This is a genomic window from Vibrio sp. Vb0598 (assembly GCF_033338935.1).
Classification (GTDB): Bacteria; Pseudomonadota; Gammaproteobacteria; order Enterobacterales; family Vibrionaceae; genus Vibrio; species Vibrio alginolyticus.
On the sequence record NZ_JAWOTP010000003.1, the window covers coordinates 115,343 to 173,013 of the forward strand.

Annotated in this window: 53 protein-coding genes (2 of these 53 running past the window's edge); 28 read left to right on the forward strand and 25 right to left on the reverse strand. The window is 45.9% G+C overall.

Going from position 1 to position 57,671, the window contains the following annotated elements; genetic code table 11:
• Positions 1-544, reverse strand: partial view of a TonB-dependent receptor gene (locus R7Q38_RS04665; RefSeq protein ID WP_239938804.1) — the 5' end (the start) only. It extends 1,493 nt beyond the left edge of the window; only the first 544 of its 2,037 coding nucleotides appear in the window; the start codon lies at positions 542-544; its stop codon lies beyond the left edge, outside the window.
• Between the two features lie 250 nt (positions 545-794).
• Between R7Q38_RS04665 and R7Q38_RS04670 the strand changes: the two genes are divergently transcribed.
• From R7Q38_RS04670 to R7Q38_RS04690, 5 genes are read left to right on the forward strand one after another with little or no spacing between them, the layout of a single operon-like run.
• Positions 795-2,006: an acetyl-CoA carboxylase biotin carboxylase subunit family protein gene (locus R7Q38_RS04670; RefSeq protein WP_213905535.1), complete on the forward strand. Its 1,212-nt coding sequence runs from the start codon at positions 795-797 to the stop codon at positions 2,004-2,006.
• Positions 2,003-3,835 (forward strand): IucA/IucC family protein, encoded by a 1,833-nt coding sequence (locus tag R7Q38_RS04675; RefSeq protein WP_239938455.1) that lies wholly within the window; start codon positions 2,003-2,005, stop codon positions 3,833-3,835. Before R7Q38_RS04670 ends, R7Q38_RS04675 begins: the two co-directional genes overlap by 4 nt.
• 6 nt (positions 3,836-3,841) lie before the next feature.
• On the forward strand, positions 3,842-5,047 hold the full coding sequence (locus R7Q38_RS04680) for an MFS transporter (protein WP_239938456.1): 1,206 nt from the start codon (positions 3,842-3,844) through the stop codon (positions 5,045-5,047).
• Positions 5,019-6,848 (forward strand): IucA/IucC family protein, encoded by a 1,830-nt coding sequence (locus tag R7Q38_RS04685; RefSeq protein WP_239938457.1) that lies wholly within the window; start codon positions 5,019-5,021, stop codon positions 6,846-6,848. The genes R7Q38_RS04680 and R7Q38_RS04685 overlap by 29 nt, the downstream gene beginning before the upstream one ends.
• Entirely contained in the window at positions 6,841-8,043 is a 1,203-nt protein-coding gene (locus tag R7Q38_RS04690) for a type III PLP-dependent enzyme (protein WP_239938458.1), read from the forward strand. Before R7Q38_RS04685 ends, R7Q38_RS04690 begins: the two co-directional genes overlap by 8 nt.
• A gap of 72 nt (positions 8,044-8,115) precedes the next feature.
• Here the strand turns inward: R7Q38_RS04690 and R7Q38_RS04695 are convergent, their stop codons facing one another.
• The 3 genes from R7Q38_RS04695 to R7Q38_RS04705 are packed head-to-tail and all read right to left on the reverse strand — an operon-like array spanning position 8,116 to position 11,490.
• Entirely contained in the window at positions 8,116-9,360 is a 1,245-nt protein-coding gene (locus tag R7Q38_RS04695) for an ABC transporter substrate-binding protein (RefSeq protein WP_239938459.1), read from the reverse strand.
• Between the two features lie 2 nt (positions 9,361-9,362).
• A complete protein-coding gene (locus R7Q38_RS04700; RefSeq protein ID WP_154204076.1) occupies positions 9,363-10,793 on the reverse strand; it encodes an ATP-binding protein in 1,431 nt (476 codons plus the stop codon).
• Positions 10,783-11,490, reverse strand: a complete 708-nt coding sequence (locus R7Q38_RS04705; protein WP_154204077.1) for a response regulator — start codon at positions 11,488-11,490, stop codon at positions 10,783-10,785. The genes R7Q38_RS04700 and R7Q38_RS04705 overlap by 11 nt, the downstream gene beginning before the upstream one ends.
• A 265-nt stretch (positions 11,491-11,755) precedes the next feature.
• Between R7Q38_RS04705 and ptsG the strand changes: the two genes are divergently transcribed.
• Positions 11,756-13,198, forward strand: coding sequence for a glucose-specific PTS transporter subunit IIBC (gene ptsG, locus R7Q38_RS04710; protein ID WP_017447155.1), 1,443 nt, complete (start codon positions 11,756-11,758; stop codon positions 13,196-13,198).
• A gap of 95 nt (positions 13,199-13,293) precedes the next feature.
• Here ptsG and R7Q38_RS04715 read toward each other — a convergent pair whose 3' ends face one another.
• A complete protein-coding gene (locus tag R7Q38_RS04715; protein ID WP_053808215.1) occupies positions 13,294-13,740 on the reverse strand; it encodes a DUF302 domain-containing protein in 447 nt (148 codons plus the stop codon).
• 227 nt (positions 13,741-13,967) lie between these two features.
• Here R7Q38_RS04715 and R7Q38_RS04720 point away from each other — a divergent pair, with 227 nt between their 5' ends.
• The gene (locus tag R7Q38_RS04720) at positions 13,968-15,959 is read left to right on the forward strand and encodes a U32 family peptidase (protein WP_239938460.1); all 1,992 of its coding nucleotides are present in this window, start codon (positions 13,968-13,970) and stop codon (positions 15,957-15,959) included.
• Between the two features lie 29 nt (positions 15,960-15,988).
• Here R7Q38_RS04720 and R7Q38_RS04725 read toward each other — a convergent pair whose 3' ends face one another.
• The 5 genes from R7Q38_RS04725 to R7Q38_RS04745 are packed head-to-tail and all read right to left on the reverse strand — an operon-like array spanning position 15,989 to position 20,860.
• The gene (locus R7Q38_RS04725) at positions 15,989-17,638 is read right to left on the reverse strand and encodes a glycosyltransferase family 39 protein (RefSeq protein WP_238843942.1); all 1,650 of its coding nucleotides are present in this window, start codon (positions 17,636-17,638) and stop codon (positions 15,989-15,991) included.
• Complete coding sequence (locus R7Q38_RS04730) at positions 17,635-18,351, reverse strand: class I SAM-dependent methyltransferase (RefSeq protein ID WP_005383495.1); 717 nt, start codon at positions 18,349-18,351, stop codon at positions 17,635-17,637. The genes R7Q38_RS04725 and R7Q38_RS04730 overlap by 4 nt, the downstream gene beginning before the upstream one ends.
• A 13-nt stretch (positions 18,352-18,364) precedes the next feature.
• Complete coding sequence (locus R7Q38_RS04735) at positions 18,365-18,742, reverse strand: GtrA family protein (protein WP_025520528.1); 378 nt, start codon at positions 18,740-18,742, stop codon at positions 18,365-18,367.
• Positions 18,729-19,679, reverse strand: coding sequence for a glycosyltransferase family 2 protein (locus R7Q38_RS04740; RefSeq protein ID WP_130545676.1), 951 nt, complete (start codon positions 19,677-19,679; stop codon positions 18,729-18,731). The genes R7Q38_RS04735 and R7Q38_RS04740 overlap by 14 nt, the downstream gene beginning before the upstream one ends.
• Before the next feature lie 8 nt (positions 19,680-19,687).
• Positions 19,688-20,860 carry a glycosyltransferase gene (locus R7Q38_RS04745; RefSeq protein ID WP_238843944.1) on the reverse strand — a complete coding sequence of 391 codons (1,173 nt, stop codon included), beginning with the start codon at positions 20,858-20,860 and terminating at the stop codon, positions 19,688-19,690.
• 267 nt (positions 20,861-21,127) lie between these two features.
• Between R7Q38_RS04745 and R7Q38_RS04750 the strand changes: the two genes are divergently transcribed.
• The 5 genes from R7Q38_RS04750 to R7Q38_RS04770 all read left to right on the forward strand — a co-directional run bounded on the left by R7Q38_RS04750 (position 21,128) and on the right by R7Q38_RS04770 (position 26,562).
• Positions 21,128-21,373, forward strand: a complete 246-nt coding sequence (locus R7Q38_RS04750; protein ID WP_005374689.1) for a DUF3297 family protein — start codon at positions 21,128-21,130, stop codon at positions 21,371-21,373.
• Between the two features lie 487 nt (positions 21,374-21,860).
• Positions 21,861-22,571, forward strand: coding sequence for an ABC transporter ATP-binding protein (locus tag R7Q38_RS04755; RefSeq protein ID WP_239938461.1), 711 nt, complete (start codon positions 21,861-21,863; stop codon positions 22,569-22,571).
• On the forward strand, positions 22,558-25,083 hold the full coding sequence (locus R7Q38_RS04760; protein ID WP_239938468.1) for an ABC transporter permease: 2,526 nt from the start codon (positions 22,558-22,560) through the stop codon (positions 25,081-25,083). The genes R7Q38_RS04755 and R7Q38_RS04760 overlap by 14 nt, the downstream gene beginning before the upstream one ends.
• Positions 25,083-26,216: a lipocalin-like domain-containing protein gene (locus R7Q38_RS04765; RefSeq protein WP_239938462.1), complete on the forward strand. Its 1,134-nt coding sequence runs from the start codon at positions 25,083-25,085 to the stop codon at positions 26,214-26,216. The genes R7Q38_RS04760 and R7Q38_RS04765 overlap by 1 nt, the downstream gene beginning before the upstream one ends.
• A 79-nt stretch (positions 26,217-26,295) precedes the next feature.
• Complete coding sequence (locus tag R7Q38_RS04770) at positions 26,296-26,562, forward strand: DUF2999 family protein (protein ID WP_004746427.1); 267 nt, start codon at positions 26,296-26,298, stop codon at positions 26,560-26,562.
• A 111-nt stretch (positions 26,563-26,673) separates the two neighbouring features.
• Here R7Q38_RS04770 and R7Q38_RS04775 read toward each other — a convergent pair whose 3' ends face one another.
• Together R7Q38_RS04775 and R7Q38_RS04780 are read right to left on the reverse strand one after the other, a co-directional pair.
• The gene (locus tag R7Q38_RS04775) at positions 26,674-27,261 is read right to left on the reverse strand and encodes a GNAT family N-acetyltransferase (protein WP_167415808.1); all 588 of its coding nucleotides are present in this window, start codon (positions 27,259-27,261) and stop codon (positions 26,674-26,676) included.
• Between the two features lie 91 nt (positions 27,262-27,352).
• On the reverse strand, positions 27,353-28,216 hold the full coding sequence (locus R7Q38_RS04780; protein WP_213897470.1) for a helix-turn-helix domain-containing protein: 864 nt from the start codon (positions 28,214-28,216) through the stop codon (positions 27,353-27,355).
• A 184-nt stretch (positions 28,217-28,400) separates the two neighbouring features.
• Here R7Q38_RS04780 and R7Q38_RS04785 point away from each other — a divergent pair, with 184 nt between their 5' ends.
• Complete coding sequence (locus R7Q38_RS04785; RefSeq protein WP_020195560.1) at positions 28,401-29,300, forward strand: GyrI-like domain-containing protein; 900 nt, start codon at positions 28,401-28,403, stop codon at positions 29,298-29,300.
• A gap of 56 nt (positions 29,301-29,356) precedes the next feature.
• Here the strand turns inward: R7Q38_RS04785 and R7Q38_RS04790 are convergent, their stop codons facing one another.
• A complete protein-coding gene (locus R7Q38_RS04790) occupies positions 29,357-29,779 on the reverse strand; it encodes an organic hydroperoxide resistance protein (protein WP_005374640.1) in 423 nt (140 codons plus the stop codon).
• 137 nt (positions 29,780-29,916) lie between these two features.
• Between R7Q38_RS04790 and R7Q38_RS04795 the strand changes: the two genes are divergently transcribed.
• The 6 genes from R7Q38_RS04795 to R7Q38_RS04820 all read left to right on the forward strand — a co-directional run bounded on the left by R7Q38_RS04795 (position 29,917) and on the right by R7Q38_RS04820 (position 36,567).
• Positions 29,917-30,375 (forward strand): MarR family winged helix-turn-helix transcriptional regulator, encoded by a 459-nt coding sequence (locus tag R7Q38_RS04795; protein WP_213897469.1) that lies wholly within the window; start codon positions 29,917-29,919, stop codon positions 30,373-30,375.
• 305 nt (positions 30,376-30,680) lie between these two features.
• Positions 30,681-31,238 (forward strand): alkyl hydroperoxide reductase subunit C, encoded by a 558-nt coding sequence (ahpC, locus tag R7Q38_RS04800; protein ID WP_005374632.1) that lies wholly within the window; start codon positions 30,681-30,683, stop codon positions 31,236-31,238.
• A 335-nt stretch (positions 31,239-31,573) separates the two neighbouring features.
• Complete coding sequence (gene ahpF / locus R7Q38_RS04805) at positions 31,574-33,142, forward strand: alkyl hydroperoxide reductase subunit F (protein WP_318114139.1); 1,569 nt, start codon at positions 31,574-31,576, stop codon at positions 33,140-33,142.
• 533 nt (positions 33,143-33,675) lie between these two features.
• Positions 33,676-34,662, forward strand: coding sequence for a retron St85 family effector protein (locus R7Q38_RS04810; protein ID WP_104980253.1), 987 nt, complete (start codon positions 33,676-33,678; stop codon positions 34,660-34,662).
• Positions 34,662-35,573, forward strand: coding sequence for a retron St85 family RNA-directed DNA polymerase (locus tag R7Q38_RS04815; RefSeq protein ID WP_213897468.1), 912 nt, complete (start codon positions 34,662-34,664; stop codon positions 35,571-35,573). Before R7Q38_RS04810 ends, R7Q38_RS04815 begins: the two co-directional genes overlap by 1 nt.
• A gap of 574 nt (positions 35,574-36,147) precedes the next feature.
• Entirely contained in the window at positions 36,148-36,567 is a 420-nt protein-coding gene (locus tag R7Q38_RS04820; RefSeq protein ID WP_005374615.1) for a VOC family protein, read from the forward strand.
• A gap of 77 nt (positions 36,568-36,644) precedes the next feature.
• Here R7Q38_RS04820 and R7Q38_RS04825 read toward each other — a convergent pair whose 3' ends face one another.
• Positions 36,645-37,184, reverse strand: a complete 540-nt coding sequence (locus tag R7Q38_RS04825) for a CAP domain-containing protein (protein WP_169628474.1) — start codon at positions 37,182-37,184, stop codon at positions 36,645-36,647.
• A gap of 127 nt (positions 37,185-37,311) precedes the next feature.
• Complete coding sequence (locus R7Q38_RS04830; RefSeq protein ID WP_138939510.1) at positions 37,312-38,268, reverse strand: LysR family transcriptional regulator; 957 nt, start codon at positions 38,266-38,268, stop codon at positions 37,312-37,314.
• Positions 38,269-38,394: 126 nt separating this feature from the next.
• On the opposite strand from R7Q38_RS04830, the gene R7Q38_RS04835 reads away from it, so the two are divergent.
• From R7Q38_RS04835 to R7Q38_RS04845, 3 genes are all read left to right on the forward strand, one after another.
• On the forward strand, positions 38,395-39,081 hold the full coding sequence (locus R7Q38_RS04835; RefSeq protein ID WP_053350144.1) for a DJ-1/PfpI family protein: 687 nt from the start codon (positions 38,395-38,397) through the stop codon (positions 39,079-39,081).
• A gap of 120 nt (positions 39,082-39,201) precedes the next feature.
• Complete coding sequence (locus R7Q38_RS04840) at positions 39,202-39,732, forward strand: sigma-70 family RNA polymerase sigma factor (protein ID WP_254901941.1); 531 nt, start codon at positions 39,202-39,204, stop codon at positions 39,730-39,732.
• 166 nt (positions 39,733-39,898) lie between these two features.
• Positions 39,899-40,594 (forward strand): VC0807 family protein, encoded by a 696-nt coding sequence (locus R7Q38_RS04845; RefSeq protein WP_005383527.1) that lies wholly within the window; start codon positions 39,899-39,901, stop codon positions 40,592-40,594.
• Between the two features lie 73 nt (positions 40,595-40,667).
• Here the strand turns inward: R7Q38_RS04845 and R7Q38_RS04850 are convergent, their stop codons facing one another.
• Positions 40,668-41,660 (reverse strand): zinc-dependent alcohol dehydrogenase family protein, encoded by a 993-nt coding sequence (locus R7Q38_RS04850; protein ID WP_138939512.1) that lies wholly within the window; start codon positions 41,658-41,660, stop codon positions 40,668-40,670.
• An 88-nt stretch (positions 41,661-41,748) separates the two neighbouring features.
• Positions 41,749-42,564, reverse strand: coding sequence for an AraC family transcriptional regulator (locus tag R7Q38_RS04855; RefSeq protein WP_171053537.1), 816 nt, complete (start codon positions 42,562-42,564; stop codon positions 41,749-41,751).
• A 111-nt stretch (positions 42,565-42,675) separates the two neighbouring features.
• Here R7Q38_RS04855 and R7Q38_RS04860 point away from each other — a divergent pair, with 111 nt between their 5' ends.
• Complete coding sequence (locus R7Q38_RS04860) at positions 42,676-43,380, forward strand: MOSC domain-containing protein (RefSeq protein ID WP_318114143.1); 705 nt, start codon at positions 42,676-42,678, stop codon at positions 43,378-43,380.
• 54 nt (positions 43,381-43,434) lie between these two features.
• On the opposite strand, the gene R7Q38_RS04865 is transcribed toward R7Q38_RS04860, so the two are convergent.
• Positions 43,435-44,673, reverse strand: coding sequence for a DEAD/DEAH box helicase (locus R7Q38_RS04865; RefSeq protein ID WP_064355017.1), 1,239 nt, complete (start codon positions 44,671-44,673; stop codon positions 43,435-43,437).
• Between the two features lie 265 nt (positions 44,674-44,938).
• Entirely contained in the window at positions 44,939-45,940 is a 1,002-nt protein-coding gene (locus R7Q38_RS04870) for an arginine deiminase-related protein (protein WP_033906610.1), read from the reverse strand.
• Between the two features lie 402 nt (positions 45,941-46,342).
• Here R7Q38_RS04870 and R7Q38_RS04875 point away from each other — a divergent pair, with 402 nt between their 5' ends.
• Together R7Q38_RS04875 and R7Q38_RS04880 are read left to right on the forward strand one after the other, a co-directional pair.
• Complete coding sequence (locus tag R7Q38_RS04875) at positions 46,343-48,193, forward strand: ABC transporter ATP-binding protein (protein WP_239938465.1); 1,851 nt, start codon at positions 46,343-46,345, stop codon at positions 48,191-48,193.
• A gap of 591 nt (positions 48,194-48,784) precedes the next feature.
• Entirely contained in the window at positions 48,785-49,492 is a 708-nt protein-coding gene (locus tag R7Q38_RS04880; protein ID WP_005383549.1) for a DUF445 domain-containing protein, read from the forward strand.
• A 102-nt stretch (positions 49,493-49,594) separates the two neighbouring features.
• On the opposite strand, the gene R7Q38_RS04885 is transcribed toward R7Q38_RS04880, so the two are convergent.
• Together R7Q38_RS04885 and R7Q38_RS04890 are read right to left on the reverse strand one after the other, a co-directional pair.
• A complete protein-coding gene (locus R7Q38_RS04885; RefSeq protein WP_005374595.1) occupies positions 49,595-50,071 on the reverse strand; it encodes an Lrp/AsnC family transcriptional regulator in 477 nt (158 codons plus the stop codon).
• 292 nt (positions 50,072-50,363) lie between these two features.
• Positions 50,364-50,612, reverse strand: coding sequence for a hypothetical protein (locus R7Q38_RS04890; protein ID WP_130545664.1), 249 nt, complete (start codon positions 50,610-50,612; stop codon positions 50,364-50,366).
• A gap of 358 nt (positions 50,613-50,970) precedes the next feature.
• Here R7Q38_RS04890 and R7Q38_RS04895 point away from each other — a divergent pair, with 358 nt between their 5' ends.
• A complete protein-coding gene (locus R7Q38_RS04895; RefSeq protein WP_085569453.1) occupies positions 50,971-51,504 on the forward strand; it encodes a GNAT family N-acetyltransferase in 534 nt (177 codons plus the stop codon).
• Between the two features lie 18 nt (positions 51,505-51,522).
• Positions 51,523-51,957, forward strand: coding sequence for a hypothetical protein (locus tag R7Q38_RS04900; RefSeq protein ID WP_017820067.1), 435 nt, complete (start codon positions 51,523-51,525; stop codon positions 51,955-51,957).
• Between the two features lie 91 nt (positions 51,958-52,048).
• Here the strand turns inward: R7Q38_RS04900 and R7Q38_RS04905 are convergent, their stop codons facing one another.
• Positions 52,049-52,288, reverse strand: a complete 240-nt coding sequence (locus R7Q38_RS04905) for an RNA recognition motif domain-containing protein (RefSeq protein ID WP_005374587.1) — start codon at positions 52,286-52,288, stop codon at positions 52,049-52,051.
• 148 nt (positions 52,289-52,436) lie between these two features.
• Here R7Q38_RS04905 and R7Q38_RS04910 point away from each other — a divergent pair, with 148 nt between their 5' ends.
• Positions 52,437-52,970: a GNAT family N-acetyltransferase gene (locus tag R7Q38_RS04910; RefSeq protein ID WP_213866655.1), complete on the forward strand. Its 534-nt coding sequence runs from the start codon at positions 52,437-52,439 to the stop codon at positions 52,968-52,970.
• Positions 52,971-53,094: 124 nt separating this feature from the next.
• Here the strand turns inward: R7Q38_RS04910 and putP are convergent, their stop codons facing one another.
• The 3 genes from putP to putA form a co-directional block, all read right to left on the reverse strand.
• Positions 53,095-54,588 (reverse strand): sodium/proline symporter PutP, encoded by a 1,494-nt coding sequence (gene putP, locus R7Q38_RS04915; protein ID WP_005374582.1) that lies wholly within the window; start codon positions 54,586-54,588, stop codon positions 53,095-53,097.
• Between the two features lie 136 nt (positions 54,589-54,724).
• A complete protein-coding gene (locus R7Q38_RS04920) occupies positions 54,725-55,432 on the reverse strand; it encodes a 1-pyrroline-5-carboxylate dehydrogenase (RefSeq protein WP_005383557.1) in 708 nt (235 codons plus the stop codon).
• An 11-nt stretch (positions 55,433-55,443) separates the two neighbouring features.
• Positions 55,444-57,671, reverse strand: the 3' portion of a protein-coding gene (gene putA, locus R7Q38_RS04925) for a bifunctional proline dehydrogenase/L-glutamate gamma-semialdehyde dehydrogenase PutA (protein ID WP_213891009.1). It continues 904 nt past the right edge of the window; only the last 2,228 of its 3,132 coding nucleotides appear in the window; the start codon falls outside the window, past its right edge; the stop codon is at positions 55,444-55,446.

Genomic DNA, 57,671 nt, shown 5'->3' on the forward strand with positions numbered 1-57,671 from the left:
CACTACCGTTTACGTGAGTAAAATTCTCACCGTTAGCGCGTTTCGTCACCAAGTTGATGATGCCCCCAGCCGAACCACGGCCATACAAAGCACCCGCAGGGCCTTTCACAATTTCAACGCGTTCAACGTTCGCTAAGCTGCGGTAAGACTGCAACGTACCGTCATCTCGCAAGCCATCACGGTACATATCGTTGAGTGAATCAAAACCACGGATCATGAACTGATCGCGGCTGCCTTCGCCCAAGGTGTTATTGACCCCGGCTACCCCATCTAGCGCATCCACTAAGCGCACCGCGCCTCGGTCTTGCATTTCTGTTTTCGTTACTACGGATACCGCTTGTGGCACATCAAGCCATTCCACATCGGTTTTGGTGCCTGATTGAGGCATGTGTTCAGCATAACCTTCGTACTGATGCCCGAAGACTTGAATCGTTTCAGTTGCTGATGAGGTTGAGTTCGTCTCTTCTGAAGCCACTGCGCTTGGTGCTACTAGTGAAGAACCAATCGCGACCGCCAAGGGGGTCAGGGTCAATAATTTATTCATTCCATAATTCCGTTTAGTTGTTATAAAGCCAACGGATGGAAATAAGAACAAATATTATTTCTATTTGCAATATTAATTTTATGCTCTATATTTATTTACCCTAAAAACACAACTAACAACAAAAAAAACCAAACATAATAACAATAAACACTAAAACTTCTGCCCTCCGTCTCGCGAGAGGCACATTGGAAGACGACCGTGAGCGACTTTATCAACGTTAGAAGAAAATGTTAGAAAATTAGGAAAGCTCATGAAATCTACGATGATTATCGTAAGTCATGTCGTTAACGATGCAGTCACTCACGGCTTCGTGCCTGCAGCTAAAGCGATGGACCTTCACGTCGTTCTTATCACCGACCACAAGCTAAGCCATTTAGAGCTGGCGAGTCGTGATAGTCACTTTAATCCGGATACCATTCTAGAATGTGATGTCTTCAACCCATTAGAACTCATCGAAACCATCACGGAGCATGAATTAAAGCCAGACGCTATTTTCAGCAATAGTGATCACTTACAAACTTCCACCGCCATCTGCGCGCAATTTTTTGGCCTTCCATCCAAAGATTGGTCTGTCACGTTAAAGGCCAAAAACAAACACTTAACTCGACAAGTGTTAAATGAAAAATCCTTACCCAACACACAAAGCTGTTTGCTGCATCGCCATTCGAATGTGGCATTAGGCATGGCCTTCCCTGTCGTAGCAAAACCCAAAGAAGGCGTGGCAAGTTTAGATGTACAGCGCTGTGACTCCCAAAGCGAGCTCGATGCTTACTGCGAGGCGTTTTGGCAAAAGCACCCAAACGCCGCCATTCTGGTGGAGCAGTTTCTTCAAGGACCGTTGGTTACGCTCGAAACTTTAGGAGACGGTAACCAACTTATCGCCGTGGGCGGTTTTGATGTGTCGCTCTCTGAGCCGCCTTACTTTATCGAAACCGCCGCAGACTGGAACGGACCAAACGGCATTGCTCACCGAGAAGCTTGCTTGGCTCAACTGAAAGCGTTCGGCGTTGGTTTTGGAGTTTGCCACAGCGAATTTATCATCACGGAAAACGGCCCAGTTTTGGTGGAAATTAACTACCGCAGTATTGGAGATGGCCGCGAATTCTTGCTCAACAATCTCGCTCACTTCGGTTGGTTTAGCACAATTTTAGGTCTGCATTTGGGCCGAAGATTGGACGGCGATTACCAAATTCATGGCTCAGCACACGTGCACTATGTGGTTGCGGAACACAGTGGTGTTATTGATGGAGATTCGACCTCCTTCATCCAACACGATGGCGATGTCATCACCCAGCAACAGGTACTAAAAACCGCGGGAGAACACTTCCAACAGAGTTATTCCAATAAGGATTATCTCGCCCGAATTTCGATTGTCTCACCATCAGGGCGAAACCTCGACCAAGCGCTGCAGAACGCGCTTAGCAATTTCGATCTCGCTCCGACTCGTGAGGTGGCAGCATGAATGACAACGCTTTGTATCTAACGCAACGATTGATCGACACTTGCTTACGCGAAGACATGTTTGGCATTTTGTCGAAAGCCAAGTTCAGTAGCGACGCGCCAAAAGGGGGAATTGTTCCTCAAGGCGAGCAAGTCTGGCTGATATTTGCCAACTCTGATTTCACGTTGTATTTACCCGTTGCGCCAACGTATTACATGCAGCACTGGCGCTACGGTCACGCCAATGACGAAACACGACCAGGTTGGTGGGTGGAGAAAAATGGCCAAGTCGAGCATCAACAGCATTACAAAGAGTGGATTACACTACTAACGACACTGGCGCATGAGAGCTCTCACGAATTGTTGGCGGGGTATCTTCAAGAACTGGAATGTGCAGAGAAACACAAAGCGCTGTGTGACCAAGCGTTTCATCATCACGCAGACCAAATTTCTCAACCAATATCCGAGCTTGGTTCTTGGCATCAAAAACTGCTGCTAGCCGACCAGATCGCTTCTTACCTTGACCATCCGTACTATCCAACTGCGCGGGCGAAGTTTGGTCTGAGCGATGAAGACCTTGCTAAGTACGCGCCCGAGTTTGCACCAAGCTTTGCTCTGCATTGGATTGCGATTGAAAAATCACTGTTGACATTAACCAGCGAACAACCTGATTGCTGGCCAACCATGGAGCAAGTTGGGCTTCCTGCTGATTTTGCACTGAGCCACGTACTGTTCCCTGCGCATCCGCTCACCCTGCGATCTTTAGAAGCCTTACCCGAAGGTATGATAGAAGCGCCTTTAACGTATCTAGACGTGACGCCGACGCTTTCCGTTCGTACGGTGGTCGTGAACGACGCACCGCACATTCACATCAAGGTTCCGCTGATCATGCGATCGCTAGGCACGAAAAATATTCGCTTAATCAAGCCTTCAACACTGTATGACGGCCACTGGTTTGAACGCCTACTCAGCCACCTTGAACAAACGGACGCCGACTTAAACAGTCGCTTGTTCCATTGCAACGAAAAGCACGGTGGACACGTCGGCGAGGATAAAACCTTCGCGTACATCGTACGTGAGTACCCACTTACTCATTGCGAAGATAAAGCGTTAGTTCCGGTTGCAGCACTGGCTAGCCCAATGCCTGACGACCGCTTGTTCTTAGAACACTTGGCAGAGCAGTACTATCAACAAGATACGCTGGCGTGGTTCCAAGATTACGTCGATCTATTATGCCAAGTGCACCTCACCTTGTGGCTTCGTTATGGCATCGCATTGGAGTCCAACCAGCAAAACGCCATCGTTGCATTTGATCAACAGGGCAGAATGACGCTCGCGATGAAAGACAACGACGCGGCGCGAGTTTGGCCAGAGCGCTTCCGCTTTGCAACAGACCATGCTGCCGAAAAACACGGCGCAAAAACAATTCCAGTGGATTGCGATGAACTGCTCGACCAACGCATCAAAGTCGACAATGAATTGGCGCTCGGTCAGATGTTTACCACCATCACACTGCAACTGGATATCGCAGCGATTGTAGAATCTATGGCAGCGAAGGGCATTGCCTCTTCAGCATCGCTTTACGCCATCGTGGCCAAAAGCATTGCAGAGCAACTCAACCGATTAGAAGGCGAAGGGTTAGAGACAAAACTGGCTCGCGAGTTGCTGCAAGAGGCACCTGACTTATACGCCAAGTACTTGTTGAGCTCTGGCAGTTTGCTTTCGAAAGAAGCCTCCGGCGCGAGCGACATCAATAAGTTCTATGGTTTGTCGGCTCCGAACTTCTTGCTGCTTTCTAGCGAAGAAGCGCAACGCGCCTACTTAGAAGCCATCAAAAAAAGCGTACGTTAAACGATTATGACCAAACTCATCTACAGTGTGTTGTTGTGCCACTTTATCGCTGCGTTTGCCGCGTTAGGTATGCCGCTATTTCTACCCGTCGTGTTGCCAACGTTAGGCGCAAGCATTGATGCGGACTGGGCAGGGGTATTGTTTATCCTACCCACGTTTTGTACTGCGTTGGCGGCACGATTTTGGGGCAGCTTTGCCGATCGCTATGGTCGCCGCCGCTCACTCTTGCGTGCGCAACTTGGCCTTGCAGCAGGGTTTGCGCTGTGCGGCTTGGCAGACAACCTCGCCATGTTTGTGTTTGGTCTTATTGTTCAAGGAACCTTTGGCGGCACCATGGCCGCCTCAAACAGCTACTTATCTAGTCAAATTAAAGAAGCCAAAACACTCGGCAAGTCACTTAATAAAACCCAACTATCTGCTCGCTTGGCGCTGATCGTTGCGCCCATTGGGCTCGGCTGGAGCTTGTCAGAGACCAACCCGCTCAACGCGTACCTGTGGTTATGCGTTTTGCCTTTAATTGCTATGGGCATCACGCTAGCACTGCCAGCGGATAAACCCGCCGAACAAAACCTCGAAAAGCCAAACTCAGAATCTCAGCAAGAACAACCCATTGCACAGAAAAACGCAATGCATGCCATTCGTTGGATCTTCTTTGCTCAGTTCGGGTTTGCGTTTTCTATGGTGGTGACCTTTCCTTACTTCTCGCCGTTTGTGCAGCAATATGGCATCACTAACCACGCATGGATCGGTTTTTTGTACGCACTGCCGCATGGCGTCTATCTGTTGCTGGCAAGCAAAATCCACGTGTGGTCAGATGGGTTGAATCGCAATCAACCGCTGCGCACGTTGTGGCTTGGGTTTGCATTGCTGGCCGTGAGCTCTGCCTTGCATTTGATTGCGTCCGAAACCGCACTCATTGCTGCGAGAATTATCTTCGGCATCGCGATGGTGTGTTGTTATCACGGATTGCATCAGCATCTTGCGAGCAATCTGGATCGCAAACTCAGTGGCAAAGTATTTTCTCGCTTTGATGCCATGTCCAAATGGGGTGGCGTGGCGGCGGGATTTTGCGCTTCTTTCATTTCTAGCTTGGGGCTACTTGAGGTTCCTTTCCTACTTTCTGCGATAGTCAGCGTAATCACCTTGATCGCGCTGGTTCTCCACTCAAAATTTGGAAATCAACATGTTACAAACTCAATCCTCTCAGACTAGCGAGTTGCGCGCGCATGATGTGCAGCTCAATCGTGAGAAAGCCCAACTCAACACGATAATGGGTGTTCTTAATTGTTACTTACGTGAATTTGCACTGCCGAATCAACAAGTGGAATGGCACTACCAATCGACATCGCTACCCCAAACGTTAAAACGCAACTATTCCGCCAAGCAGCGGGTAGCCGTTCATCTTTCTCAACAAAATGGCGTGCTGGTTTTGCCGATTCACTACGCGAGCAAACTGGGCAAAATCAAATTGGCAGAACTGCCTTGGGCGAAAATGCCGGGCTCTGGTTGGGCGAAATTGGATGCCACGCAAACTCTTACGCTTTTGCTTAACTATCTCAAGCAGGTGTTGGCGATCCCGTTCAACCATGAGCTGATCGAACAACTGGAAAATAGCGTGCTGGTTACCGAGCAGTTTCTCAACGTCGCGCCCAAATCGCATCACAACGAGTTTATCGCTTCGGAACAGTCTCTGATTTGGGGGCATACTTTCCATCCGACCCCGAAAAGTCGTTCGGGCGTCACCATGGATGATCTCTTGGCGTTTTCTCCAGAAGTCGGCGCGCAAGTCCCGCTGTACTGGTTTGAAGTGGATACGTCCTTACTTGATGTGCTGAGTTCCGACGGAGACGCTAACCCTGCGCAGCGCATGCTACAACAGCTCGCGCCACAACACGCCACCAGCAATGGGAAGACCCTCTACCCTTGCCATCCTTGGGAAAGCTACACCATTTTGAGCAACCCAAGCGTGAAGCGCGCCATTGAACAAGGCAAGATCACGCCACTGGGTTTAGGTGGTGAAAAGATGCAGCCGACCTCTTCAGTTCGTACCCTCTACCACCCAGATATGGACTGGTTTGCGAAATTCTCCATCAACGTACGATTAACCAATTGCGTGCGCAAAAACGCGTGGTACGAACTCGACAGCGCCGTGCAACTCACGTCGATTCTCAAACCAATTAGAGAAAACGAACAGCTGCACAACCCCGTATTTAAAGTGATGACAGAGCCTTACGCCACCACGTTGAATCTAGAAAGTGTCGCTGAGCACAACTGGGACGACAACACCAAAGCACGCGAATCGTTTGGGATTTTGTATCGCGAAAATTTCTCGCTGAGCGAAGTCGATATCTTAAAACCAACCCTCGCTGGCGCTCTGTTTGCTTACGACAAAAACGGCAACAGTTGCATTGCTCAACGCCTTAAAAACAAAGCGCGTCCTACGCAAAATCGCTATTCCGACATCGCGACACTTTGGTTTGAACGCTATTTGCATTGCCTGATCCCGGGCGTATTTAATTACTACTTCAAACACGGGGTGGCGTTTGAGCCGCATTTGCAAAACACCCTGATTGGCTTTGAGCAAGAGATGCCGTGTTGTGTTTGGATTCGTGATTTGGAAGGCACCAAGTTACTGCCGGAGTTCTGGCCAGCAGAAACTTTAACTGACTTGTCTGAACGCGCGCGACAATCGGTTTACTACAGTCGCGAACAAGGCTGGAATCGCATCGGATACTGCACCTTTATCAACAACATCAGCGAAGCGATTTTCTTCATCGCAGAAGGTGACGAGCCACTAGAGCAAACGCTATGGAATGCGGTGCAAAGTGCCATTGTGCGTTGGCAATCAGTGAATGGAAAACAGCCGGAACTAGAAGCGTTGCTGAATGGCGGTCACTTCCCGAGCAAAAATAATTTCACCACGCGTTTGATGCAAAAAGCCGATAAGGAGTCGGGCTATACCCAAGTCGCCACGCCTTGGCAGCAACACGAAAAAGGAGCGCAACATGTCTAATTCCCTCTCTCTACCGACACTCGTTTGCCAACAAGTTCACACACTCGCACAGCAGCAAAGTCAACCCTTGTGCGCATACGTGTATGACCTAAGCGCCTTAGAAGAACACATCAAACAACTGCGTCACGTTTTGCCGAGAAATGTCGAGCTATTTTACGCAGCCAAAGCCAATCCATCGGGCCCGATTCTTAAAACGCTCGCGCCGTATGTCGATGGTTTTGAAGCGGCATCTGGCGGGGAGTTGACACACCTCCACCAGCAACAACTCGATAAGCCATTGATCTTCGGTGGCCCCGGAAAAATGCTAAGTGAATTGCAACAAGCGATTGAGCTTGATGTTGATGCAATTCATGTCGAAAGCCTCACCGAGCTACAACGCATTGGAGCACTAACCGAGCGCCTCAACCGCCCTGCTTCGATCTTTTTGCGTATGAACATCGATATTGGCGACATCACGCTCAGCAAGTTGGCGATGGGTGGCAAGCCGACTCCATTTGGCTTGGACGAGTCCGAGCTGAGTAATGCTTTGATGTTGCTGCGCGATTTCCCGCAAGTGTCACTCAAAGGCTTCCATTTTCATTTGATGTCGCATCAGCTCGATGTTGAACGTCACTTAGCGTTAATGCAGCGCTATTTCCAAGTCGTGAAAACGTGGCAGCAGGAGTTCGAACTCAGTGAGCTGATGATCAACTTGGGCGGCGGTATGGGGATTAACTACCAAAACCCTGAGCAACACTTTCCGTGGATGGAGTTTTGCGACAAGTTGGAATTCCTCATCGCCAAAGAGCAAGTGCAAGACTGGACACTGCGTTTTGAATGCGGACGTTTCATCACGGCGGCATGCGGTTATTACGTGATGGAAGTGCTGGATATTAAGCAAAATCTTGGCGAAAACTTTGTCATCGCGCGCGGGGGAACTCACCACTTCCGCACGCCAGCGGCACAGAGCCATGATCATCCATTCGTCATCCTGAAAAGCGAGCAACACCATGAGGTTTCTCATCCAATTCAGCATGCACAAGCGACCTTTGTCGGCCAACTTTGTACGCCCAAAGATGTGCTGGCACGCAATCAACATGTCGCCCACGTCGATATTGGTGATTACGTTGTGTTTACCTTAGCGGGCGCCTATGCGTGGAACATCTCCCATCAAAACTTCTTGATGCATGAACCGCCGATCTTCCACTATTTTTAAACGGCATACTTCGCTTTACTCAGCCCCAATCATTGGGGCTTTTTTATTCCACTCGGCACAAATTAATTGCCATTAACCGCTTTGCGAAATAGCAATAATCCGTTTTATCAGCTCGTCGGGTTCCATCTTGGGATTGCGGTAAAAACGGAAGATTTCCGAGTTTATCGCTTGCTGAGCAACCGGATTGACCGCCATCGAATCAATCATACTCGGCACAGCGAGGTTGTGTTTCACGCCGTAGTGAAAGTCTTGATATGACTGGACCTGACACGGATTAAAATCGCTGATGTTGATATCGGTGCGTACCGGAATCGAGCCTTTTACCTTATTGAACTTAGCTTGAAACTCGACGTCTGCCAGTGCGCTTGCGGTTTGCTGAGCCGCCTCGGCAGAAAACGACTTGCTCGACATAAACACCAAACTGTCCATGTTGTAGAGGAATACACCATCGCTGTCAGGCGTTGGGTAACAGCCGACCTCTTGCGGGACCGAGACGTGATTGGCGAGCAGCTCACCCAAAATCCAATCACCGCCGATTTGAAACAGCGCTTGACCGTCGGCTAACGCTTGGGTCGCCGTATCCCACTTACTGTCGGGTAATTGGTTGTCGATCAACAAACTCAGGCGGCGAAATTGCGTCAACGCTTGGCGCAGGGTATCACTGTCGATGCTGTCTCGCTCAAGTTTAACCATTGCATTGGTGTAGAACTCAACGCCGCCAGTGGAGATCACTAAGTTCTCGAAAAGTTGGGCGACTTGCCACGGCTGCTCACCGACCGCGATCGGTACAATGCCATTTTGCTTCGCAAGCTCCATGGCAGCGAACATCTCTTGCCAGTTTTTCGGCGCTGACAGATTCAGTTGTTTAAGCAGTTTGTGGTTGACCCACAACCAGTTCAAACGGTGCAGCGTAAGTGGCAGGGCGATATAGCCGTTTTGTGTTTTGTTGATTTCAATAGACAGCGGGTAGAGCACTTCGTCCCAGCGCTGCTCATCGGCAACCGCGTTGACGTTGTGCAAAATACCGATGGCATCCCACGCCTTAATACTTGGCCCTTCGATTTGCGCGAAGCTCGGTGGATTGCCCGCCAGCGCGCGAGCTTGCAGTACCGTCATTGCGCTGTCGCCACCACCGCCTAGCACCGGGCTTTGCAGCAGCTCAATATCGTGCTGTTTCAGTTGTGCTTTAAGTGTTTGCAGCGCTTGCTGCTCGCCGTCAGAAGTCCACCAATGTAAAAATTCTACCCCTTGTGGCGACTCAGCGTGAGCGACGCAAGGGGCGAGCAACAGTGGGGACAAGAATGCCAGTTTGTTCATAGTCAGTCTCTCGGGAAAGTCAGCGTGGCGCAGAGGCCGCCAAACTGAGAATGGCTCAGCAACAAGTTGCCGCCATGAGCCTTTGCAATACTCTGTGAAATGGTTAATCCCAGCCCACTGCCTTCTTTATCGTTGCTAGCGCGAAAGTATGGCTGGCAGAGCTTTTCAAGTAATAAATCGTCAACACCGTCACCGTGATCTTCAATTTTAATTTGGATCGACTCTGGGCTTTCACTCAGTGTAATGTCCGCTTGATGGCCGTATTTGAGCGCGTTATCGACCAGATTCTGAATGCAGCGCTTAATTGCTAACGGTTTACCAGCAAAGTGGGTGCGGATTTCACCGTGGATGCGAATCGTGTCCGGCGCATCGGCGATATTGGCGGAAATGTGCTGAATCAGTTGGGTGAAATTGATCGGCTCGATTTCCTCGTGGATATCGGTCTCTTTAATGCATTGCAATGCGCCTTTGACCATCAAATCTAGGTCGTTACTCAGGCGGATAAAGCGTTCTCGGTCGGCGTCGTCATCCAGCATTTCCGCTCGCAGTTTTAGGCAGGCAATCGGCGTTTTCAGATCGTGGGAGATGGCGCTGAACAACATTTCACGGTCTTTAATATGGCTGTCGATGCGTCGATTCATTTTGTTAAACGCACGTACCGCCGCTTTCAGTTCGTTACTGCCTCGCTCAGAGACTTCGGGCACGTCTAATCGGCTCGACATCAGGGTTGCTGCTTTTGCCAGCTCTCGAATGGGTTGAATTTCTTTGCGAACGATAAACCAGGTACACAGCAACAGCATTAGCGCGGACAGCAATAGCGTCAGCCATTGGCGCAGCTCAAAATAGTTAGTCTCTAGGTTGATGTAAGGCGCGGGTAGCACCGCCGCGAGATAAAACCATTCGTTCTGTGCGACTTCGACCTGCATCACCAGAATCGGCGGATTGAGGTCACCAAACGAAAGCGAATAATGCGCCCACAATAGTGGCAGTTCATCGATAGGTAGCTCGTTGTTGAACACTTTGAGTTTGTCGCGCTGGGTGAACTCCACCTCGATATTAGGAATGCCGCTCAACTCACTTTCTAATACCTCGCGAACTTGGTTGATGACCAACGTTTTGCGTTCGCTCTCAGGCAGCGGGTCGACGTTAATCTGGTGATTGTTGAGTGAGACGAAGAAGCGCGTGCCGCCCATATTGCGTAGTTGATTGAGCACCAAGTGGCGGTATTCCGAAGGGAGGGTTTGAAAGAAGGCGATGGTAGAAGAAGCACTCAGTGCTAAGCTTTTGACTGTGGTGGTCAGGCCTTCTTTATCGCGTTCGCTGGCGTGTTGATACCAGATAATTCCGGATAATACCTGCGCCAGAATGATCACCAGCAACAGGAATACACTGGTACGAACGACCAGTGACCCCGTCCAGCGTTTAATTCTCATAATGCACGTCCGTGGTCAGCATGTAGCCTTTATTGCGCACCGTTAGGATCAGCGAACGGTCTTTATCTTCAAGGTGATGACGCAAGCGGCTGATCTGCACGTCAATGCCGCGTTCAAACGGGTCTGCATCGCGTCCCCAGATCTCGCGCGCAATGTCATCGCGAGACAATATGGATTGCGCGTGGTTGACGAATAAACCGAGCAGCGACAAATCCGCGCCACTCAGTTGCTTAACCTCGCGGCTAGTAACGTGGGTCAGTTGCCGGGTTACGGTATCTAACAACCAATCATCAAAACGCACTTTACGCGTCAGTTTGCTATTGGCGGTCGATTGGCTGCGTCTCAGAATCGTTTTGATGCGCGCGAGCAGTTCACGCGGACTGAATGATTTGGTGATGTAGTCGTCAGCGCCCATTTCTAGCCCCGCGACTCGGTCGGCTTCTTCAGTGACGGCGGTCAGCATGATGATCGGGATATCGGAGTTTTTGCGCAGTTTCTGGCACAGGGTAAAGCCGTCTTCACCGGGCATCATAATATCGAGGATGATCAAATCAGGATGGTGATCGTTGAGCAGCTGCCACATCACGCCGCCGTTTTCTGCGCAAAGCACTTCAAACCTAGCGCGGCCAAGGTAATCTGACAACGCTTCGCGAAGGTCGAGGTTGTCATCGACGACCAGTATCTGCTTGTTTTCCATCTTATTTTCCCTGTGCCTGCCCCTGTGCCTGCCCCTGAGTTTGGCGCTGGCCAATATGATGCATTCTTAAACGCCCATGCACAATCGAACCGATTACAATTTTCACTTCTCGGTGTAAGAGATTTGTAAGCGGCCACTTACAAACTGATTGCCTTTTGTAACCTTAGGCGCCGCCTTGCTCGCTATGATCATCCTGACCTAACGTGAAACAACATGACCTGAAGGAATCAGGTCCTACAACACTGGCATTCGTCAGGAGGAAACCATGTTTGCAAGTATATTTGGACAACTACAAAAAATAGGGCGGTCGTTGATGCTGCCTGTGGCGGTGTTACCAGTGGCTGGCTTGATGCTGGGTATTGGTAACGCGGGGTTTGCGTTTATTCCAGACGCGGTCAACAAAGTGATGCTCGCCGCCGGTGAAGGCGTGTTCGGCAACATGCAGTTGATGTTTGCGGTCGGTGTAGCGCTCGGGTTATCAAAAGGCAATGACGGTGCGGCTGCGCTCGCTGGCTTAGTTGGCCTAATTATTATGAACGCATCGCTCGGTATCGTGACTGGCTTGCGCGGCTTAGAAACTGACGCCACCATCATGGGCGTTGAGACGCTGCAAACCGGGGTGTTTGGCGGCATCTTTATCGGTGCGGTCGCGGCAATCATGTACAACCGCTTCTACAACATCAAACTGCCGGAGTATTTGGGCTTCTTCGCGGGTAAGCGATTTGTGCCCATTGTCACGGGTTTATCGGCGATCGTCGTTGGTGCGATTCTCGCGTTTGCATGGCCACCTGTCGGACAACTTCTTGATGCATTTTCTCATTGGGCAGCGTACCAAAACCCTGTTCTCGCGTGGGCGGTTTACGGCGCGGGCGAACGTTCATTACTCCCTGTTGGTTTGCACCACATCTGGAATGCGCCGTTCTTCTTTGAAGTCGGCAGCTATGTAGACCCAGAAACAGGCAAAGAGTTTACCGGTGAGCTCACTCGCTTCTTCGCGGGCGATAAAACCGCAGGTTATCTGTCTGGTGGCTTTATGTACTCCATGTGGGCACTACCAGCAGCGGCACTGGCGATTTACCACTGCGCGTCTCCTGAGCGTAAGAAAATAGTCGGCGGTTTGATGATGTCTGCGGCGTTGACCTCTTGGTTGACTGGTATCACAGAGCCAATCGAATTTACCTTCCTATTCGTCGCGCCAGTGCTGTACGTGATCCATATTTTCCTCACCGGTATTGCGTTTGCGATCACCGCGTTTTTGGAAATCAAACACAGTACGGACTTTGCGCACGGCGCGATCCAGTTCTTCCTTTACTACCCAATGTCGAGCAACGCGTGGATGTTCATCATCATCGGTCCAATCTGGGCGACGCTGTACTATGGCTTGTTCCGCTTCCTAATTGTGAAGTTGGATCTGAAAACGCCGGGTCGTGAAACCGACATTGCAGAAGTGAAGATTGCCGGACAGCCTGATGAAATTGCGGTGGATGTAGTCGCTGCATTGGGCGGCAAAGCCAATATCAAGTCAGTTGATGCGTGTATCACTCGTCTACGTGTCTCGGTGAAAGACATTGCCAATGTTGATGTTGCTAAGCTAAAAGCGCTCGGCGCGCGAGATGTGTTAGTGATTGGCGACAGTTTACAAGCGATTTTCGGTACGCAGTCTGATTCAATTAAGTCAGAAGTGCACAGCGTACTCGCCACCTCCTGATCTTACCTCCCCCAATCTAGGTAAGATTTGCCAACCTCCCAGCGAGGTTGGCTTTTTCGTTTTCGGAGTAAAAAAAGCGAAGCCAATAACCAGCCCTACTTCGCCGCCGCGTTGGTTAAATTGCCCAGCACGCCGCTGATTTTGTTCAATACCTCGTCACAGCCTTCAATATGATGGCGCTGCTTTAAATACATAGGATCGTTATAAGCTAACCACGTTTTGCCTTCATCATCTTCATACACCAACACTTTTTGGGGTAAATCGAGCGCCACTTCCTGCGCACAGATCATCAGTGGCGTGCCCACTTTAGGGTTTCCAAACACGATAACTTCGGTTGGTCGCAACGTCATATCGACTTTCGTGGCATTCTCTTGATGGTTAATGCGCGCAAAGACGTTCAACCCTTTTTCTTGCGCGATAGCGACAAATTTATCCGCCGTATCTTTTGCTGAATGCGTGCTCGCAACGGTTACCACGCCCTCACCAGCCAACGCACTCAATGACGTCAACGCCACGACCAACCCGATGATTACTTTTTTCATTTGTCGTCCCTTCCTCTCTCTGAGTCGAAAACTAGATATAGAAAAACCAAGTGTAGGAAAACTATAGAAGTCAGATTCCGCTATCGCGAATTGCACTCTACCCACTCAAGAGTCGACCGTGTAACACGGATTAATTGATTCAGATTAATAAAGCATTAACTAGCTGAGCATCAAAAGCGTGAAATACGTAACATTTGCAGCCTATTTTAGTAAGAAAGAGAAAAGTAGTGACACGCGATCAATTTGAGTTATTAGCACCCGGTGGTGATTTAGATTCCATCAAAGCCGCCATTGCCGCTGGCGCCGATGCAATTTACTGTGGGCTCGACCGCTTCAATGCTCGTAACCGAGCGACCAACCTCACCTTAGATAACTTAAATGGCGTGTTAACGTTGGCTCATCAGCACAGCTGTAAGATTTTCCTAACATTGAATGTGCTGATTTTAGAAAGTGAAATTCCGGCGATTGTTCGCTTACTCAGCCAACTGAACACCACCAAAATCGATGGCGTGATCGTGCAAGATCTCGGTCTGACCTATATTCTCAAACATCACTTTCCCGATTTGGATGTGCACGCGTCAACGCAACTGAACACGCATAACGAAGGCCAAATCCTCTTTCTCAACCAGCTCACCGCAAGCCGAGTAAACTTATCTCGCGAACTTAACATCGATGAAATAAAACATCTGGCGCAATTTGGTCGCGAGCACAACGTAATGATGGAAGTGTTTGTCCACGGCTCATACTGCATCGGATTCTCCGGAATTTGCTACATCAGTTCAGCTCGCAATGGCGCATCAGGTAACCGTGGACGCTGTAGCCAACCTTGTCGCGAACAGTACGAAACGACCAAAACAGGCAACAACTACCCACTCAATATGAAAGACAACTCCGCATTTAGCGATTTAGAAGCGCTTGCTGATGCGGGTGTGTATTCCTTAAAAGTGGAAGGACGAATCAAGAAATCGCACTACGTCTATACCGTGGTCGATAACTGGCGTAAACAGATTGATCGCTTGTGCGAGGGTTTGGAACTCTCTGAAGACACCACAGAGTTATACACGGTGTTCAACCGTGATTTCTCCAACGCATTTTTGCAAGGTGATTTCGGCAAGGCGATGTACATCGACAACCCGCGCGACCATGCTGTAAAGCATTTTTCGAAGGTTTACCAATGCCAGTCTGCTGATGATGTACAAGCGGTGAAAAAGAAACTCTACGATGACAAAACCGCGATCATTGAGAAAGTGGCAGAGCAAACTAAGTCGTTCGATGTCACTTCAACACAAGTATCCGGCAGCAGCTTGAAAGGGTCGATTGATGTGCCAACTCTGCCAGCGTTACCTCAACCAGAACCTCGCCAAGGTGCGCCAAAATTATCGGTTCTGATCTCGTCAGCACAAGAAGCCATGCTGTGCGAATACCACGACATTGATGTTTACTATCAATTGCCAATGGGATTGTCTGGTGAACTGAGCGCGATGATTGAATTGTTCCAAGCCAACCCAATGCTCAAACCTTGGTTCCCTGCCATTTTGATTGGCGAAGACTACCAATCCGCTCGTGTATTTTTGGAAACCATCCAACCTGAATTGTTGATCACCAACAACTCAGGCGTCGGCATGCTCGCAAAAGAGCTCGGCTTAGGCTGGGTGGCAGGCCCACAAATGAACACGGTGAACTCATACGCGTTTAAATGCCTTCAAGACGAGTTCGCGGCAAGTGGCGCGTTTGTTTCTAACGAGCTGAATATGAAGCAGATGCGTCACATAAAGCGTCCGAAAAACATGCGCAGCTTCTACAGCATTTATCATCCAAATACCCTACTCACGAGCCGCCAATGTTTGTTCCAACAAACCGAAGGATGCCGTAAGGTGAAGGTCAACAAAGGTTGTTTGAAACGCTGTGATAAACGCACGTCTATCATCAACTTAAAAGACAATCCTTACGTGGTGCAAAAACAGAAAGGCAGCCACAATTCGATCTACAGCGAACACAACGTCTTAAACCTGCAAGTGCTGCACGATCTGCCTCAATTATTTACCGATGTGTTGATCGATCTGCGTGATATCCAGACCGAAACGAAAGTCTCAGCAAGCAAACCTGAGTTGATTGACGCGTTCTTAGCTCTACTTGAAGAACACAGCGAACAAACCGTCCAAACGCTGAATGCCATGATTCAACCAACAGCCAACGCGCAGTATTTGAAGGGGTTATAGGGGAACAAAACTAGGTTCTACAACTTTTGCTAAGGGCCAAACAAATAGGGGGAACTCTCAGGATTGCTTTGCCTGAGCGCCTCAATGCCAAGGTGAGAAAAATACCAATGAAGAGTACAAATACCATCTTGGGACATCAGTGTATACGCTCCGGAGTTGAGCCATATCTTCTCTCCGACAGACACACCAACACCATCAATAAAGCAACGGTTCAAGCGATCACTCTCAAGCACGTACCAACCCGAGCGCAGTAAATCGCCTCGAACACTAGATTGTGTTTTTAACCCAAGAGTCAGAATAAACGGAGCAATAGATACATAGTGTTGCCGAAGAGCATCACGGTCCTCCTCTAATAACCAATCAGGAATTCGATAACTTTCGACGATGATTATCGGCTTTACTGCACGAATTTCCTGCCAAACGTCATACTGACCCCGATAGTAGTTGTCTATCTTGATGGCAGATGTTCGCCAATGATAAGTAGATGGACGAAAAAGACCTATTCCTTCATAGGCAAAGACAGCGTCGTCAACTTGCGTTTGCCTTTCTATGAATGTTTGTAGGGCGACTTGGTGCTGATTATTATGTTGTACCGGATAGTGGAGGATACGAGCAATCACAATCAAGAATAGTACGATACAAGTGACGACCGTCCCTTTCGACCACTCCCGAGTAGATGAAACAACGTGCTGGATTGAGAACGCAACAAATACCGCAAGTAAAGGGTAAAGTGTGACCAAGTTATATGCATGATAGTGGGGGTTAGCCAAAACCGACAACACAGCTAATATAACCAAAGCTATCAAAAACTGAGCTTGCTTAAACGACAGTACTTTCCACTTACCGACACATATTCCCACTCCTATGAGAGCAAACAGCCAATAAACAATATCATGTAAAAAGTACTGTATCAGTACATCAACCTTCAGAGAATTTGCGTCACTAACATGCGATGTCGAATACAGAAATAAATCAAACGTCGTGTACAAAAACAGTTCAAGTGAAGAGATTCCAACGGTCGCAACAAACAAAGCCACGCAAGAGATAATGCCTAACAAAAGCGCACTGACATCCAAGACAAAGTCACGTACAGAGCGCTTTTGAATTAGCCGAATAAGCCCGAAGAGCCCAATCACTACGCCTATCAAAATCGCCTTAAATTTGAAGAGTATCGCAAGCCCGAATAATAACCCCACCCAAAACAATTTATGAGCATCACTTCCTGGGCACACATACAACACAATGATTATTTGTAACCAAAGAAAAAGAATAACGAGGTCAGGACGAAGGTCAATGCCACGCATCACCATCGCAGAAGAGGCAAAGAGCAGTAACAATGTAGTGAGTGCAATATTGACCGTAAATATTTGGCGAAGAAGAACATAGACTTGCCAACCTATCACCAACAAAAACAAAACAAAAAACGAACGAAAAACGTAAATAAGCTCGAATCGATCGCCAAAAAAAAAGTAAACTGGCGTCATCCAATCAAAAAGCAAAGTATAGCTATCAACATTGAAGTCAAGATTCGGCCGTTTCCCAACGCTCATTAACCATGTGGTATAAAGCGCCATGTAATCATCATTAACGAGCGCGAGATTGAATATGATGTAAACATAAAAACCGAATAACAGACTTAAGTTAATCCCAAGTAGCCATCTAACTCTTGCTTCACTCATCGCTTCTTAAGTATCCAAACTTGTTTCGTTTTGAGCAAACTCGGCCAAATTGACTCAAGCCATATCAACGGGCGCATTAAAATGCCTGGAATAAAGTTATAGACAAAGCTAGGAAAGAGCAGAATCACTTGAGAGTCTATAACCTCGAAACCGTGTGCATCTGCCAGCTTGTAAATACTAGATGTGCTATTGGTGTAAACATCTCCTCCTAGCTGTTCCGAAAAAAGTCGGGTCCAAGTTCGCGGAGACCACCTTAGGCTATCAAAAATAAGATATCCTTCTGGTGCAATTAACCGTTCAAACTCTGCAAACAACCGATCTTGATCATCGCAATGAAACAGAAAACGACTAGATAATACTACTGAAAACTGCTGCTCCGGATATGTCGTTGAATAGATGTCTTGTTTAGAAAAATGTGTTTTTTGGAGCAAAGGGTTCTCGTAACAAACTGCGAGCATCTCATCAGAGTAATCTGCCGCATAAACCTGTTGAAAGCCAGACGCCGTAATAGTTGGAAGCATTCTTCCCGTGCCACAGGGTACATCTAGAATTGACTCTCGCAAGGAGCAGATATTAAGAAACTGTGAAAACAAAGACACTTCAGACTGATGTACAAATTGTCCACCAACATTTGAAAAACGTAGATCTTCATACTTTTTCACCGTTTCAGAATCACTGTAGAAATCTTGTTTTTCTTGCCGATTCGTTTTCATAAGTCACCTCTTTTCAGCGCTGAAACAAATGAGCTTGATTAAAGACGATGCGTTTCATTAATAGATATACAATTGGGAAACGAATCAACACGACCAAAATCTGCGAAATGAGAACATGAATGCCTACAATACTTTTAAAGATATAAAGCAGTAAAACACTCAAGAACAATGATCCTGCCGTTATGGTGATGAATTTAAAAAAGCTTCTTACATTTGCACAAACAGAAAACGTATATCTTGAGTTCATGATGTAACTAAAGGCAGAACCCACTAAAAAAGACAAAACAGAAGATGTCAAATAATAGACATCAAAATAAATAAGCACACAAAAAACGAGGTAACTGACCAGAGTATTCATGATACCCACTGAACCAAACTTAACTATCTTCATCGCTACTCTTTATATTCCTTGTGTAACGAATAATGTAATCGGGTCGGTCTTGACCTTGCTCGAAAATTCGCCCGACGTAAGAGCCGATTAAGGCAATAAAGAACAATAAAATCCCTGAGAAAAAGACTTGGAAAAAGATGATTGATGTCCAACCATCGACAGTTGTGCCAAAAACGAACTTACTTACTAGTGCTTTGGTGAGATATAACAAGCCAAGTGACCACATCAATGTTGAGATAACAAACATCAGTTGAATAGGAAAGCGGGAAAAATTAAGTACCGCGTCTGACGCTAAAGCAAACATCTTAGTAAGTGAATACTTCGTTTCTCCTGCATGTCTACCATCACGTTCATATTGAATAATGGTTTGATTAAATCCGATAATGGCAAAAATACCCCTCAAGTATTTGTGCTTCTCTCGGTAACATGAAATGGCCTCTCTAACTGGCTTAGTAAATGCTCGAAAATCACCGCAATCTTCAATTAAATTAGCGGGAGAAGTAAGGGATAAAAAGCGGTAAAACAATTTTGCACTAATTAGCTTAAAAGCGGTTTCATTTCTTCTCGACAAGCGTTGGGCATGGACGATATCAAAGCCTTTATCGATCTCTTCCAAGAACTGTGTAATAACTTCTGGGGGATCTTGAAGATCGATATCAATGGTAATATTAATATCTCCAGTTGCAGCTTCGATTCCAGCAAACAAAGCGGTTTGCTGCCCAACATTCGCAGCAAGATGCACGATCACTAATCGTTCATCCGCCATAGCCAGCTTGTCTAAAATTACTGCACTTTTATCAACACTAGCATCATTAACTACAACAAACTCAAACAAATACTGATCGTATTGCTTAGCAATTTCGCACAAACGCGAGTAATACTCCTCGATGACAGACTCTTCATTAAAACACGGAGCGATAAAGCTAATTTTATCCATACTCCCTCCTACCCAAGGCCGAGTGTTTGCGCATAGCCAGACACAAAACTTTCTAACGTATAACGAACTTTAAACTGCTCTATTTGATTTCTAGACATCTGGTCAAGTTGACCCAACTTAAAACCGTTCTCTATCGCACTTGCACTCGCTTCTAAATCATCCAGATCAATTTCAATGGCATTAGAACCGAATTGAATGACATCCGATAATTGCTCGAAATCCGGAATCGCAATCGGTAATCCGCAAGATACCGCCTCCACGATTAGGTTAGGTGTTAGGCTCGTTCCGACACATGTCCTTAGTGGTAAAACCAACAAATCTGCACTCGCCATCTCAACTGAAATATCAATGCTCTCTTTAAACTCTATTTGGTGATGTAGCTCATGTTTAGAAACAAGTTTCTCTATATTTGCTTGGTCGCCGAAGCCACTGAGACAGAGCGTTAGATCAAAATCGATACATTCTCGCTTCTTTAGTATTGCAGCCAATTCAATTAAAGCGTCAACGCCTTTTGATGGCTTAGAATGCCCGATATAAAGTAAAGACATTCTTTGTGTCTTCTTTGCAGGAATGGGTCGCGAAAAGTGCTCAGAAAAAACCCCATTTTGAATGAAATAGACTGGCAAATGAGACAGAGAAGATAACTGAAATTTCTGGTAGTTACTGTGCACAATCGCTTGACAAAAATTGTCTAACAAACGCTTGTATATAGGCGCACTGATAAACGAATTAAATAGCAATAAATGTAAATACTTAAACCAATTCCGAAAAAAATAATGCTTGTTATTACGGACCTCGTCTAAGGTCAAATATGACTGCCAAATGGATAAAGTCGTCTGCTTTTGATATCGAGATTTTAAAAAGAAAAAAACCACCAATAGTTCTATAGGCGTAGCAATATGTAGGTTAACCTTCGCACTGTTGGTTTTCTCGATCAGCCTGTTGAGCTCTCTACATAAGTAAATAAGATTCATCAGCCCCTCAAACAGAGATTCATATCGACTCTCATTACGAAAGGTATGTTGTTCAACCTTAATATGAGAACGAAACTCAGTTGGAGTAACAGTGACAACATGATGTCCATTCTCAGTTAAGCACTGCGCTAAATTGACGAAGTTTTTACTCATTGCTTCTTTTTGATCACTTCGAAATCTAGCGATAGCTAAGATCACAAGTTCCATTTGTTTTCCTAATACTTATCGCACCTAATAACCATAGTATAAACAACGAGAACCTGAGAAACTGTTTACTAGTAAGAGAATCAAAATGATAAAAAGACAATGATTGAATTAATTTTAAAAGGACTCACCGAAAGAGCAAAAGGAGATAGATAAAAATTAGGGCTTTATTGCAGTTCAGTCCATTAAAAACCAGTCACAATCCTTGAACACTCGCCTTGCACTGACTACAATGACGCACTTTTTTTAATGACTTCAAGGTCAAACAAAATGACAGATACAGCTAAACCAGCTCTACCAGATCGCCTAGCGGGTAACCCACGTAGCCCATTCTTCATCAAAGAATGCTTCGAGCACCAAATCGGTATTCGTATCAACGGTCAAGAGCGTACTGACGTAGAAGAATACTGCATCAGCGAAGGTTGGGTAAAAATTGCTTCTCCTAAAGCAAAAGACCGTTTCGGTAACCCAATGCTAATCAAGCTTAAAGGCGAAGTTGAAGCGTACTACGTGTAAGCTGACCACGCTGAATATCTTTGAAAGCTCGAGTTTGACTCGGGCTTTTTTAATGCCTGTCATATCCCTTCCTCATTTAATCTCTTCCCTCTTCTTTTCAGTACAAAGTAGGGTCTGTTTATCTTTCGAGATTAAGTTTTGTTCGAGGTAAAATCGTTTTAGGCGAGGCAAGGAGTGTGTAGCCTAGCATCCTAAGTAAATACTCCTTAACAAGGCATAGAACGATTTTAGCCGAACCCTTTGGGCAGCGTTTGTTGGTCATTTCTCCTGCGTTATCAGCTTTTTCATGTAGGCTAACTACACATCAAAGCTTCTGCCTTGCACAAATACCCAACAATTCGCTGCAAAAATCAGCTCGAAAGGTCAACAGACCCTAAACTCGATGTAAATCGCTGTTTTTATCTGATTGTTGTCTAAAGTTTCTAGAGAACTAACTGCAATAGCGATTGCCAAAAGAAACGACACCTTTTGGATACAGGGAGAGGAAATGGAAAGCCCACTTGTCATACTCAAACACGCCAGCAAAAGCTTTGTTGATGGCAAAGAGACACATCGAGTGTTAGAAGGCGTCGACTTTACGTTGAACACAGGAGCGAGTGTTGCGCTGACAGGCGCAAGTGGCAGCGGCAAAAGTACTTTACTCAATGTCATCGCTGGCTTTGAGCCACTTTCCGAAGGTGAGTTGTGGTTAGATGGCGATAACACAGCGGCTTGGAAAGACCCACAATGGAGCCAATTTAGACACCAAAAACTCGGTGTTATCTTCCAGCAATTCAATCTATTAACGCCGCTCAACGTGCAGCAAAACATCGCCTTCCCTCTGCATTTGAATCAACAGAAATGGAACGACTGGTGCGATTATTTGGTCGAGACTCTAGGTATCAGCCAACTTCTCGACAGGCATGTTTCTGCCCTTTCCGGAGGTCAACAACAACGAGTCGCGATTGCGCGCGCATTGGCACACAAACCTAAGCTTCTACTCGCCGATGAACCCACAGGTAACCTCGACCAAAAAGCAGGCTTGGAAGTGATGAAACTACTCTGTGAAATCACCACCCAAGGCAATACGGCGGTGTTGTTAGTCACCCATAGCCCTGACTGCGCTGAGTTTATGCAAACACGGCTGCGATTGGATAATAGTCAGCTACAGAACAGTCATCAAGTAAACAAACATGAGCTTCGCCATGAAGCAAGCTAAGCTATCAACCACCAGATTCACTCATACTCGACTCGCCCTGAATCTGTTTGCAGCGCACTATCGGCAGGCACCACTGCAAGCCACCGCAATTCTGATCGGTATCGTGTTGGCTGTGACCTTGTTTGTTGCTGTGCAAGCCATCAACCTCAATGCCAAGCGCAGTTATGCGGAGTCTACAGAACAGCTCAGCGCACAAGCTCAGAACTTAATTATTCCACCAGCAGGGCTGAACTATCTGTCCGAATCGCTCTACTTCGCCCTTAGACAAAACGGACTCAGTGCAGCACTACCGGTAATCGAAGGGCGAGTGAGAGACGAACAAGGGCGTCGCTGGTCAGTGCAAGGTAGCGAGTTAATTGCCGCCATCTCTTCACGTTCTCGGTATTCTGCAAACGGAAAGTCATCAGAAAACCAACCGAACGTCTCTTTGTTCGACAGTGCTTTGCCTTTGCCTGAGCTTTTAGCCGGCAAGCCAATCGTGATGATGAGCCAATCTCAACATCAAAACTTAGGGGAAGTAGAAACCCTAACTCTGGATGACATTCCAACCCAAGTGGTGGTGCTACCAGACGAATGGCAGTTAGGTAGCCGAATGCTGATGGACATTGGCTTTGCCCAGCAACTGCTCAATAAACAAGGACAGCTCAGTTACATTGCAGTTTTCCATTCGGGTGATAAAGGGAATAAAGGCACGCAAACAAAATGGAAGAAGCTGATTGGCGAACAAGGACAATGGATTTCCAATAATCAAAGTACAGACCTTGGTTCGCTGACCGACAGCTTTCACCTCAACCTCACAGCAATGAGCTTACTTGCCTTTTTAGTCGGGCTGTTCATCGCTTACAACGGCGTAAAGTACAGCTTGCTGAAACGCAATCGGCTGTTAGTGCAGATTCAACAGGCGGGTGTTGCGCCGAGCATTGTGCTCTCTGCGCTGTTAGTTGAACTCACTATTCTCGTTACCATCGGCGCTTCCCTCGGTTTTGTCTTGGGCATGCAGCTTAGCCATTGGTTGCACCCGACCGTGGCGCTGACATTAGAACAACTTTATGGCGCGACACTTCTGCCCGGAACTTGGCAGTGGCAATGGTGGGCGCAAGCGCTGCTGCTCACGTTAGCCGCAACCCTGTTGGCGTGTTGGCAGCACTTTAAACAGCGAGTGCGTCAGCCGCTTTCCTCTCATGGTGGATTTTATCAAGCGCCGGAAGCCTCTAACGAAAACCAATTGTTCGTGATAGGTGCTGCGTTGACGACTTTCGCACTTGCAGGGTTATGGCTGAGTGAGCATCACCGCTTCACCATGGCGTGGCTCGGCGTGCTTGTGGTGTCGATTCCTTTGTATCTACCCAAAACACTCAGCGTGTTAGCCAATTGGTGTGAAAAGCGCACCAGTTCTGGTTTGATGCAGTATCTGTTTGCTGAGCTGCGCGAGCTGATTTCTCCGCTTTCTCTCGCCATGATGGCACTGCTACTCGCCGTTACAGCCAATATGGGCATGAATACGCTAGTTGGCAGCTTCGAGTCCACCCTAAAACAGTGGTTAGAACAAAGGTTGCACGCCGATATTTACGTCAGCCCTGCGCAAGGGAAAATCGCAGATGTGGAGCGCGCGTTAGGGCAATTCGACAAGGTAGAGACCGTCTACAAGCAATACTACGTCGACGATAATCTGCATGGTTTATCAATTTTGCTTGGCACCAAAGACAAAGACACCTTAGAGCAAACAATAGTGTTCAAATCGCGTTTGGAGAACTTCTGGTCACGCTTTTACCAAGGTGAGTTGGTCGCTATCAGTGAACCAACCGCGGTCAAACTGGGTTTATCTCTGGGTAGCGAGCTCACGCTTGATGCCGTTCCAAATAAGAACCTACTTGTGGGGGCGGTATTCCATGATTACGGCTCACCTAACGGTGAAGTCTTATTAGCACCAAAGCTATGGCAAGAGAGCGGCTTTACCGACTTGCCGACAAGCCTTGGCATTAAAGTATCTGGTGACCCACAAATCGTATACGACCAACTGCGCGAGCAATTGAATCTTCATCCAAGTCAGCTCTACGATCAAGCGCAAATCAAATCCATCGCGTTGGATATTTTCTCGCAGACCTTCGCCATTACACGCGCACTCAACGGCGTGACGTTGATGGTCGCGGTGATTGGTTTGTTCAGTGCTTGTTTCATGTTGCTCGACGCGCGCAAAGCCGCCATCGCAAGGCTATATGCACTTGGCGTCAGCCGTCGCAAATTAATGACCATGGTGGTCGGACAGATCGTCGCTTTGGTCAGTTTTACTCTGGTTATCGCCCTACCCCTCGGAGCCATGGTGGGTTATGTGCTGACAGACATCGTCACCTTGCGCGCTTTTGGTTGGAGCCTAAATTATCTGTGGAATTGGAGTGATGCCCTCAGCATTGCGGCGATCACCATCTTGGTGGCAGTGATTGCAACCTTGATTCCGCTGTGGCGATTGGTCAGTAAGCCTGTCGTGTCCAGTTTGCAAAGCGAGGTGTTGTGATGGTTCGATTAGCAAGCAAACTTACTCTGTTCATAGGTAGTCTGTTCCTATTTGGATGTGAAGATCCCCAACAAAAAAATATGAGCACACAAAATATGGGCGCATTGCTGGGCAGTGGAGATACGCAAAGTGAGAGCAACCCATTCACACCCGTGGAAAAAGGGGTTGAACTCACCTTCCCAGCAGACCATCAAGCGCACCCGAATTTTCGTCATGAATGGTGGTACTTAACCGCTAACTTAATTGATGAAGACAGCAACCCACTTGGCGTCCAATGGACACAATTTCGCTTTGCTGCTGCACCGCCGCCACCGCCAAAGGGCGAAGATGACGTAAAGAAAACCGAATGGCAGACTCAGCAAATCTTCATGGCACACAGCGCGGTCACCACAACCGACAAACACTACGCCGATGAAAAATGGTCACGCGATCAAGCCTCTCTAGCCGGCGTCGACACTTCACCATTTCGGGTTTATCTCGATGATTGGCAGTGGACTTCTTCAACCACCGATCTCTTCCCTGCAACATTGAAGGCGAACTCGGAACAGTTTGGCTATTCGCTGACGCTTACCAGCAGCGCACCTTATCAAAAGCAAGGCGAACAAGGTTACAGCACCAAAAGTGCCGATGGACAGGTGGCTTCGTATTACTACAGCCAACCATTTATTGATGTTTCCGGTGAAGTCACCATCGACGGCGAAACCTATCAAGTGTCGGGCAAAGGCTGGATAGACCGAGAGTGGAGCTCGCAATTCTTACTCGACTCACAACAAGGCTGGGACTGGTTTGCCCTAAGATTGAGTGACGACACCAGCTTGGTGGTGTTCCAGTTGCGGGATTCCAAAACCGGTCAAGCCAGTTACTCCAGCGCAAGGCTGATGCAGCAAGATGGGGCTGGCATCGCTATCTCACAAAAAGACATTCAGTTAGAGGCGACTAAGCAAACTGAAATCCAAGGGCGAAAGTATCCAACCGAGTGGCAAGTGTCGATTCCTAATCAGCAAATCGAGCTAACCGTTTCTGCCCTCAATCCGAACGCAAAGATGCCCCTTTCTGTGCCTTATTGGGAAGGCCCAGTGCGTATTGAGGGCTCTCATTCTGGGACAGGTTACATGGAGCTAACAGGGTATTGAAATATTGCGCGGGAGCCCCAATTATTCTGCTAGAACAAATACTGGCAACCAAGTCATACACTGATTGAAAGGAAATATGATGAACCCAATTATCGCCTTGCTGAAAGAGAACAACATCAGCGATGAACAGATCAACGAAATCTTCCAGACTCTGACGCAAAACCCGCTCGCGGCAATGGCAACAATCAGCCAACTAGGTTTGCCACAAGACAAGCTACAAATGCTGATGGCGCAAGTGATGCAAAACCCTGCGCTAATTAAAGAAGCCGTAGACGAGTTGGGATTGGATTTCTCAAAGGTTGAAGAAGCAAAAGAGAAGCTTCAAAGCCAAAACCAAGGCAACTAAGTCTTAGCCATCTAGCGCTGAATATAGAAAAGGCCGTTAACCCAAACATCTGGGTTAACGGCCTTTTTTGTTCACTACTTTGTTGTTAGCTACTTTTTTGTCAGCTAATTATTAGCGATTTAAAGACGCGAATTGCTCTGCTGTCATGCCGTAGTAAAGTTTATCGTCAAAGCCTTGCTCTAGTTTGTAATAGTCTTTCTGACGGCCTTCTTGAGTAAAACCATTTTTCTCTAAAGTCCTGTAAGAGCCAGCATTAGAATCGTAGCAATCGGCACTGACTTTATGCGCGTTTAGCTCAGTAAATCCAATCTCGGTCATCATTTGGCAAGCGCGAGTCGCAACGCCTTTACCCCATGCACAAGTTGGTAACTGATAACCCACTTCGTAGTTGCCAGTTAAGAACATCACTGCGGTCACTGCACACATTCCCATGTACTGACCTTGTTGGTCACGAATCACGAACGTTGGGCTATCTGGCCAAACATCGTCTTTAATCGCTTGTGCCGTATTTTCAATAATAGGGCCAAAGAAGCCTTCATATAGGCTGTTGTCAGCAGGTGCGAAGAACAGATATTGATTGACCTTATCGTCGTTCAACATCTCGATAATATCTTGTAGATCAGAGCCTTGAATCAGTTGGATAGTCAACGATTCGTTAAATGGGATGGCTTCGCCTTGTTTTAGTTTTTGATATGACATGTGTTACCTCGTTATCTGCTGAAAATAGTAGCCCAGCGGATAAGAGAAAAATTGGATTTTTGCGACAACTTTCAGGCTGAGTAGCAATGTATTACGACTCAAAATCGCCATAGATATCGATGGTTAAGTCGCGCTTTTTCAAGTACTTGCTCGGCGTTTTTCTTAGCTGCTGTTTGAGGGTACGAATCAAATGCGATTGGTCACTGAAACCAAATTGCTGTGAGAAGCTCGCCCAATCAATCGCCTCTTGTTGCTTGTAGAGGGTCAAAATCATCTGCTCCAGACGTGCCATTTGTTGATACTGCTTAACACTCAACCCCACCACCTGCTTGAAACTGCGCTCAAGCGTTCTTCGAGAACAGGCGCACTGTTTGGCTATCTCATCAATATCCATCGCTAGCTCAGGTGAGCGTAATGCTTGAGCGTCCATCACGGATACCGCTTTTTGTGACGCCAAAAACGGTTTGGTACGGCAAGGTTCGATATCTAACGCATCTAGATGTTGTTTGATGTAGTTCAGCAAACATTGCGGTGAATCTTGCAACTCTAACTGCCATAGACCCAGTTGAAAGCGCTCATCAAACGCCGCGCTGAGCCAATCAAACCATTCGCATTGGTTAATTGCGCTAACTTGGGGTGCATCACGAAACCGTGATTCAATGGCATACAAACCCTCTGGGCGAAAGGTGATACCAATACGCTTGATGGGAGCCGTATCTTCCAACAGCAGCAAGTGTTCGTTAGCCGTTAATAAATGGCAGCCTTTGCCAGCAAGCTTAGTGTCTCCCGTGTCGTAGCTGTAGCCTTGCTCTGGTGGCGTAAAGAGTAAATGAGCACGCGGGTTTGGAATAAGGTGCGGCTTGGGATCAATGACTTCACCCTCTGGCACTTCCAAGTACCAAACTTGATGAATGAGCCATTCGTACTCAGGCAGAGACTGTTTCCAAGCTATCATGATTGTCCTAGCGGTTAGTAAAGGTAATGAGCGCAACGTTTTTGCTTAAACATCTGCTCGTTGAGTGTGACTGATTGACGCTCATCTCGCCACGCATTTCTCACCCTGCTCCCTTGCAAGCTTGTTGGATTGCGGTAGGCTTTGAGCAGAGAAAACAAGCTGAACAGAACAAGGAAATACCCCGATGCGCGTCGACTACCACCAACGACTGGTTCCTGTGATTCGTTATTTAGAACAACACTTTAATGAGCCACTCAACCTGCCAGAAGTGGCCGCGCTGGCGAACCTTTCCCCTTATCACTTTCATCGCACCTTCAAAGCCGTGCAAGGCGAGACATTAGCCGATTTCATTCGACGTTTGCGTCTAGAAGCCGCCGCCGATGACTTATTCAAATCCAAGCAACCGGTATTGAACATTGCCCTAGAGTACGGATTTTCTAGCTCACAGAGCTTAGCCAAAGCCTTCAAACAACATTATGGCGTTACACCAACGGCCTTTCGTGACTGCGAAAACTACCAGCAGTTTTCTGAATTAGCACGAAACAGCAAGATTGGACACACGTTGCGCAAGAATGGAAACGAAGTAACACCAAGCGATTCATATACTGGCTCTGAACTCACCAAATGGAGCACGACAATGGAAACGCAAAACTTTGAAAAAGCAAAACTGGCTTACATTCGTGTAAACGGCCCTTACGGCCAAGGCTATGAAGAGCCATCAGGTCGCCTGTATCAATGGGCAGGAATGAAAGGTTTGGCGGGCAATACCTGCATCTTTATCTACCACGACAACCCAGAAATCACGCCAGACGAGAAGTGTCGCACTGATATCTGCTTGATGGTGCCAGAAGATACCGAAGTTCCGAAAGGCATTGAGCTGCAAGATTTCCCCGGCGGTCAATATGCGGTGATGCGCCAGCACATTACTGACCCGAGCCAATACTCAAAAGCGTGGGATGATGTCATGAGCAAAGTGATTGAATCCGGTATTGAGAACGACGACCGTCCTTGCTTTGAGCTTTACCACAGCTTCGACCCACAAACGCACCATGCAGACGTTAGCTTCTGCACTGCCATCAAATAAACCAAAAGCCTGCGCACTTGCAGGCTTTCTTGTCTTTGTAACGTGGTAAGAACCGCTTAAATTGCTTCGCCGTTTACCGTTACTGCCACATCAATGTTGCCACGAACTGCGTTTGAGTATGGGCAAACTTGGTGTGCAATGCGCGTTAGCTCTAGCGCTTGTTCTTGTGGCATGTCTAGCTCTACGGCTAGGCTCACTGTTAGTGCAAAGCCGCCGTTATCGTTCGGACCGATGCCCACTTCTGCCGTTACAGGAGCGCTTTTCAGGTTTACTTTACCTTCACGTGCTACGTGCAAAATCGCGTTAGAAAAACACGCTGAATAGCCCGCTGCAAAAAGCTGTTCTGGGTTAGTTGCTGCGCCTGTGCCGCCCATTTCCTTCGGGTATGACAGCTCTAGATCGAGAAGACCGTCATCTGTTTTTACTTGACCATTACGACCAGCCAAAGCGGTAGCTTGAGTTTTGTATAGAGTAGTCATGCGAGTGTCCTTCTTAATTTAAGTTGCGCGCAATTTAATTGCTTGCAATCTTACATCGAAGTAAAGATCGTTTGCAACTATATTGTGCACAATTTATTTTATGACTCTCTTTCTCTATGAGCAGGTAGGCAACGCCAATGAGCCAGTGTTACACCGACAACACCATGACCGACGACGATAAACTCTTACTCGAAAACCAAGTTTGCTTCCCGCTTTATAGTGCAGCAAATGCGGTGATCCGAGCTTACCGCCCGTTGCTGGACGAGCTTGATCTGACTTATTCGCAGTACTTAGTGATGATGGTGCTGTGGGAGAGAGACGGTGCCAGCGTAAAAGAATTAGGGTCACAACTGCATTTGGACTCAGGCACACTTACGCCGCTACTTAAACGATTAGAAGCAAAAGGCTATGTAGAGCGTGGTCGCAGTGAAACCGATGAACGCGTTCGCGTACTCAACCTAACAGAGCAAGGTCGTGCCCTTAAGGAGCAAGCCAAGTCAGTGCCAAACGCCATGATGTGTAAAATCACCTTAGAGCTGGATGAAATGATCATGCTGAAGAAGTTATGCGGCAAAGTGCTCGATAATCTGAGCTGACAAAATAGAAGCATTCGCTTCCCCACTTCCTATTAGAAAGAGCCTGCCGAAATGCAGGCTCTTTCGCTCTTAGCTAGACGATCTACTCAAAGTCATCATCGGTATTCCCTATTGCTAATCTGACTTCATCTTCAATAAAACCTATCAAAGCAAACTCCCTTACATCGGATTTCCCTATCAAGTGAAATAGGAAATGGCTATCAATAGGATAGTTACAAGCGATTTTCCTTAAACACACTCCGATGAGAATATACTTTCCGAAAGCAACAACAGCTCAGCTTAAAACATTCAAAGGAAAGTAAATTATGATTAATACTCAAATCAAACCATTTGCAGCTACAGCGTACAAAAACGGCGAATTCGTTGAAGTAACAGAACAAGACGTTCTAGGTAAATGGGCAGTATTCTTCTTCTACCCAGCAGACTTTACGTTTGTATGTCCAACAGAACTGGGCGACCTAGCAGACCACTACGAAGAGCTACAAAAACGTGGCGTAGAAGTTTACTCAGTATCAACTGACACACACTTCACTCACAAAGCATGGCACGACAGCTCAGACACAATCGGTAAGATTCAGTACTACATGCTTGGCGACCAAACAGGCAACATCACAAACAACTTCGGTGTGATGCGTGAAGGTCAAGGTCTTGCAGACCGTGCAACGTTCCTAATCGACCCAGAAGGTACTATCCAAGCAATGGAAATCACTGCTGAAGGTATCGGTCGTGACGCAGAAGACCTACTACGCAAAGTGAAAGCAGCTCAATACGTAGCAGCGCACCCAGGCGAAGTTTGCCCAGCTAAATGGAAAGAAGGTGAAGAGACACTAGCTCCATCACTAGACCTAGTTGGCAAAATCTAAGCCACTGAAATTTAAGTTCTAATCAGTTCCCGATTTCCTTTTTCTGATTAGAACTGAATTAGAGAGCACTTCAGGTTAGATACCTTGACGACCTTCTGCCTGATTTGCTCTCTCCCCCTCAGGTTTTATCTACAGTAACCACTTTTTATTACCTATCTGAATAAGTAGGTGTGCAGTAATTGCGTAGAAAAAATCGTTTAGAACCAGGCATAGATTTTCGATAGCTAGTTACTCTAACTACAAAATCTATAACGCAGTTATCAACGATTTTAGCTAGCAAGAATGAACAAATACTTGTTTTGATTGGTAACTATTTAATTAAGGTAGTAACAACTATGTTAGACCAAGCGATCCAACAACAACTCAAACAATATCTGGCTAATGTAAAAGAAGAAGTTCGTTTAGTGGTTAGTCTAGATGAAAGCAAAGCATCGAATGACATTTTGTCTCTAGCGAACCAAATCGCAGAGATGAGCGACCTCATCACCGTTGAACGTGACGACAACGCAAGCGCACGTAAACCAGTGATGGCGGTAACTAACCCAGCAAAAGGCACAGCACTACGCTTTGCAGGCTTGCCAATGGGTCACGAATTTACCTCTCTAGTATTGGCACTGCTGCATTCTGGCGGTCATCCAATCAAACTAGAACCAGAAGTGATTGAGCAAATCGCAGCACTAGACAAAGATCTAGACGTAGAAATCTTCATTTCACTGTCGTGTCAAAACTGTCCGGACGTGGTTCAAGCGTTCAACATGATGGCGGCGATCAACCCGAAAGTAAAAGCAACCATGATCGACGGTGGTTTGTTCCAAGATGAAGTGAAACAACGCGACATCATGGCCGTACCAAGCGTATTCGTGAATGGCGAGCTATTCGGTCAAGGTCGTATGTCTCTGACTGAAATCCTAAACAAAGTGGATGATGGCGCGAGCGAGAAAGCGGCGAAAGCACTGAGCGAAAAAGACCCATACGACGTACTAGTTGTCGGCGGTGGCCCTGGTGGTAGTGCAGCAGCACTATACGCAGCGCGTAAAGGTATTCGCACTGGCGTTGTCGCTAAACGCTTCGGTGGTCAGGTGATGGACACCATGGCAATCGAGAACTTTATCTCGGTAAAACGTACTGAAGGTCCAAAACTGGCGACTGACCTAGCAGAGCACCTAAAAGAATATGACGTAGACGTCGTGACTGAGCAGCAAGCGCAAAAACTGATGGGCGCAGCACACACAGAAGATGGCTTGATTCATATCCAACTTGAAAGCGGCGCAACGCTGAAAAGTAAGAGTGTCATCCTTAGCCCTGGTGCTCGCTGGCGTGAAATGAACGTTCCGGGTGAGCAAGAGTACCGCAACAAAGGCGTCGCGTACTGCCCACACTGTGACGGCCCACTATTCAAAGGCAAGAAAACCGCGGTTATCGGTGGTGGTAACTCAGGCATCGAAGCGGCTATCGACCTTGCAGGTATTGTTGAGCACGTAACCGTTCTTGAATTTGCAGACGTACTTCGCGCAGACCAAGTGCTTATCGACAAAGCGAACTCACTACCAAACATCGACATCATCACGATGGCACAAACCACAGAAGTAGTGGGTGACGGTACTCGCGTAACAAGCTTGAAGTACAAAGACCGTAACACAGATGAAATCAAAGAGATTGAACTGTCAGGTATCTTTGTCCAAATCGGTCTAGTACCAAACACAGAATGGCTAAAAGATTCAGAAGTAGCGCTTTCTGAGCGCGGCGAAATTGAAGTTGGTAGCCGTGGTGAAACCAGCCTAGAAGGTGTCTTCGCAGCCGGTGACGCAACAACGGTTCCTTACAAACAGATCATCATTGCGATGGGTGAAGGTGCAAAAGCAAGCTTAGGCGCGTTTGACTACCTAATCCGTAAGCAAGGTTAATCTCCAAATTTCTTGAACACAAAGCGCACGGTGCAGTGTTTTCTTCCCCTGAAAACCAATCGGGGCACCGTGTAGAACGGAGTGGCAAGAAAGAAAAGCAAAAACCTAGAAGCCCAAAGACTTTGCCAGCAGGTATTAACTGCTGGCTTTTTTGTTTGGGGGGTATTTCAAAACTACAACAAGTAATACCCTCAAACAGCCGATTTTTTCGATTCTACAACTACCATGAAAACAACAAATTAGCACCATTGACAAATGCAACAACACTGATAATATGCAAGCAAGCCCTTAGTTATGAGAGTAAACTTTTACTTTCAAGAAAGGCGTACTGCCTTTCTGTAACACTCCTGAGGTATTTTGAACTTCGAAAAGTCCAAATTTTCTCAGTGAGGAACTCACTTCAAAAATTTGAATTTTCGAAGTCAGTTTAAATTCTGAAATGCTCAGTTGCTACGCAACTTCTCATTTCAGCCTTCAAACTGCTACGGTAAGGGCTATTTTCCTTCTGCTCATTCAGACATCGGCGTTAGATTATGTCGCGAAAAAACACTCATTCCACATGGTTTAGCCACCCTAAATTTCTCTCTGCAAAAAACGTATTGATTAAGCAGTTTAAGTCACATCAAGGTAGATATCCTAGTGATTACAAACGATCACTTTTTGGAGGAGCTAAGCTACCAAGAATTTTGTTCATATGCGGCGGAGACCCCAAGTATTGTAATAATCGAGAAGTCATCGAATGTTACCTAGATAAACATGCCCCTAACCTTATGACTTTTAGGGCAGAAAATGCTTGGGAAATAATCTCTTCTAACCAATCACAAAATAAAGACGGCTCTATAAATGCTTTAAGGTTAGAAGAATGGCTAGCTGACTTTTCTGATGCAGTGATTATACTTGTCGAGTCATATGGCACGGTCGCTGAACTCGGTGCATTCTCTATCAGTAGCAGATTACGTTCAAAACTACTTCCAATTCTCGACAAAAATTTTGAAGATGACCTATCGTTTATAAATACAGGCCCAATAAGCTGGATAAATAGTGACTCAGTGTATAAACCTACAATTTATGCAGATTTTGATACAATATTAACAACAATGCCTTTGATGATCGACAATCTTAACAAAGGTTTTAAATTACTCAAAAAAGATAATGACGACAAGTTTGGTGATAAAAACTTTTCACGAAAAGAACTGTTATTTATTGTAGTGATAATAATTACAAGCATAGGTCCTATAGATGAAGATAATATATATGACATATGCAAACAATCATTCAAATTAAAAGATAATGAATCTGAAGTTAAATTCATAATTTCTCTTTGCGTCGCTTTAAAAATAATAGAATCATTTAGTTTCAAAGATAAAAAACTATATACTTGCATTAACTATGAAAGATTATATAGAAATGAAACAACAACAAATTTGTTAAGTGTAAGTCGAAGACTTCGCCTTACCTGTTTATCCAAGCTTTTATATATCGAAGAGTTTAAAGAAGCAATTCGGAAGGTAACTGATTAATGTTGTTAGAGCTAATTAGTAAAAGTACTCTTATCGAGAAAGATCAAGTTTTGGATATAGCTAATAAAGCTAGTATCTCATATGCTAGATTTACTATCCCTAAAAAAGATGGAAGCCAGAGGCTAATTTACCAACCCTCAATGGCAATTCGAGCTCTTCAAAAGGTTGTATATGATGAAGTTTTAGACAAACTACCAGTGCATGACGCATGCTATGCCTACAGGAAAAAGAGGAGCTTAAAAGATCATGCTAATGTTCACAAGAATAACAATTATCTACTGAGAATAGACTTAAAGGACTTCTTCGAATCAATTACTCGCTCAGACATAGAAAAATACTGCCATGAATCTATTTCTAAGGTCTTCCCTCATTTTAATGAAGAAGACTTTAAACTCATGATTAATATTATATGTAGGAAAGATACAATTACAATTGGTTCTGTTACATCACCATCTCTATCAAACTCTATTTGTTATACATTAGATGAAAGAATAAGTCGACTTGCTAAGTCTCATGGTGTTAAGTACACTCGATATGCCGATGATATGTTTTTCTCTACAAGTAATAAAAATGTGCTTTGTATTATACAAAAGGGAGTGTCTGGAATAATCAAAGGCTTAGAATACCCTACTCTAACCATCAATAAGAAAAAAACAAAGCATTCATCGAAGAAAAATAGAATGAGTGTAACGGGTGTTGTTATTACGCTTGATAAAAAACTATCTATAGGTAGAGGTAATAAAAGATTCATTAGAGAGCAAGTTTACAAGTGGAGCTCATTGAGCTCAGAAGACAAGTCATATTTGTCAGGATATTTGTCATTTGTAAAATCTATCGAGCCGTCATACATAAATAGATTATGTAACAAATATAGTTCACAAAAAATTCAAGAGATACTACGTTTTTCATAACCCCTTAGGACAAAAATTTAGAAACACTGAACTCAGCACAACAAAGAATGCCCTCCCCCTTGATAACCTCATCCAAATGCTTGGCAAACCAAGTCGAGAAAAGGGGGAGTGGGAGGGGGTTGTAAGCACATAACCCAACATTCAGCCTCAAGCCACCAATCCCACCTAACCTCCCCCCCTTGTATCAAACTCCGAAGCTCTCAACACGCAGAGCTCAAAAGGGAGGAACTGGTTCTGTGCTAGCGGATAATTCAGTTCACAATGCAACATCACAACGCGCTGAAAGTAGATTCTGAATACTCGCTTAGGCTCCTTCAGAATGACGCTGCTCGTTTAGCTCTCTTTCCGTCATTCCCGCGAACCTAGGTGAGACTGGGAATCTACTCACCACAAACTCGCTCGAAAATGATTAGCACGAACAAACAAAGATGAAAGAGGGTTGCAAGCCCCGAACCCAGCTCTCAGATCCAAAGATATCAACCCTAACAAATTTTAAAAAAACCCTTTACCTCAACTTAACTTGAGGTTTTAGCATATTCATCGTTGGCTAGAAAATGACAAAAAGGAGCACATCATGATCCAACTAGAACATATTAACTTAGTCGTGAAAGATATCCCTGAAATGCTGAAGTTTTACCAAACTGCATTTCCACATTGGTACGTGCGTGATGAAGGTAAAGGCGAATGGAGTGGCAAACCAAGAAACTGGCTACATTTTGGCGACGAGTATCAATACATAGCCATGAGTGACCATGGCGAAGGAGAAAACCGCGAGTTGAGCGGGCACCAAGTTGGGCTAGCGCATTTTGCTTATGTGACCAACAACGTCGATGCAATCATCAAAAGACTAACCGATGCAGGTTATCCGATTGCCCAACCTGGTGCTGATGAACCATACCGCAAAAATGTGTATTTTGTTGACCCTGCAGGTTTTGAGATTGAATTTGTTGAATACCTGGCGGATGACCCAAAACTTCGTAACCTGACAAGCTAAAAGAGATGTAAATAATAATACGCCAGCAGATAGTGACTGCTGGTGTTTTATTTTATCTATCAGGCTTCTTTATCGCATTAGCGCTGTTTGGCAAAAACCTGAGTCCAGTAATACCCGTAGCGTGCAGAGTGATTTTCGACAAGCGACGCGCCCATCTGATCAAAATCCGCACTCATGATATTAAGGCAGTGACCTTCACTCGATAACCAAGCATTAACGACGGCGTTAATGGTGCTTTGCCCTACGGCGACATTCTCACCAATGGCGCTCCAAGCATAGCCCGTTGCGTTAACTCGATCTGACATCTTGCTGCCATCAGAGCCTGTGTGGCTCATGAAATCGCTGTTCGCCATGTCGCTTGAATGTCGATAAGCGGCGCTTTCCAAATCGTAGCTCCAAGTCAGGGTCCCAACAGGTGGCATGGTGGTTGCGCCACACTGTTGTGTAGTAGAGCGAGCACTGTTGACCGCTGCGAGCATCTGCTCGGCAAATGTACCTTGTGACGATGTGGAACCTGTGTTTTGAGAGCCGTTTTCTACAGGTGCTGACGACTCCCCGTCGCCGCCACATGCGCTGAGAAGTAGAGCCAAAACTGGCACTAAGATCTTAGTTGGCATTGTCTTTCCTTTATGAGTGACGAAGAGCAAACTGCGCTTTTCGATAATAACGCACAATAACCTAACAAAAACCGATAAAAGCACCATATGGCTTGGGGTGTTTTAACCAAAGACTCACATGAAGTTTTCAATCACCTTGGTTCGGTTGGTAAATCGGCAACGTTTCAGCCCACGTATGGAATGGCGTTTCATCCATATCCTGTATTGCTTGAGTGATAAAATCGATGAACACCCTCACTCGGGCAGGCACATATTCCCGGTTAGCATAGAGAAGATACACGCCATTTCCTGCTTGACGCATGCTCGGAAATATCGGCACTAAACGCCCTGCTTTGAGCCAATCTCTCGCGATAAAGTGAGGAATCTGAGTTAACCCTAAACCTTCTGCGCAAAGCTCTGCCATGGATTCACCATCATTTACAATGTAGTTTCTTTCGGGGTCATATTCACTCGCACCGTCTGGTTCTGGCATCCGAATCGGCAACAGTTTCCCCGTTTGTTTAAAACGAAAACGAACCCAAGAATGGTCATTGAATACATCCGGGCCACTCGGAACACCATGGCGCGCTAAGTACTCCTGACTGGCACAAATGATAAAATCGATAGGGCTGAGCTGACGCACAATCAATTGACTATCGTGAACGACACCAGAGCGAATCGACACATCAATACCTTGCTCAATAATATCAACGTAGGCGTCATCGTAATGAATATCGATAGTGATGTTAGGGTAGCGGCGACAAAACTCTTTTAATAAAGGACGAATATAGAGGCGACCGTACGAGACTGGCACATTAATCTTAAGCTGCCCTGAAAGCGCATCATTGTGACTTTTTAATGAATCCTCACATGCCGCCAGCTCCTCCAGTACAAACCTAGCAGTATTTGCGTACCTACGACCAGCTTCTGTCAGGCGGCTCTGTCGCGTAGAACGTTGAAAAAGCTGTATACCCAAATCGCTTTCAAGACGATGTATGGCTTTACTCACGGTCGAAGGGTCAGTGCCATACACTTTGGCAGCCGCAGCAAAACTACCGCCATCTAAAGTGGCAATAAAAAATCGTAGGGACCGTATCTTATCCATATAACCAATGAACTCTATTCATGAATTTTATTCACTTTAGTAAAGACCAAGTGGCTCTTCAATCACTAATTAGCCTAAATATAATGGACCTCAATAACTTGATGCTCTGTTAGCGAGGAAAAAACCATGGGTAAAAACGGATTGAAGAATGCACTACAACTATTGATAGCGACACTAGTCCTATTCTTTGGGGTGCTTCAAACAGCACATGCCGCAGATAAACGAATTGGTATTCTGGTTTACGATGGCGTACTGACCTCTGATGTTACTGCGCCTTTAGAGGTCTTTGGCGTCGCAAGTCGTCTCACTTGGTTTAGTGATTATGACGTGCTCACCATTTCCGTCTCCGATCAGAAAACCATCACCACTGAAGAAGGATTAAAAATTGGTGTGGATGCTTGGATTGGTGATCTGCCGGAACTCGACGTATTGGTTTTAACATCCAGCTATGACATGGATGCACTAATCGAAAATAAAGATCTCATTCACTTTATTAGAACTACCTCAAAGGCGGCAGATTGGATGGCAAGTAATTGCTCTGGCGCGTATTTGTTAGCCGAAGCTGGCCTTTTAAACGGCAAAAAAGCAACAACTTGGGCCGGAGGTGAAAACGGCTTTCAAAGAGATTACCCTGCAGTCAAAGTACAAGTCGACCAGAATTTTGTCATTGATGATGGCGTTATCACTTCGAACGGTAGCCTAGTTAGCTATCAAGCTGCTCTTAAGCTACTTCACCTTATGACTTCAGAGTCTAAAGCTCAGGAAGTCGCAGATGCCATCCAGTACTCACGTTTTTCCAACCAACCATTTTAAGCGCGTAAGAAAGTAATCAGAGCCACCCTTCGATATTTCGAAGGTTAACTCTTCGAATTTATCTTCCTAATCGAACAACCCTTTTTATCACTGTAAAAGCGATAAAAAGGGTTGTCGTTCATCTGGCAGACACAACGTGCTCTCCAAACTTTTTATCTTAATGCTATGGAAAAACGTAAACGTTACGAAGCACTGACGAAAGAGCGATACCAAGAGATCTACCGTCTCGCGTATTGGTTATGCAAAGATCACCACCTTGCTCAAGATTTAGCGCAAGAAACCTTTCTGAAAGCGTGGCGATTCTTTGATAAATTAAATGACCCCAACGCCGCGAAGTCTTGGCTCATTACTATTTTGCGTCGTGAGAATGCTCGGCGCTTTGATAGAAAACAGTACGATTTTGTCGACATTGATGAGTGTGCAATACAGACAAAAACCTACCCTGGCAGTGACTACGACATGGCCCAAGATTGGCTTCAAAAACAAATGATGATTCTCGAACCCAAATACCGAGAGCCGTTGCTCTTGAGCTTAGTGGCTGGGTTGAATCATGATGAAATTGCCCAAGCCTTGAGGCTCAACCACAACACAGTGGCGACTCGATTATTCAGAGCGCGTAATCAGATCATCGCACAGAAGGAGAGTCATTAAGACACAAAAAGTAGTCAACCATGTAAACTAACTGGCTATGCTCCGGTCTATTTCATAAGTCGTTACACAACTCGACGCTTTAACGCTTTACATCAAGCGCGACTAGATGAACACTTCTTGTCAAAGTACAATAACAGCCGACATAGAGTAGAGTCAGTAAAACATTATGAGTAACACGACGGCGAAAAAGCCGAATCCCTTATTTGAAATCCTTTTCAACGTATTTATCCCTTCCTTCATTTTGATGAAGTTTAGTGGCGATGAGCATCTAGGGACAGCAATGGCGCTGGTTGTCGCTTTGCTATTTCCTATCATTTATGGCGGTATGGACCTTGTCCGTAACAAGAAATTTAACTTTATTTCTGCTCTGGGCTTTATCAGTGTTCTACTAACTGGTGGCATCGGCTTGTTAGAGCTTGATACACGCTGGTTAGCACTAAAAGAAGCCCTGATTCCTGGCCTGATCGGTTTAGCGGTTTTGGGCTCAACGTTTACCCGCTACCCACTGATGCAGAAGTTAGTACTGAATGACACAGTGTTGAATCTCGCGTTGATTAACCAACGTTTAAAAGAAAATGGTAAAACCGATGCGTTCGAACGTTGCCTTATGTCTTCTAACTACCTGTTTGCAAGTACTTTTGCGTTCTCATCTGCAATGAACTACTTCCTTGCGACTTGGATTGTGACTAGCCCTTCTGGTACTGCTGCCTTTAACGAAGAGTTAGGGAAAATGACGCTGTACAGTTACCCAATGATTGCCATCCCAAGTATGTTGATGATGTTCGGTATTTTTTATTACATTTGGCGTCAAGTACGTGCGATGACATCGCTCGAAACAGAGCAAATCTTCCATCTAAAATAGCCCAATCATTACAAGTAAACCCATAAAAAAGGGAGGATTTTATCCTCCCTTTTCTCAACAGGCTCACTTTAATTCACAGCGTCAAAATGATTTTTCCTGACACTGCTGACGAGCGTCGCTCAACCATTTCAATCGCTGTTTGAAAGTCCTCTAACGGCAGATCATATGCAACGTTTAACTTTATGTCGCTGCTAATAAAATGTTCTAACATTTCAGCGAACACCGTCTTTCTCCCGCCTTTACCTACCGATTCTTCCCAATACCGCAAAAAGAATGTACTAAAGTCGATGTTGTTGGCCTTCATCGATTCAAAAAACTCAGGCGTATAAGGCGTTAACGACAATGTTCCGTAGTTGATGTATTGGCCGTTTTCTTTCAAGGTACGAATGAGATCCGTGCCAGCCTCACCACCTATCGCGTCCAGAGCGACCGTTGGTTGTGGCAGTTGGCGCGTTTGCAGCTGCGCTTGTAAGTCTTTCTTCGCGTCCAACACTGGAATGGTATCGTACGGATACTCGTCTCGCTTTGAGGTCACAGCAATCAGTGCAAAACCCAGTGAATGGGCGAGCTGGGCAAATATCTTACCGATCGCTGACCCTGCTGCATTGATGATCACCACATCGTCTTTGTTCAACTTAGCTACTTTAGTGGTGATCACCCACGCGGTTAACGCGTTGATGTACAACTGACAGGCATAGCCGTTCTCCAAACTCTCAGGTAGCGGAAAAAGATTCTCAGGCGAGGCATCTATGTAGTATTGCCAAGTACCACTCATCGCCACCAACACCTTTTGCCCAACTTGAAGGTCAGTTTGACCGACTGCACTGACTTCCACCACACGCCCAACCGCTTCAAATCCCGGCACGCGAGGTGGTACGTGAACGCGGCGGTATTGCCCAACACCATGAATGGAAAGCAAGTCACTTGGGTTAATGTTTGTAGCTTCGAGTCTCACCCGAACCTTGCCCTGAGCAAGCGGATTGAGGGGCTCTTTTTCCAACGACAGCGATGTTTGGGGTTGACCAAAACAGAATTGATTCACTCGAGTATTTATCGTTGGTGCCATTGTTATTCATACCATGTAATTGAAATTAAAAAAGAAAGTTTCGTAACTTCTACTCAAAAACATTAAGTGAAGTCGAAGCTCTGTATTTCTACCTGCGCGATGCGCCGTTCACTCTAAACTGTTGTGGCGTCATATCAAAATAGGCTTTAAATGCTTTGATGTAGGATGAGTCGTTTTGATAACCCACTAGGTCTGCAATGGCTTGGATTGACAACGATTCATCTAACAAAGAAAGCGAGTAAATTAGCCGAATTTGTTGCCGCCAAAGCAGAAATGAAGTGTTGAATTCCTTGGCGAACAACCGTGATAAAGTACGCTCCGATGCCCCAATTTTCTCCCCCCACTCTTTTAGCGAACAGCTTAACGCGGGCTCGTCAGTCAATTGCTCGAAAATCAGTTTTAGTCGTCTGTCTTGTGGCAGCAATAACTGAAATGTCTGCACGTTGCTTTTCAAAATTTGATCATGCAACACCGCCAGCAAATGCAGCACTTCTTCGTGGCTTGTCTCACCTTCACACTGTCTGCGGATCTCTTGTAAAAGCTCATTTAAAAACGACGTTAAAGCAATGGTTCTCACTTGTGGCTCGTACGTTGCGCCAAACTCAGGGTTGAGGTAAATGCCAACAAATATCGTGTTGCTTAGAGCAATCGACTCGTGTTGAACACCCGCAGGAACAAATAACGCAGAAGTGTGCGGAACCAAATGCTGATAATGCTCCGTTTGCGTTTGCAATAACCCTTTGATAGGAAAGATGATTTGATGCCAAGTGTGTCGATGCAGCGCATCAATGTAACCTTTTGGCATGTCGATGGTTTTCACTAAAACAGGAGAATGGGAATTCGCGGCCATCATCTCATTGGAGGTGACGACGCCTGACTTCGAATCAATTTGGCGAGTTAGCATTGTTAGTTGTCTTTTCATCCCTATACCGACACAAGTTTACTAGGCTATCATGCTCCGCATCGCGAATGAAGGTAAACACTTTATCTCTCATTCAAATAATAAGGAGGTTATATGAAGAAAATCGGCGTCGTAAAAGCTGTGCTAGCAGGGAAAACCGTCCCTTATGCTCATGGAGCGCAAAGCGCAATCAACAAACAAGTGCAGCCTGAGCGCCAGCATGCAACAGAGCTCGGTTTTATCAGTGATGAGCAAGGTGATCCGCGCTTTCATGGTGGCATTCAAAAAGCGCTTCATATTTACCCAAGCGAGCACTACCCAATCTGGCAACAAGAATTAGGCGAAAGAACCATTTTCCAATCCGCCGGCGGCTTTGGCGAAAACATCAGCTCCGAAGGCGTAACCGAATCCACGATTTGCTTGAAAGATAAAATTCGCATCGGCTCAACACTACTGGAAGTGTCGCAAGGTCGCATGCCTTGTTGGAAACTTAACGTACGCTTTGACCAACACGATATGGCGAGAAGACTGCAAGATACGCTTCGAACAGGCTGGTATTTCCGAGTGTTGGAAGAAGGCGATATCGGTGCAGGTGACGAGATTATTCTGTGCGAAAGACCTTATCCAGAATGGCCACTGGCTCGCATCATGGGCGCGGTTTTCACTGGCTGTTTAGATAGAAAAGAACTCACTAAGCTGTCTGAGCTGCCGTTAGTCGAGTCTTGGGGCAAGCTGGTCGAGCGCCGTCTAGAAACTGGTGAAGTCGAAGGTTGGGAAATGCGCTTGATTGGCCCAACTGCCGTTAATACTCAAAAGTAAAATTTGTAAGCCACGCTCTGAACCGACTATGCCGTCAAGAGCGTGTTTTTTGTTTTACTTCGCACTCGGGGCTGGGCGTTTCGACTTACCTTGAAACTGCTTAATGCTCTTCTTAGCATGAGTTCGACGGTTGGCTTTTTTATCACGTGGCGCGCGTTTGCTCTCGCCAGTTGATGGCTTATCCGTTACTGGAAAACCTGCCATATCTTGCACTGGTAATGCACGTTGAGTCAGGTGACGAATCGCGCTTAGTGCGTCCATTTCACCATGACAAACCAATGACACCGCCACACCTTGTTCGCCTGCGCGAGCGGTGCGTCCTACCCGGTGAACATAGGTTTCTGCATGCATTGGCAGTTCAAAGTTGATCACTACAGGCAATTGCTCAATGTGAATGCCGCGCGCTAGTAGATCGGTGGCAATCAACACCTGAATTTGCCCAGATTTAAACTGCGCCAGTGCTTCTTCTCGCTCATCTTGACTCTTATTGCCATGCAGCGCATTGGTTGAGATGCCCGCTTTATTCAGCTTCTTCGCTAAGCCATCGGCGTTCTCTTTCGCACCAATAAAGACTAATGCCTGAGTCCACGCGTTTTTTTGAATCAGTTCAATCAATGCCTTGGTTTTACTGCCTTTGTTAACGAGGTACAGCGTTTCAGCAATATCTTGGTTGGTGCTGTTTTCTTGATGCGCTGCAACTTGCTTTGGTGCCGGCATAAGCAGCTTCGCTTTACCCTTCAACTCATCTGAAAACGTTGCCGAGAACATCGCGGTTTGACGCTGGTTTGAAATAAGCCCCGCAATATTTTGTACGTCAGGCCAAAAGCCCATATCCAACAGACGATCCGCTTCATCCAACACTAGGTAATGGATATTGCTTAAGTCTAAACCGTTGTTTGCCAGATCAACCAAACGACCTGTCGTCGCGACAAGGATATGAGGATTTGTCGCTAGCGCCTGCTGTTGTTGCTCTTTATCAACGCCGCCACACAAACACACTGTGTTGAGGTCAAGAGCTTGACCAACTTGGTTAATTGCTTCACTCACTTGCATTGCCAGCTCACGCGTTGGCACAAGAATCAGCGCTTTTTGCTCTGGATTGACACTCAGCTTTTCCAACAAAGGCAAACCATAAGCAAGGGTTTTGCCGCTGCCTGTATTTGCCAAAGCCAATAGATCTTGACCAGCCAACAGCTCAGGAATGGCCAACGCTTGAATATCGGTCGGTCTCTTGAAGTCTTTTGGCAGTGCGTGAATCAGCTCAGAACTCAATGAGAGAGTAGAAAATGGCATTAACGAAAACCTTGTACTTTGGGTTGAAGAAGCAATAAAAATAATGAAGATGCGGTAAAACGCAGGCGCGGACTTTACCACAATCTGCTAGGTGAACCATCCTATTTTAGGCGCTTAAACCAAGCGGCGCCTATGCAAATCGTCAGAAAACTAAAAAGCGCAAAAAAGCCGTTAGTCTGTACTGCCACAGAGCTAACGGCTAAAAACCCTTGAAGAGAACGCTTCGTCAGCCTTTCACTGCGGCTGAAAAGAAATGTGCAGTTTATTAAAGCACAGCTTTACGATTCGGTAAGAACACCTCACCCAACATACAACGAACCGAGCCACCACCAATAGATTCTATGGTAGAAACGTCGAATGGCAGCAATTTACCGTGCGTTGCCAATTGCTTTCTTTGTGCAGGTGAGAATGCATCGTACGCCGATTGCGACATCGCAATCACCTTGTCGCCGTTGATCGTTTCCAGTTGCAGAATGTTACCGCAGAACTGGTTCATCTGATCAAGCGAAATTGAGATGACTTGCTTGTCTTTGGCGAGTGACTTCATTACAAAACGACGCTCAAATTCTGGGATCACTTCGTCACAAATCACGCAAAACTGTTCGCCAACCGCCATCATCACATTGGTGTGATAAATCGGCGCACCAGACGGCAAACGAGTTTGGAAAGAAATCACTCGTTCATAGCCAATACGATCGGCGTAATCTTCTAAAACCAGACGATCACAACGTTGTGAGAGTGCGGCGTAGACCGTTTTATTTAGGTGGTCAAACACCATCACACCCGTGCTTTCTAAATACGCTTGCTCGTCAAGATATTCAGTTAGACTGCTGCGTCGATGAACTTCTCGCCCTGCTTGCGCTAGTGCTGCTACAAGCGCATCGGGACGTACTTCTTTTTGACGGTTTTCACAGGCCATTGGAAAGGTGTACAACGTGCCATCTGGCGTAGTGCTAAACCAATTGTTTGGAAATACCGCGTCTGGCGTCGCAACATCTGAAGTTGGATAATCAAACTCAACAACTTGAACGCCCTCTTGACGCAGCGTTGCAACCATACTCGCGAACTCGGCCATTACTCGACGTGAGACTTCTTCTTGGCTGAGTGACACTTTATGTTGGAACTCATTATCTTGTGCGGTTTCTTCATTAAAACGAAACTCTTTCGGTGGCACCATCACTACGCAGTTTGCGGTTTGGCGCTGAGCACTTTGCGTGCTTTCTTCTTTCCCATTAGCAAATTGGGTCACTGATTCGTGTAATAGCATCCAATACATTCCTTATCACTAGAATGAGGAGATTGTAAATTTATTGTTAACTTCAGTTTTGCTGTTTTGACAATTAATTTAATTGCCCAAAAGTAATTTTTGCTGCATTAAGTTCATTTTTCCCTAAATTTTATTGTCACTTTGCAGGTTTAAGCTTTTATTGCACCGTGATGAACATGATAAGAATTCATCATAAGAATCAGAACCATAGACAACCACACCCATAACCAACTAGTTACATTTAAAACACAATCGGTTAGACTATTTTTTCGCCCCTCTCGTCAATCCGTCTGCTTTCTCGAGAGCAGCCAAAAACCCTTATACACGCGGCTTCGTCCAAAGCTGCGTGAATCGATGGATTTAGCCACCCCAAATGGCACTGTTTTAACTTTAGGATGAGTTATGTTTAAACGATTTGAAGGCTTTACAGAGCCGTTCCCCAAATCTACACCGGATCAGCCTCCTTCAGGGATGTTCGCTTTTCTGCGTTATTACACTCGTGGTTATGAAAAGCCTTTGATCATCATGTCTTTGATGGCCACAATTGTGGCTGTTGTTGAGGTAATGTTGTTTGGCGCCATGGGACAATTGGTTGATTGGTTGTCTACCAGCAATCCAGAAACGTTCTTACAAGACAACAAATCGGATTTGATTTTCTACGGAGCCTTATTGCTGGTTGTCATGCCTATATTGGTGATCTTGTATTCGTTGCTCGTTCACCAAACATTATTGGGCAACTATCCAATGTCTATCCGCTGGCTTGCACACCGGTATTTGCTCAATCAAAGCTTAAACTTCTATCAAGATGATTTTGCAGGCCGAGTTGCAACTAAAGTCATGCAAACCTCATTAGCTGTGCGCGAAACCGTGATGAAAGCTATGGATGTATTTGTTTATGTTACGGTTTACTTCACCAGTATGATCATTATGTTAGCGACGGCAGACTGGCGTTTGATGATCCCAATGATCGTCTGGCTGCTCGCTTACATCGCTATCCAAATCTATTTTGTCCCTAAGCTCAAAGACGTCGCTTCAGCGCAGGCCGATGCTCGTTCGACAATGACAGGACGCATCGTCGACAGCTATACCAATATTCAGACGGTCAAACTGTTTTCTCATAGCCAGCGCGAAACCCAATATGCTGAGCAAGGCATGAAGGGATTTTTGAATACGGTCTATCGTCAAATGCGCCTAGTGACCGGCTTTGACGTTGCTGTAGAGATCTCAAACTATATTTTGGTGTTTTCCGTTGCTGCTTTATCGATTTACCTGTGGTTGGATAGTGCCATCAGCGTTGGCGCGATTGCGATTGCTGTTAGCCTTGCATTACGCGTAAATGGTATGTCGATGTGGATTATGTGGGAAGTTGGCGCCCTCTTTGAAAACATGGGAACCGTTGTCGATGGAATGAAAACGCTTTCTAAGCCTATTGATATTAAAGATAAACCAGGCGCAAAAGACTTGGTTGTCACTGAAAGAGGCATTCACTTTGATAACGTCAGCTTCCATTACGGTGAGAACAAAGGCGTAATTAGCCATCTCGATCTCAACATCAAACCAGGAGAGAAAGTAGGCTTGGTTGGGCGCTCCGGCGCCGGAAAATCGACTTTGGTGAACTTGTTACTTCGTTTCCACGATGTCGAAGACGGCAGCATTAAGATAGATGGACAGAACATCTCAGAAGTCACACAAGACTCTTTGCGTTCAAAGATCGGTATGGTGACCCAAGATACTTCTCTGCTACACCGTTCAATTCGTGACAATATTTTGTATGGCAATCCAGATGCGACAGAAGAAGATTTGCTGAAAGCCACTAAGCAAGCGCATGCCCATGAGTTTATCGAAACTCTGACCGACCCATTTGGTAATGTCGGATACGATGCGCAAGTTGGTGAACGTGGTGTGAAACTGTCTGGCGGCCAACGTCAGCGTATCGCAATATCTCGTGTGCTACTCAAAGATGCACCATTGCTGGTATTGGATGAAGCAACATCGGCTCTGGATTCAGAAGTCGAAGCGGCGATTCAGGAAAGCTTGAATGAATTAATGCAAGGGAAAACGGTTATTGCTATCGCTCACCGATTATCGACCATCGCACAAATGGATCGCCTCATCGTGCTAGATAAAGGCAGCATCGTTGAACAAGGTTCTCATCAAGAACTCATTGCGAATAACGGCATTTACGCCCAGCTTTGGGCGCATCAAACTGGCGGATTTATCGCTGAAGAACTAGACAATCAACACGCTTCTTAACGAGTGATAAGCTCAATAAAAACGGCGCTTTAAGCGCCGTTTTTTATTTTAATCCATGGCTAGATGCTCATATAGCCATTGTGGTTTCTCATATATGAAACACTCTCCATGATAAAGCTCACACTTTTTCTGCTAATATACTGCCTCGTTGCGTATCCATTGCAATGAACACAATACAGAGTATTGAGCCGTCTTCATTTGTCATTTCACTTTTTGAGAAACAGCTATACTCAATAGATGGCTTAGTTATTATATTAACAATAAGGTAATTAGCTTATGTGTAAATGTGGTTCAATGCAGATCGTACAACTCAAACCAAGTTGGGCTGACAAGCTATTTGGCTACTCAGAAAGATGGAAATGCCAACTTTGTTGTAAGATCTACCGCATCTAAAATTAAAAATAGAATCTTAGTTTTTCTAAGAAAAAGCAGTGGCCCGACAATGATTGTCGGGTTTTGTTTTTCTGTACATCCATTTTTATCCCTTCGCAACACGGTCACTCATCACGGCAAAACCTAGCATCTCAATGTGACTTAGGTATAGAATCAGGCCCACTTATTTATTCCGATATTCACATATAACTGGTCACTATGAACAAAAGTTTGCTAACGAATGTCCTTGCTATCGCTTTGATGGCTGGAGGTCATCAATTACAAAACGACTATCTTTGGTATGCAGGGCTGTTTGCGTTCTCAGGCGCCATCACCAACTGGCTTGCCATCCATATGCTGTTTGAGAAAGTGCCTGGATTATACGGTTCTGGCGTGATCCCCGCACGATTTGAAGAGTTTAAACTGGCTATCAAAAACCTGATGATGGAACAGTTTTTTACTGAAGCGAACATTGACCGATTCTTGAATAAAGAAATGGCGGGCGGTGTGAACATCGATCTTCAACCAGTAATTGAGAAAGTAGATTTAAATCCAGCATTTGATTCCCTAGTGGAAGTAATTGAAGGCTCTCAGTTTGGTGGCATGCTAGCGATGTTTGGCGGCTCGGAAGCGCTACAACCCATGCGCCAACCTTTCGTCGAAAAGATGCAAGAATCCATCATTGAGTTGAGCAAGAGCGATAACATCAAAGAAGCACTGAAAGAGCAATTCGAATCTCCTGCAATGATGGATGAGATAAAGCAGAACATTGAAGGTATCATCGATCAACGTTTAAGCGAATTAACACCGGCATTAGTTAAAGAAATGGTGCAAAAGATGATTAAACAGCACCTTGGCTGGCTAGTCGTTTGGGGCGGTGTTTTTGGTGGTTTAATTGGCGTTATCAGCACCTTTATCGGGGCATAATCGCTCACCGATTTATTAAAAAGGAGCTTCGGCTCCTTTTTTTATCTTGAAAAAATAATACGCCAAGTCACGCTCAATAAGGAGGCTCAACACATGCCTCGCCTAACCAAGGAGCTCGGGATTAACACCAAATCCCGTTTTATGTTCTTCTATGACCACTTCACTACGAGTTTGAATCACGCCCGGAAGCGTGCCTAACTTGCTCGACATAAACTCCTGATACGCTTTCATGCTCTTAACACGAACTTTTATCATGGTATCGAAATCTCCAGAGAGCGAGTAGCACTCTTCAATTTCAGGCATCAATTCCACCGCTTTCGCAAACTTTTCAAAAATAGAAAAACTGGTTTGGTCTAAACGAATATGGATGAATACTTGCACATCCAGCCCCAACTTTTCCGCATTCAACTCTGCATGGTAACCATTGATATACCCTTCTTTTTCTAGCCGCTTTACACGGTCAGAACATGGAGAAGTCGTTAAGTTAATCAGCTTTGCTAGTTCTACAACTGGAATTCTGCCTCTCGAATGAAGCACTCTCAAAATATGTAAATCAATCCGGTCCAATTGATAACTCATTAACCCACTTCCTTGTAACCACTTAGAAAGCATCACATTAATCGTTGCTCAAACAATTGCAAACCATCAAATGCACAGCATGTGAAATTCAGCAGAGAATAACCAGAAAACAACGAAGGAGGGAAAGAGCTATGATTATTGCCGCTCACTTAGTAACCGTGATATGAAGAGAAAAAGCAACCTAGCGGCTCCCGCGGAGTCGCAAATTTGAAAGCGCATGATACGCCTGTATAGATCTGTCGTTCGGGCAACGCCACCCTAATTAGCCATTAATCATGGCTATCACTCAGAATTAGAGTGCGGCCGATGTATGCCGTGTAGGATGTGGAACAACCTCTCCAATTGCACGATGATTACAACAACGGCAGTAGTATTGAGGCTCCATCTCGTAATAATGTTCACCTGATACAAATTTCGCCATCAGCTGTGTAAAACTCACCATTTTGCCTGTTAACGACTCAACAGACTGAGGCTCGCAACGCTTCATAATCACTTTATGTTGCGTTGATTTTCTACAAGCTGCGCAATATATATCCGGCATTTCTCTTCTCCCTACTTTTTCGTCCTACTGACAATTGACATATTTTGTTCAAAATAATTCCACAATTAAAAAGCTCCTTTAATTTTTTGTGCCCTATCTTCAAAAAATTGAACGAAAGTATCAAAAAACTGAGACATTGGTCAGACCTCAACTTTTGTACCATCAATATGAGCAAACGTGCTTATGTGTGTAATAATACGACACATTACACATAAGCAATTGTTCGGGCTTATTATTTAGTAAGGCGCATGACAACTACACGCCTGGCTAGATCGAGCTTTCGAGACGCCTTGTTATCTCGATTTACCCCGCAAACCAGTTGCTAGCAGCTATAGCCGTCTCATCAAGGAAGAAATGCATGACGATACAACCGATTCTCACTACCGAAAGACTCGTCCTCCGGCCATTCAATATCGATGACTGCCAACAAGTGGCTTTACTCGCTGGAGATAAGCGAATTGCCGACATGACAGCAAACATCCCTCATCCTTATGAGCGACCGATGGCGCAAGCATGGATAGATAGGCACGATCCGATGTATCAGCAGCATCAAGGCGTGGCGTACGCTATTACCTTGCGAAACACTGGGGAGTTACTTGGTGCAGTGAGTTTACCGCGTATCGAAGAGGGCTACGGTACATTAGGCTACTGGGTTGGCGTGCCACATTGGGGGAAAGGCTATGCATTCGAGGCCTCCAAAGCCTTACTCGAATTTGCTCGAATGCACTTTGAGTTAAACGGAATAACCGTGATGCATTTGGTGGACAATCAGCGTTCTAAATCGGTGATCCAAAAACTAAATATCCCTTACATCGGTGACAAAACATTGCGCATGCAAGGCAAAGAACGAAAGGTTTGTGTCTACCAACTCACGTTCGTCGCTTCTGAATAAAGTCGAGGAATATGTCGGATGATCATCCATGAAACTTCACAAAATCTGCCCAAGAACAACCCTTTCTTGCTAGGAACTGTATTGTTGTCGCTGTTCTATTTTTCCTACCTAGCAGACAAGATCGTCGAGTTTGGACTCGTAGCACTCACAATAATAGGATTGAAACTGCTCTCAACGTACTTCACGCGCCGCGCGTTCAATCCTAAAACGCTAGATATCGATGCAAGCACCAACACCTTGAAGTACCGCCAGGGCTCAACGGTTTACTTCCGTCTACCTCTTGATGACATTGTCAAAGTCCAAATACAGAAAGAGTTCTTCTCTAGCAAAAGTTTGATGCTCTACACAGTCAACGACGCTTACCAAGTGCCGAATTCAGACAATTTCGATTCTCTACAGTTAAAGGATTTAATGAAACAACTTGAAGAGAGAATTGATGATCAATCTCGCTAAAACGAAAAGAGAAGACATTCTAGAATGTTGCCAATTTGGTCTCTAAATAGAAAGACAAAAAAGCCAGCAATAACGCTGGCTTTTCTCTGTATTAGTCTTGTGCGACTTTCACGCGAATTTTGCTTTTTTCTACGTTCGTCAAATTCAGTGCTTCAAGAGCAGAAATGGCTTCTGCTTCGTCCGGCATGATGACAAAACCGAAGCCTTTCGACAAACCCGTGTCTTGATCAAGCACTAGCGAACACAGTTCTACTTTGCCGTACGCTGAGAATAATTTGCGGATATCTTGCTCGGTCATGTGACGAGCCAAGTTTCTTACTAAAAGTTTCATAATGAACCTAGTTGGTTTGATAACGGTTCGATTCTCTCAGTTTCTCTCTGGCAAACCAAGTGAATAATATGACGGCGTTGACTAGATCATTCTAAGTACATCTGTTTAAATGATTTTCCGTTCATTTTTCACCCATAGGAGAGTCGGCATGGAAACGAAACGTCTCAAACTCATCCCTGCTTGTTTAGAACGAGCCGAAGAGGCGCATCAAGCTGTCGTTCGTAGCCAAAAAACTCTCGAAGTCTATCTGCCGTGGGTGCCTCATGTGCTGACATTAGAAGCGATGATAGAAGGGACAGAGAAAGCCATCGCAAACTTTGAAAACTTCGAAGAAGAGCTGCGTTACTACATGATTGAAAAGGAAAGCGATCGCTTACTGGGTGCGGTCGGCCTGATGATTCGAGATCCCGACGTACCATCCTTTGAGATAGGTTATTGGTTAGATAATGCTGCCGTTGGCAATGGTTATGTTGCCGAGGCTGTGCTCGAAGTTGAGCGCTATGCGTTTGATGACTTGGGCGCCAAGAGAGTCGCAATTCATGCTGATAGCACCAACCAAAAGAGCCGGGCTGTAGCCGAGCGCTGTGGTTATGAGTTCGAAGGAGAGCTCAGAAACGAACGTCTGACTACATCGGGAGAGTTGAGTAACACCGTTATTTACTCCAAAATTCGTCGCGACTAACACTCCAATCTAACCGAGCAATGCTAAGCTCTGATCTCAAGCTACCACCATTAACGTTAATTAAGTTTCAGATAAAACAAAGCCCGCTAAAATAGCGGGCTTTGTGTTCATATACGGGAAGTTACTAGTCTAGTTCAACCAGTTTTTTCTCGAACGACTGGTGTTGGTCTAACACGTCTTGCGCAGCACCACCCGTTGCTTTACTTACCACAATGATGGCAAGCGTAGAGAAGATGATGCCCGGTACGATTTCGTACACATCAAACCAACCGCCAGTTAGCTGCTTCCAAACTACGATAGTGATACCACCAACAAGAATACCTGCTAACGCGCCGTTACGGTTCATACCGCTCCAGTAAAGGCTAAGTACAACCGCAGGACCAAATGCCGCACCAAAACCAGCCCAAGCGTAAGATACAAGACCGAGTACTGAGCTATCAGGCGTCATCGCTAGGAATAGCGCAACAAGCGAAATAACGATAACACCGATACGACCAATCATTACGATTTCTTCAGAAGACGCTTCTGGCTTGAATACTTGCTTGTAGAAATCTTCTGCAAGCGCTGAAGATGAAACAAGGAGCTGTGAGTCAGCGGTACTCATTACCGCCGCTAGGATTGCTGCTAACAACATACCCGCAACGACAGGGTGGAATACTGCGTTAACCAATAGCATGAAGATCTTCTCACCGTCCTCTAGTTGAGTACCCGGATGACCCGTAACCCAAACCAGACCAACAAGACCAACAAGCATTGCACCAACCATAGATAGTGCCGTCCAAATCACTGCGATACGACGTGCAGTCGTTAGATCTTTGTTTGAACGAGACGCTTTAAAACGCGCTAGGATGTGTGGCTGACCAAAGTAACCAAGGCCCCACGCCGCTAGAGAGATAATGGCAATCGCAGATAATGGTTCGCCTTTCGCGTCATTCCATAGCGTTGCAAGTTCTGGGTTGATGTCATGTAGATCAGAACTTAGCTGACCTAAACCACCGTCCATTACCGCTATAGGAACAATCATTAGCGCAGCCGCCATTAGAAGACCTTGCACTAAGTCAGTCCAAGATACCGCTAGGAAACCACCGAATAGTGTGTAAGAAACGACACACACCGTACCGATGATAACAGCGTAGGTATAATCTAGACCGAATACCGTCTCAAACAGTTTGCCCCCTGCGACCAAACCTGAGCTGGTGTAGAAAAGGAAAAATAGAAGAATGAAAAACGCAGAGATTGTCTGAATCAGTTTCGACTTATCGTTGAAGCGACGTGACAGGAACTCTGGCAACGTTAGCGCGTCAGTTTGGATACTGTAGGTACGGAGGCGTTTTGCACTGATGAGCCAGTTTGCCCATGTACCAAGAAGTAGACCGCCGGCTAACCAGAAGGCCTCGATACCCGCAGCGTACGCATAGCCAGGCAAGCCTAGCAGCAACCAACCACTCATGTCTGAAGCACCTGCAGATAATGCAGCAGGCCACGGACCTAGGCTACGGCCACCTAGGAAGTAGTCAGATGAATTGGAAGTCCTCTTATACGCGTAAACGCCAATAGCAACCATAATCAGTAAATACGCCACAAAAGTGGACGTGATAGCAAAGCTATTTTCTATCATTAGATAGTCCTCGTTATAATTATTTCCTTCCTTGCCTGCCCTGATATTTTACCGTCTCAGCAATACATCAGAGTATAAAAAACCAATCTGGACCGGCTCTCAGTCCAGTTACTCCAGATTGGCATTACAAGTCAGGTTAGTGAGTTTCGTTCCCCAACTCGAGTAGAGTTGCGTTACCACCCACCGCGGTAATATTTATCGTTCGAGTGCGCTCAGTAATGAAGCGCAACGAGAGATGAGGATCATGAGCCAATTTCGGTGACTCTAAATCCGTTTCAGAAACTAAGCCGACGATTGCACCGTCACGCTTAGCTAGTTGAAGATTGAGCGCATGCTCAACCTGTGAACGCCCAACATAACCCACACTACGTACATCGCTCTCAAGCAACGGGGCAGACGCATCGTACGCAACAACCTGGACTAAGTTAGATGGGAAGTTTGCCAACGCTACAGCTTGCTTAACCAATTGGTTTAGCTCTGCATTGTCACTGCAAACGACCACACTGTTGCCTGCAATTAAGGCACAGGTGATCATCGCAAAAGCACTGTATAACGCATTATCAGCAGGCTCGATGTTGTTTTCACAAATCACCAAAGCCACACCGCGTCCTGCGGCATACAGTTCGTTAGTTTCCCCTGTAGGGCCAACTAACTGGTGAGTTTCTGCAAGAAGAGCTGATGCTTGTTGCAAGTGGTAAGAAACCACTTTGGCAACGGTAGACTGCTGCCCTTCTAGTGCAGATTTAAATGCCAGAACATGCTCGCATTTGTAATCAAAATCAGTCAGATTCCACTGCTCCCACGCAGAGAATGCATCTTTAAAATAGGTGATCTGATGAACCATAATGCGACTCCTTATGCGTTTTCTGCTTGAGCAAGAAGATGTTGAGTAAAGCGGAATAGGTAGTGTGGACCACCAGCTTTCGGGCCAGTACCCGACAAGCCTTGACCACCAAACGGCTGTACACCAACCACAGCGCCAACTTGGTCTCGGTTGATGTAGCAGTTACCTACTCGTGCATGTTTCTCAATCCAACGGTACGTGGTTTCGTTACGGCTATGGATACCCATCGTCAAGCCAAAACCCGTTCTGTTGATCTGCGCAACCACGTTCGGTAATTCAGACGCTTTAAAGCGAACAATGTGCAAGATTGGACCAAATTGTTCTTCTTTCAGCACATCGATGCCCGAGATTTCAAACGCACTTGGTGAGACAAAGTCACCATGCTGGCACGATTCATCCAGCTGTAGCTGAGCGACTTTAGTCTGTGTTTTGCTCATTTGCTCAAGGTGAGCAAGGAGTTTTTGTTTTGCATTGCTGTCGATAACCGGACCAACATCCGTTTTGTGTAGGTAAGGTAAACCAACATACAGCTCATTCATCGCACCTTGAATCAGGTTGATCATACGGTCTGCTACATCTTCTTGTACAAATAGAACACGAAGGGCAGAACAACGCTGACCAGCAGATGCAAACGCCGAACGAATCACATCACGCACCACCTGCTCTGGCAATGCAGTACTGTCCACGATCATTGCGTTTTGACCACCTGTTTCCGCAATAAACGGAACCGGTTTCGCGCTGCGCTCCGCGAGCGTGACGTTAATGCGTTGCGCCGTTGCCGTTGAGCCAGTGAATGCCACACCAGCAATAGCATCATGAGAAGTCAGTGCATGACCGATCTCAGCGCCGCGACCAGTAAGTAACTGAATCACACCAGCAGGGAAACCCGCATCAAGCATTAATTCAATAGCGCGAGCGGCAATTAAGCTTGTTTGCTCAGCAGGTTTTGCAACCACAGTGTTACCTGCAATCAGTGCTGCCGTTACCTGACCAAGGAAGATAGCCAACGGGAAGTTCCAAGGGCTGATACACACAAACACACCAAGACCTTCACGGCTAGAAATGCGTTTCACACCGTCAAAGCCTTCTAGCTCAAATGGCTGTAGGTTTTGCGCTTGTTTCGCGTAATAACGACAGAAATCCACTGCTTCACGAACTTCATCAATACTATCGTGAATCGTCTTGCCCGCTTCTTTGTGACAAATCGCCACCAGCTCAGCCAGATTTTCTTCCATTAAGTCAGCAAGCTTTTCTAAACAAGCCGCTTTTTGCTCAACAGGAACACCTTTCCAATCAGAGAAAGCAGTTTGCGCCGCATCAATTGCAGAGGAAACATGATCAAGTGTTGCAAATGCCACTTTGCCGACTTCAATTCGGCGATCGTACGGTGCGGTGATGATTTCAGCCGCATTTTCCTTGATCATGCTTTCGGCAAAGCGTTCACCATTGATCATCGGGCCTGCAACCCACTGGTTGTCCATGAAGCTTTCGACCTGCGCTTCAAATGGCTTCGCCTCACTGTCGATATCAATGTTGACGCCATATGAGTTCTTACGCTCAGGGAAAATATCGGCAGGCAATGGAATTTTGTCGTTGTGTAGCGTGTCAAAACCCGTCAACACATCCACAGGGTGATGGGTCAACTCATAAATCGGACAACGCGCATCAACTAGACGGTGTACAAACGAGCTGTTCGCACCATTTTCAAGCAGACGACGAACCAAGTACGGAAGAAGATCAGCATGGCTACCGACAGGTGCATAAATACGTACTGGCTGACCGTACATTTTCATAACATGGTTATACAGAGAATCACCCATACCATGCAGGCGCTGGAACTCGTATTCTTTGTGCTCCGCCATGACAGCAATTGCCGTCACCGTGTGAGCATTGTGGCTTGCAAATTGTGGGTAGATATTACCGCGAACACCTTCGCTAAGTAGGAAACGAGCACAAGCTAGGTATGCAACGTCCGTCGCTTCTTTGCGAGTGTATACTGGGTAATTTGCATAACCCGCTTGTTGAGACCACTTGATTTCGCTGTCCCAGTACGCGCCTTTAACCAAACGCAGAGGAATAACGTCACCTTGTTCTTTTGCGAGTGCATTTAGCCACACCAAGACTGGTAGCGCACGTTTTGAGTAGGCTTGAATAACCAAACCAAACTTGCCCCAACCCTTCACAAGATCGCTACGGTATACTTTCTCAAATAGCTTCAGGGAAAGCTCAAGGCGATCCG

Coding starts and splice junctions, on each gene's coding strand:
- R7Q38_RS04780 (WP_213897470.1), bottom strand. CDS start 28,216: ATGATAGCTTGGAAACAGTCTCTGCCTGAGTACGAATGGCTCATTCAT.
- R7Q38_RS04865 (WP_064355017.1), bottom strand. CDS start 44,673: ATGCCATTTTCTACTCTCTCATTGAGTTCTGAGCTGATTCACGCACTG.
- putP (WP_005374582.1), bottom strand. CDS start 54,588: ATGATAGAAAATAGCTTTGCTATCACGTCCACTTTTGTGGCGTATTTA.
- R7Q38_RS04695 (WP_239938459.1), bottom strand. CDS start 9,360: ATGAACAAACTGGCATTCTTGTCCCCACTGTTGCTCGCCCCTTGCGTC.
- R7Q38_RS04830 (WP_138939510.1), bottom strand. CDS start 38,268: ATGGATAAGATACGGTCCCTACGATTTTTTATTGCCACTTTAGATGGC.
- R7Q38_RS04750 (WP_005374689.1), top strand. CDS start 21,128: ATGACAGATACAGCTAAACCAGCTCTACCAGATCGCCTAGCGGGTAAC.
- R7Q38_RS04850 (WP_138939512.1), bottom strand. CDS start 41,660: ATGGCACCAACGATAAATACTCGAGTGAATCAATTCTGTTTTGGTCAA.
- R7Q38_RS04835 (WP_053350144.1), top strand. CDS start 38,395: ATGGGTAAAAACGGATTGAAGAATGCACTACAACTATTGATAGCGACA.
- R7Q38_RS04745 (WP_238843944.1), bottom strand. CDS start 20,860: ATGGAACTTGTGATCTTAGCTATCGCTAGATTTCGAAGTGATCAAAAA.
- R7Q38_RS04685 (WP_239938457.1), top strand. CDS start 5,019: ATGTTACAAACTCAATCCTCTCAGACTAGCGAGTTGCGCGCGCATGAT.
- R7Q38_RS04905 (WP_005374587.1), bottom strand. CDS start 52,288: ATGAAACTTTTAGTAAGAAACTTGGCTCGTCACATGACCGAGCAAGAT.
- ptsG (WP_017447155.1), top strand. CDS start 11,756: ATGTTTGCAAGTATATTTGGACAACTACAAAAAATAGGGCGGTCGTTG.
- R7Q38_RS04775 (WP_167415808.1), bottom strand. CDS start 27,261: ATGTCATATCAAAAACTAAAACAAGGCGAAGCCATCCCATTTAACGAA.
- R7Q38_RS04920 (WP_005383557.1), bottom strand. CDS start 55,432: ATGGTTCATCAGATCACCTATTTTAAAGATGCATTCTCTGCGTGGGAG.
- R7Q38_RS04910 (WP_213866655.1), top strand. CDS start 52,437: ATGGAAACGAAACGTCTCAAACTCATCCCTGCTTGTTTAGAACGAGCC.
- R7Q38_RS04795 (WP_213897469.1), top strand. CDS start 29,917: ATGAGCCAGTGTTACACCGACAACACCATGACCGACGACGATAAACTC.
- R7Q38_RS04765 (WP_239938462.1), top strand. CDS start 25,083: ATGGTTCGATTAGCAAGCAAACTTACTCTGTTCATAGGTAGTCTGTTC.
- R7Q38_RS04790 (WP_005374640.1), bottom strand. CDS start 29,779: ATGACTACTCTATACAAAACTCAAGCTACCGCTTTGGCTGGTCGTAAT.
- R7Q38_RS04815 (WP_213897468.1), top strand. CDS start 34,662: ATGTTGTTAGAGCTAATTAGTAAAAGTACTCTTATCGAGAAAGATCAA.
- R7Q38_RS04825 (WP_169628474.1), bottom strand. CDS start 37,184: ATGCCAACTAAGATCTTAGTGCCAGTTTTGGCTCTACTTCTCAGCGCA.
- R7Q38_RS04875 (WP_239938465.1), top strand. CDS start 46,343: ATGTTTAAACGATTTGAAGGCTTTACAGAGCCGTTCCCCAAATCTACA.
- R7Q38_RS04870 (WP_033906610.1), bottom strand. CDS start 45,940: ATGCTATTACACGAATCAGTGACCCAATTTGCTAATGGGAAAGAAGAA.
- R7Q38_RS04755 (WP_239938461.1), top strand. CDS start 21,861: ATGGAAAGCCCACTTGTCATACTCAAACACGCCAGCAAAAGCTTTGTT.
- R7Q38_RS04845 (WP_005383527.1), top strand. CDS start 39,899: ATGAGTAACACGACGGCGAAAAAGCCGAATCCCTTATTTGAAATCCTT.
- R7Q38_RS04690 (WP_239938458.1), top strand. CDS start 6,841: ATGTCTAATTCCCTCTCTCTACCGACACTCGTTTGCCAACAAGTTCAC.
- R7Q38_RS04735 (WP_025520528.1), bottom strand. CDS start 18,742: ATGAAGATAGTTAAGTTTGGTTCAGTGGGTATCATGAATACTCTGGTC.
- R7Q38_RS04785 (WP_020195560.1), top strand. CDS start 28,401: ATGCGCGTCGACTACCACCAACGACTGGTTCCTGTGATTCGTTATTTA.
- R7Q38_RS04895 (WP_085569453.1), top strand. CDS start 50,971: ATGACGATACAACCGATTCTCACTACCGAAAGACTCGTCCTCCGGCCA.
- R7Q38_RS04810 (WP_104980253.1), top strand. CDS start 33,676: ATGTCGCGAAAAAACACTCATTCCACATGGTTTAGCCACCCTAAATTT.
- R7Q38_RS04705 (WP_154204077.1), bottom strand. CDS start 11,490: ATGGAAAACAAGCAGATACTGGTCGTCGATGACAACCTCGACCTTCGC.
- R7Q38_RS04880 (WP_005383549.1), top strand. CDS start 48,785: ATGAACAAAAGTTTGCTAACGAATGTCCTTGCTATCGCTTTGATGGCT.
- R7Q38_RS04725 (WP_238843942.1), bottom strand. CDS start 17,638: ATGAGTGAAGCAAGAGTTAGATGGCTACTTGGGATTAACTTAAGTCTG.
- R7Q38_RS04675 (WP_239938455.1), top strand. CDS start 2,003: ATGAATGACAACGCTTTGTATCTAACGCAACGATTGATCGACACTTGC.
- ahpF (WP_318114139.1), top strand. CDS start 31,574: ATGTTAGACCAAGCGATCCAACAACAACTCAAACAATATCTGGCTAAT.
- R7Q38_RS04885 (WP_005374595.1), bottom strand. CDS start 50,071: ATGAGTTATCAATTGGACCGGATTGATTTACATATTTTGAGAGTGCTT.
- ahpC (WP_005374632.1), top strand. CDS start 30,681: ATGATTAATACTCAAATCAAACCATTTGCAGCTACAGCGTACAAAAAC.
- R7Q38_RS04860 (WP_318114143.1), top strand. CDS start 42,676: ATGAAGAAAATCGGCGTCGTAAAAGCTGTGCTAGCAGGGAAAACCGTC.
- R7Q38_RS04700 (WP_154204076.1), bottom strand. CDS start 10,793: ATGAGAATTAAACGCTGGACGGGGTCACTGGTCGTTCGTACCAGTGTA.
- R7Q38_RS04715 (WP_053808215.1), bottom strand. CDS start 13,740: ATGAAAAAAGTAATCATCGGGTTGGTCGTGGCGTTGACGTCATTGAGT.
- R7Q38_RS04670 (WP_213905535.1), top strand. CDS start 795: ATGAAATCTACGATGATTATCGTAAGTCATGTCGTTAACGATGCAGTC.
- R7Q38_RS04680 (WP_239938456.1), top strand. CDS start 3,842: ATGACCAAACTCATCTACAGTGTGTTGTTGTGCCACTTTATCGCTGCG.
- R7Q38_RS04900 (WP_017820067.1), top strand. CDS start 51,523: ATGATCATCCATGAAACTTCACAAAATCTGCCCAAGAACAACCCTTTC.
- R7Q38_RS04760 (WP_239938468.1), top strand. CDS start 22,558: ATGAAGCAAGCTAAGCTATCAACCACCAGATTCACTCATACTCGACTC.
- R7Q38_RS04740 (WP_130545676.1), bottom strand. CDS start 19,679: ATGGATAAAATTAGCTTTATCGCTCCGTGTTTTAATGAAGAGTCTGTC.
- R7Q38_RS04820 (WP_005374615.1), top strand. CDS start 36,148: ATGATCCAACTAGAACATATTAACTTAGTCGTGAAAGATATCCCTGAA.
- R7Q38_RS04855 (WP_171053537.1), bottom strand. CDS start 42,564: ATGCTAACTCGCCAAATTGATTCGAAGTCAGGCGTCGTCACCTCCAAT.
- R7Q38_RS04890 (WP_130545664.1), bottom strand. CDS start 50,612: ATGCCGGATATATATTGCGCAGCTTGTAGAAAATCAACGCAACATAAA.
- R7Q38_RS04770 (WP_004746427.1), top strand. CDS start 26,296: ATGAACCCAATTATCGCCTTGCTGAAAGAGAACAACATCAGCGATGAA.
- R7Q38_RS04730 (WP_005383495.1), bottom strand. CDS start 18,351: ATGAAAACGAATCGGCAAGAAAAACAAGATTTCTACAGTGATTCTGAA.